Source organism: Syntrophorhabdales bacterium, from assembly GCA_035541455.1.
In the GTDB taxonomy this organism is placed as follows: domain Bacteria; phylum Desulfobacterota; class Syntrophorhabdia; order Syntrophorhabdales; family WCHB1-27; genus JADGQN01.
Genome location: DATKNH010000124.1, coordinates 1 through 44,207, shown reverse-complemented (window position 1 = coordinate 44,207; position 44,207 = coordinate 1). Strand labels below are relative to the sequence as shown.

Annotated in this window: 42 protein-coding genes; 25 read left to right on the top strand and 17 right to left on the bottom strand. The window is 53.8% G+C overall.

The genetic code is table 11. The features are described 5' to 3' along the window. The 5 genes from VMT71_13695 to VMT71_13675 form a co-directional block, all read left to right on the top strand. The coding region (locus VMT71_13695) for an aldo/keto reductase (protein ID HVN25021.1) at positions 1-810 on the top strand (810 nt) is incomplete at its 5' end. A 66-nt stretch (positions 811-876) separates the two neighbouring features. Further along, positions 877-1,968 carry an aldo/keto reductase gene (locus VMT71_13690; GenBank protein HVN25020.1) on the top strand — a complete coding sequence of 364 codons (1,092 nt, stop codon included), beginning with the start codon at positions 877-879 and terminating at the stop codon, positions 1,966-1,968. Positions 1,969-2,146: 178 nt separating this feature from the next. Next, positions 2,147-2,755 (top strand): flavodoxin, encoded by a 609-nt coding sequence (locus tag VMT71_13685; GenBank protein ID HVN25019.1) that lies wholly within the window; start codon positions 2,147-2,149, stop codon positions 2,753-2,755. 79 nt (positions 2,756-2,834) lie between these two features. Then, entirely contained in the window at positions 2,835-3,473 is a 639-nt protein-coding gene (locus VMT71_13680) for a flavodoxin family protein (protein ID HVN25018.1), read from the top strand. 296 nt (positions 3,474-3,769) lie between these two features. Next, positions 3,770-5,473 (top strand): IS1634 family transposase, encoded by a 1,704-nt coding sequence (locus VMT71_13675; GenBank protein ID HVN25017.1) that lies wholly within the window; start codon positions 3,770-3,772, stop codon positions 5,471-5,473. Between the two features lie 185 nt (positions 5,474-5,658). Here the strand turns inward: VMT71_13675 and serS are convergent, their stop codons facing one another. Genes serS through VMT71_13655 form a run of 4 tightly spaced genes read right to left on the bottom strand, consistent with a single transcriptional unit; the run spans position 5,659 to position 8,790 of the window. After that, a complete protein-coding gene (serS, locus tag VMT71_13670) occupies positions 5,659-6,933 on the bottom strand; it encodes a serine--tRNA ligase (GenBank protein ID HVN25016.1) in 1,275 nt (424 codons plus the stop codon). Continuing rightward, positions 6,934-7,461 (bottom strand): GerMN domain-containing protein, encoded by a 528-nt coding sequence (locus tag VMT71_13665; GenBank protein ID HVN25015.1) that lies wholly within the window; start codon positions 7,459-7,461, stop codon positions 6,934-6,936. Further along, positions 7,445-8,014, bottom strand: a complete 570-nt coding sequence (locus VMT71_13660) for an isochorismatase family cysteine hydrolase (GenBank protein HVN25014.1) — start codon at positions 8,012-8,014, stop codon at positions 7,445-7,447. The genes VMT71_13665 and VMT71_13660 overlap by 17 nt, the downstream gene beginning before the upstream one ends. Continuing rightward, positions 8,011-8,790 carry a TatD family hydrolase gene (locus VMT71_13655; GenBank protein HVN25013.1) on the bottom strand — a complete coding sequence of 260 codons (780 nt, stop codon included), beginning with the start codon at positions 8,788-8,790 and terminating at the stop codon, positions 8,011-8,013. The genes VMT71_13660 and VMT71_13655 overlap by 4 nt, the downstream gene beginning before the upstream one ends. 111 nt (positions 8,791-8,901) lie before the next feature. On the opposite strand from VMT71_13655, the gene VMT71_13650 reads away from it, so the two are divergent. After that, complete coding sequence (locus VMT71_13650; protein ID HVN25012.1) at positions 8,902-9,732, top strand: metallophosphoesterase; 831 nt, start codon at positions 8,902-8,904, stop codon at positions 9,730-9,732. A gap of 29 nt (positions 9,733-9,761) precedes the next feature. Further along, positions 9,762-10,835: a DUF362 domain-containing protein gene (locus VMT71_13645; protein HVN25011.1), complete on the top strand. Its 1,074-nt coding sequence runs from the start codon at positions 9,762-9,764 to the stop codon at positions 10,833-10,835. A 17-nt stretch (positions 10,836-10,852) separates the two neighbouring features. On the opposite strand, the gene VMT71_13640 is transcribed toward VMT71_13645, so the two are convergent. Both VMT71_13640 and VMT71_13635 read right to left on the bottom strand, forming a co-directional pair. Continuing rightward, positions 10,853-11,818, bottom strand: coding sequence for an amidohydrolase family protein (locus tag VMT71_13640; GenBank protein ID HVN25010.1), 966 nt, complete (start codon positions 11,816-11,818; stop codon positions 10,853-10,855). A gap of 18 nt (positions 11,819-11,836) precedes the next feature. Further along, entirely contained in the window at positions 11,837-13,276 is a 1,440-nt protein-coding gene (locus tag VMT71_13635; protein HVN25009.1) for a UbiD family decarboxylase, read from the bottom strand. A gap of 156 nt (positions 13,277-13,432) precedes the next feature. On the opposite strand from VMT71_13635, the gene VMT71_13630 reads away from it, so the two are divergent. Then, positions 13,433-14,125 carry a nitroreductase family protein gene (locus VMT71_13630; GenBank protein ID HVN25008.1) on the top strand — a complete coding sequence of 231 codons (693 nt, stop codon included), beginning with the start codon at positions 13,433-13,435 and terminating at the stop codon, positions 14,123-14,125. A 51-nt stretch (positions 14,126-14,176) separates the two neighbouring features. Here the strand turns inward: VMT71_13630 and VMT71_13625 are convergent, their stop codons facing one another. After that, positions 14,177-14,899: a class II aldolase/adducin family protein gene (locus tag VMT71_13625; GenBank protein ID HVN25007.1), complete on the bottom strand. Its 723-nt coding sequence runs from the start codon at positions 14,897-14,899 to the stop codon at positions 14,177-14,179. A gap of 164 nt (positions 14,900-15,063) precedes the next feature. Here VMT71_13625 and VMT71_13620 point away from each other — a divergent pair, with 164 nt between their 5' ends. The 13 genes from VMT71_13620 to VMT71_13560 all read left to right on the top strand — a co-directional run bounded on the left by VMT71_13620 (position 15,064) and on the right by VMT71_13560 (position 29,889). Then, positions 15,064-16,443: a UbiD family decarboxylase gene (locus VMT71_13620; protein HVN25006.1), complete on the top strand. Its 1,380-nt coding sequence runs from the start codon at positions 15,064-15,066 to the stop codon at positions 16,441-16,443. A 52-nt stretch (positions 16,444-16,495) separates the two neighbouring features. Then, positions 16,496-17,932 (top strand): SLC13 family permease, encoded by a 1,437-nt coding sequence (locus VMT71_13615; protein ID HVN25005.1) that lies wholly within the window; start codon positions 16,496-16,498, stop codon positions 17,930-17,932. 105 nt (positions 17,933-18,037) lie between these two features. Continuing rightward, positions 18,038-19,480: a UbiD family decarboxylase gene (locus VMT71_13610; protein ID HVN25004.1), complete on the top strand. Its 1,443-nt coding sequence runs from the start codon at positions 18,038-18,040 to the stop codon at positions 19,478-19,480. 33 nt (positions 19,481-19,513) lie between these two features. Beyond that, positions 19,514-20,206, top strand: coding sequence for a FadR/GntR family transcriptional regulator (locus tag VMT71_13605; protein HVN25003.1), 693 nt, complete (start codon positions 19,514-19,516; stop codon positions 20,204-20,206). Positions 20,207-20,224: 18 nt separating this feature from the next. After that, a complete protein-coding gene (locus tag VMT71_13600) occupies positions 20,225-21,757 on the top strand; it encodes a UbiD family decarboxylase (GenBank protein ID HVN25002.1) in 1,533 nt (510 codons plus the stop codon). A gap of 1 nt (position 21,758) precedes the next feature. After that, positions 21,759-23,285: a class I adenylate-forming enzyme family protein gene (locus VMT71_13595; protein HVN25001.1), complete on the top strand. Its 1,527-nt coding sequence runs from the start codon at positions 21,759-21,761 to the stop codon at positions 23,283-23,285. A 155-nt stretch (positions 23,286-23,440) separates the two neighbouring features. Further along, a complete protein-coding gene (locus tag VMT71_13590; protein HVN25000.1) occupies positions 23,441-24,616 on the top strand; it encodes an ABC transporter substrate-binding protein in 1,176 nt (391 codons plus the stop codon). Between the two features lie 39 nt (positions 24,617-24,655). Further along, positions 24,656-25,834 (top strand): ABC transporter substrate-binding protein, encoded by a 1,179-nt coding sequence (locus tag VMT71_13585; protein HVN24999.1) that lies wholly within the window; start codon positions 24,656-24,658, stop codon positions 25,832-25,834. A gap of 29 nt (positions 25,835-25,863) precedes the next feature. After that, on the top strand, positions 25,864-26,748 hold the full coding sequence (locus VMT71_13580) for a branched-chain amino acid ABC transporter permease (protein ID HVN24998.1): 885 nt from the start codon (positions 25,864-25,866) through the stop codon (positions 26,746-26,748). Then, positions 26,745-27,692: a branched-chain amino acid ABC transporter permease gene (locus VMT71_13575; GenBank protein ID HVN24997.1), complete on the top strand. Its 948-nt coding sequence runs from the start codon at positions 26,745-26,747 to the stop codon at positions 27,690-27,692. Before VMT71_13580 ends, VMT71_13575 begins: the two co-directional genes overlap by 4 nt. Then, entirely contained in the window at positions 27,689-28,441 is a 753-nt protein-coding gene (locus VMT71_13570; protein ID HVN24996.1) for an ABC transporter ATP-binding protein, read from the top strand. The genes VMT71_13575 and VMT71_13570 overlap by 4 nt, the downstream gene beginning before the upstream one ends. A 2-nt stretch (positions 28,442-28,443) precedes the next feature. Continuing rightward, entirely contained in the window at positions 28,444-29,157 is a 714-nt protein-coding gene (locus VMT71_13565) for an ABC transporter ATP-binding protein (GenBank protein ID HVN24995.1), read from the top strand. 423 nt (positions 29,158-29,580) lie between these two features. After that, entirely contained in the window at positions 29,581-29,889 is a 309-nt protein-coding gene (locus tag VMT71_13560) for a hypothetical protein (GenBank protein ID HVN24994.1), read from the top strand. Between the two features lie 30 nt (positions 29,890-29,919). On the opposite strand, the gene VMT71_13555 is transcribed toward VMT71_13560, so the two are convergent. Both VMT71_13555 and VMT71_13550 read right to left on the bottom strand, forming a co-directional pair. Further along, positions 29,920-30,846, bottom strand: coding sequence for a TraB/GumN family protein (locus VMT71_13555; protein HVN24993.1), 927 nt, complete (start codon positions 30,844-30,846; stop codon positions 29,920-29,922). Beyond that, the gene (locus VMT71_13550) at positions 30,843-31,835 is read right to left on the bottom strand and encodes an amidohydrolase family protein (protein ID HVN24992.1); all 993 of its coding nucleotides are present in this window, start codon (positions 31,833-31,835) and stop codon (positions 30,843-30,845) included. Before VMT71_13550 ends, VMT71_13555 begins: the two co-directional genes overlap by 4 nt. Positions 31,836-32,035: 200 nt before the next feature. On the opposite strand from VMT71_13550, the gene VMT71_13545 reads away from it, so the two are divergent. Further along, positions 32,036-33,031, top strand: a complete 996-nt coding sequence (locus VMT71_13545; GenBank protein HVN24991.1) for a tripartite tricarboxylate transporter substrate binding protein — start codon at positions 32,036-32,038, stop codon at positions 33,029-33,031. 92 nt (positions 33,032-33,123) lie between these two features. Here the strand turns inward: VMT71_13545 and VMT71_13540 are convergent, their stop codons facing one another. The 5 genes from VMT71_13540 to gyrA form a co-directional block, all read right to left on the bottom strand. Further along, complete coding sequence (locus VMT71_13540; protein HVN24990.1) at positions 33,124-34,101, bottom strand: tripartite tricarboxylate transporter substrate binding protein; 978 nt, start codon at positions 34,099-34,101, stop codon at positions 33,124-33,126. Beyond that, complete coding sequence (locus tag VMT71_13535; protein ID HVN24989.1) at positions 34,098-35,081, bottom strand: tripartite tricarboxylate transporter substrate binding protein; 984 nt, start codon at positions 35,079-35,081, stop codon at positions 34,098-34,100. Before VMT71_13535 ends, VMT71_13540 begins: the two co-directional genes overlap by 4 nt. Positions 35,082-35,170: 89 nt before the next feature. Beyond that, on the bottom strand, positions 35,171-35,857 hold the full coding sequence (locus VMT71_13530; protein ID HVN24988.1) for a DUF1638 domain-containing protein: 687 nt from the start codon (positions 35,855-35,857) through the stop codon (positions 35,171-35,173). Between the two features lie 19 nt (positions 35,858-35,876). Then, positions 35,877-36,866 carry an NAD(P)H-dependent glycerol-3-phosphate dehydrogenase gene (locus VMT71_13525; protein HVN24987.1) on the bottom strand — a complete coding sequence of 330 codons (990 nt, stop codon included), beginning with the start codon at positions 36,864-36,866 and terminating at the stop codon, positions 35,877-35,879. Position 36,867: 1 nt separating this feature from the next. Further along, positions 36,868-39,285, bottom strand: coding sequence for a DNA gyrase subunit A (gene gyrA, locus VMT71_13520; GenBank protein ID HVN24986.1), 2,418 nt, complete (start codon positions 39,283-39,285; stop codon positions 36,868-36,870). A 188-nt stretch (positions 39,286-39,473) separates the two neighbouring features. Here gyrA and VMT71_13515 point away from each other — a divergent pair, with 188 nt between their 5' ends. The 3 genes from VMT71_13515 to VMT71_13505 all read left to right on the top strand — a co-directional run bounded on the left by VMT71_13515 (position 39,474) and on the right by VMT71_13505 (position 41,341). Next, complete coding sequence (locus VMT71_13515; GenBank protein HVN24985.1) at positions 39,474-39,788, top strand: hypothetical protein; 315 nt, start codon at positions 39,474-39,476, stop codon at positions 39,786-39,788. Beyond that, positions 39,785-40,519, top strand: a complete 735-nt coding sequence (gene truA, locus VMT71_13510) for a tRNA pseudouridine(38-40) synthase TruA (GenBank protein ID HVN24984.1) — start codon at positions 39,785-39,787, stop codon at positions 40,517-40,519. Before VMT71_13515 ends, truA begins: the two co-directional genes overlap by 4 nt. A gap of 84 nt (positions 40,520-40,603) precedes the next feature. Then, positions 40,604-41,341, top strand: a complete 738-nt coding sequence (locus tag VMT71_13505; protein HVN24983.1) for a FliA/WhiG family RNA polymerase sigma factor — start codon at positions 40,604-40,606, stop codon at positions 41,339-41,341. 59 nt (positions 41,342-41,400) lie between these two features. Here VMT71_13505 and VMT71_13500 read toward each other — a convergent pair whose 3' ends face one another. The 3 genes from VMT71_13500 to VMT71_13490 form a co-directional block, all read right to left on the bottom strand. Continuing rightward, entirely contained in the window at positions 41,401-43,179 is a 1,779-nt protein-coding gene (locus VMT71_13500) for an IS1634 family transposase (protein HVN24982.1), read from the bottom strand. Between the two features lie 216 nt (positions 43,180-43,395). Next, positions 43,396-43,533, bottom strand: a complete 138-nt coding sequence (locus tag VMT71_13495) for a type II toxin-antitoxin system PemK/MazF family toxin (protein HVN24981.1) — start codon at positions 43,531-43,533, stop codon at positions 43,396-43,398. A 90-nt stretch (positions 43,534-43,623) separates the two neighbouring features. Then, positions 43,624-44,049 carry a DUF86 domain-containing protein gene (locus VMT71_13490; protein HVN24980.1) on the bottom strand — a complete coding sequence of 142 codons (426 nt, stop codon included), beginning with the start codon at positions 44,047-44,049 and terminating at the stop codon, positions 43,624-43,626. Between the last annotated feature and the right edge of the window lie 158 nt (positions 44,050-44,207).

The window sequence follows — 44,207 nt, the reverse complement described above, 5'->3', positions numbered from 1 at the left end:
GAAGAAATCGTCGGTGAAGCTCTTGCCCCCTTCCGTAAGCAGGTGGTGATTGCCACCAAGTTCGGGTTCGACCTTGATGCTGAAATTGTGGGCGCCCCCAGCCTCAACAGTCGACCGGAGCACATCAAAAAAGTTGCAGAGGCCTCGCTCAAACGACTCAGGACTTATGTCATCGATCTGTTCTATCAGCACCGCGTCGACCCGAACGTGCCGATCGAAGACGTGGCAGAGGCGGTTAAAGACCTGATCAAGCAAGGCAAGGTAAAACACTTCGGCCTTTCGGAAGCAGGCGCAAAGACAATCCGCCGCGCGCATGCCGTGCAGCCTGTCCCGGCCGTTCAGAGTGAATATTCAGTATGGACGAGAGACCCGGAGGCGGAAGTGCTGCCCACCTGCGAAGAGCTCGGGATTGGTTTCGTTCCCTGGAGCCCCCTTGGCCAAGGATTCCTTACAGGAAAGATGGACGCAAACATGAAATTTGACAGTGTTACCGACCTTCGGTCCGTTTTTCCGCGCTTCACACCTGAAGCCCGAAAAGCCAACATGGGAATAGTCGATCTGCTTCGAGCTATTGCAAAACGGAAGAAAGCGACACCGGCGCAGATTGCCCTTGCATGGCTGCTTGCCAAGAAACCGTGGGTCGTCCCCATTCCTGGGACAACGAAACTGGAACACCTGGATGATAATCTCGGGACGCTTTCAGTTGAACTTACATCCGATGATCTCCGAGAGATTGATAGCGTGACCTCAAAGATAAAGGTGGAAGGGATTCGGCTCCCGGAAGAACATATGAACCTGATAGACCGTTGAAGAGAGAGCTGAAGACCGACCAAGTGAGACAAGAGGGCAAAGAGTCAGGAAGAAGGAGGAATTGCGATGAGTAGAGAATCTACCAACCAACACCAAATAATTCCACACCGCAAGCTTGGCCGCTCATTGGAGGTTTCTGCGCTCGGACTCGGCTGCATGGACTTCGCCTGGGCTTACGGCCCCTCCACAGAGGTGCAGCACGCGGTGAAGGTAATCCGGGCGGCGTATGAACGCGGGGTTACGTTCTTCGATACCGCCGAAGTCTACGGGCCATTTCTCAGTGAGGAAATGGTTGGGGAAGCATTGGCGCCGATTCGTGATCACGTGGTCATCGCAACGAAGTTCGGGTTTGAAGTCGACCCGGCGACGAAACAGCGTCGCGGCCTGAACAGTCGACCCGACTACATCAAGCGCGTCGCGGATGCCTGCCTCAAGCGTCTCAGGACCGACAGGATTGACCTCTTCTATCAACATCGTGTCGATCCCAACGTCCCGATTGAGGACGTCGCGGGAGCGGTAAAGAACCTGATCGCGGAAGGGAAGGTGCGACACTTTGGTCTTTCTGAGGCGGGAGGCGCAACTATTCGCCGCGCTCATGCGGTGCTCCCGGTGACCGCGGTGCAGAACGAATACTCGCTCTGGACGCGCGATCCTGAACACGAGGTTCTGCCGACCTGTGAGGAACTCGGGATCGGTTTCGTGGCGTGGAGCCCGCTGGGAATGGGCTACCTGACCGGCACCGTCAGCCCGTCGACGGCCTTCGATCCCACGTCAGACCTGAGAGTGATGTTCCCCCGTTTTTCAGCTGAGGCGCGCCGCGCGAACAGGGCCGTCGTTGAGCTGCTTCAGAGCGTGGGTCGCCGGAAAGACGCAACGCCTGCCCAGATTGAGCTCGCCTGGCTGCTCGCCCGGAAGCCCTGGATCGTTCCAATCCCTGGTACTACAAAGCTGAAGCACCTCGAAGAGAATCTCGGGGCGCTCAAGGTCCAGCTGAGCGCGGAGGACATGAGAGAGATCGCCGAGGGGTTCGCACGGATCCACGTGCAGGGCGCTCGGGCACCGGAGGAGATAGGCAAGCTTCATGACGTGGGTGCCAATATCGGAACAAGCTCGGCTGGCGGGCACGGCATGTCTCCCTTGCCTCCAAGGCCAGCTTAGTAGATGGCTGAAGTCGAGAACTTCGGCGCAGTGGCCGTCAAGTTCGCTCCGAATAAACTCTGGCAGATCCATAGCACCTGCTTCGATGCGCGTTCGTTTCAATGCGTTATGTCGGGGAACTTTCCGCGGGATTAGGACGTAATTTCCTATGTATATACCGTAACAAAGGAACTAGCCCATGAAGAAGAACCGTATGAAAAAAGCGGCCTATGTGCTGCTGGGAGGAGTAGTAATGATGATGATGAGCACTGTATCTGCAAAGGATTCTGAAAAAGTTCTGATTGCGTATTTTTCGCGGGCCGGAGAAAATTACAACGTCGGATATCTGAAAGTAGGCAATACTGCAGTCATGGCAGGATACATCCACGAACGGCTGTCGGGCTCAGATATTTTTAAGATTGAGCCGGTTGTTCCGTACCCTGATAAGTATGATGAATGCACGGAGGTTGCAAAGAAAGAGCAGCGCGAAGATGCCCGCCCGGGAGTTAAGACGCATATTGCAGATATCAATAAGTACGATGTCATATATATTGGATACCCGATCTGGTGGGGAACGATGCCGCAGATGATGTTCACATTCCTTGAGGAATACAACTTAGGCGGCAAGACGATCGTTCCATTCTGCACGCATGAGGGAAGCGGCTTCGGCCGTAGCGTCAATGACCTCAAGAAGAAATGCCCTAAGTCGAAGTTCCTCGACGGGTTGGCGGTGCGCGGATCGGATGTAAAGAAGGCACAGAAAGAAGTCAATGCCTGGATTGACAAGACAATGAAAGCGGTTAAGTAGCCAAATAAGGCTGTACTAGAACAGGGAATTAAGAGCCATACACATCAGTTAAATTGTACTAAGGCAAAAGGAACCCATCGTGAAAGCTATAGCTATAAATGGAAGCCCCAGGTCGGGCGGCAATACGGAGATCCTGCTCAAAAAGGTGCTTGAACCACTTGAAGCTGCCGGCTGGAGCACGGAGTACTTGCAGATTGGGGGAAAACCGGTGCGGGGTTGCACGGCCTGCCTCAAGTGCTTCGAGAAGCAGAACGGACGGTGCAGCATCGAGAGAGATGATATGAACAAGTACCTGGAAAAGATCTACGCGGCTGATGCTGTGATTCTCGGTTCCCCGACCTTCTTCGCAGACGTCACCCCCGAGTTGAAAGCCCTAATCGATCGAGCCGGCTTTGTGGCGTTGGCTAACGGCGGGATGCTCAGGGGAAAGATCGGGGCCGCTGTGGTGGCAGTCCGGCGCGGTGGCGCAACCCACGTGTTCGATACCATCAATCACATGTTCTTTCTGTCTTCCATGATTGTACCCGGATCCATCTACTGGAACTTCGGGATTGGACGCGATAAAGGCGAGGTGCTTGGCGACGATGAGGCCATGCGGAATATGAACCATCTCGGGCAAGCTATTGCATGGCTCGGTCATGCCATAGCCTCTGCCCCCGGTGCTTTCCCTATCCCTCCCTATAATGTGGAGTTGCCGCGTGAGGGAAACTCCACATAGGGGACAGCTGATTACCAGCTCTAAATGTTCCACGAAAAGGCAAAAAAGCTGCCACACCATTTCGGGAAGACAATTTGAAGAGCGGATAGGAATTGCTTCACTGTCTCCTATGCACGAACTTCCGGTCGCCATTACCGGTTGACGTCTAGTCCGAAGTTCCATGTGAAATCACGATAAAAATGGTCTCTTTCCCTTGCCGGTAGCCGGAAAGCTTGAAAGTGGGCTCTTCCATTTGTGCCCATGTAATATGTCATTTAGTAGTTGACAGTAGTGTAGTGTGGTGGTATGATGTGCTCATGTACATCGATGTGGTGCCGAACCGCAACTCACGGCCGGCTGTTCTGCTTAGGGAAGCGTGGCGTGAAGGGAAAAAGGTCAAGCGGCGGACCGTTGCGAATCTCACGGACTGGCCGGAAGAGAAGGTTGAAGCACTCAGGCGCGTTTTGAAGGGTGAAACCGCTGTGGCACCGAAAGAAGCCTTCCATATCGAACGTTCCCTGGCCCACGGCCACGTGGAGGCGGTTTTGGGAACCATACGAAGAATCGGCCTTGATAGCGTCATCGCATCCAAGAGAAGCCGCGAGCGTGATCTCGTCATCGCCATGCTGGCAGAGCGTCTCCTCCATCCTTCCTCGAAACTCGCCACGGCGCGGCTCATAAACACCACGACGCTTGCGGAAGAGCTTTCTTGCACCGATACCGATGAGGACGATCTCTACCGTGCGATGGACTGGCTGCTTGCCCGCCAGGAGATGATTGAAAAGAAGCTGGCTTCGAAGCACCTCGCAGAAAGAGCATCCGTGCTCTACGATGTCACGAGCAGCTACTATGAAGGCAGGACCTGCCCCTTGGCGCTGTTCGGCCATGACCGGGACGGAGAGAAAGGAAAGCCGATCATCGTCTACGGAGTGCTCACCGATCAGCAAGGGTGTCCAGTCGCCGTCAGCGTCTATCCCGGCAACACCGGTGATCCCACCACGGTTCCCGATCAGGTGCAAACACTGAAAAACCGTTTCGGGCTGAACCGCCTTGTTTTGGTCGGCGACCGGGGCATGCTCACGAATACGCAGATCGATACCCTGAAGGCCCACCCGGGCATCGGCTGGATCTCGGCACTGCGCTCCCGCGCCATCCGGAACTTGGTCGAGGGGGAAAGCCTTCAGCTGTCGCTCTTCGACCAGACGGATCTTGCCGAGATCGTATCCGACGACTATCCCGACGAGCGGCTCATCGCCTGCTTCAATCCGCTTTTGGCGGAAGAACGGAAGAGAAAGCGACAAGAGCTTCTTGCCGCGACCGAGGGTGAACTCTCTCGCATCGCCCGTCAGGTGACACGGCGCACCCGCACGCCGCTCGACAAGGCCGAGATCGGCAAGAAGGTGGGGGGCGTGCTCGGCCGGTTCAAGGTGGGCAAGCACTTCAAGGTGACGATCGGCGAGGGAACGTTCTCCTTTGCCCGGAATGAGCTGTCGATCCAGCGAGAGGAAGCCTTAGACGGCATCTACGTCATCCGCACGAGTGAACCGCAAGAAACCCTCTCCCCCGAGGATGCGGTCCGCACGTATAAGAACCTTGCGCACGTCGAGCGCGCCTTCCGGAGCTTAAAAGGGCTCGATCTGCTCATACGGCCCATCTGGCACAGGACCGAAGCGCACGTCAAAGCCCACATTTTTCTCTGCCTACTCGCCTATTACGTGGAGTGGCATATGCGGAAGTCTCTGGCGCCGCTCCTTTTTGATGACGAAGAACTGCCGGAGAAAAGAACGATGAGAGACGCGGTGCGGCCGGCGAAAGCGTCTCCTTCTGCCCTGAGGAAGAAGAGGACGGGCCTTACCCCGGATGGTCTTCCCGTCCAGAGCTTCTCGACCCTGCTCGCCGAACTGGCCACCCGGTGCCGTCATCGCGTGAGGATCGGTACCGATCCCGCTCAACCGTCTTTCTTGCGGGTAACCGACCTCACACCTCTTCAAGCGCGGGCATTTGAACTCCTCAGGCTGTAGCCAGTAAACGGAAACTCCTCTTTTCTAAAACTCCTTCTCTCACAAGGAAATACTGCATTACGAGGTAAGGAACTTCGGACTAATGAAAACTGAAAGCCGTGGACGACCGCTTCACCAGGACGACCGCACTGCGTGCTCGGACGATTACGAACATGTCAGCTGAAGTCGCGCCGGATAAACGCTCTTTATGCCGGGGGGATTCGCGTCAGGCCGTACATGTACGGCCGGAGCGCCTCCGGCACACCGATTGAGCCATCAGCCTGCTGATAATTCTCCATCACAGCCATAACGGTTCTCCCGATGGCGAGACCAGATCCGTTCAGAGTGTGGACGAACTCGATCTTGCCTGCACTGGTCCGGTATCTGATTCTTGCACGCCGCGCCTGAAAGTCTGAGAAATTGCTGCACGAAGATATCTCCCGGTAAATATTCTGCCCGGGCAGCCAGACTTCAATATCGTAGGTTTTTGAAGAGGAAAACCCCAGGTCCCCTGTGCAAAGCGCTGAAACGCGGTAGTGGATATTCAATCTTCTCAGCACCTCTTCCGCATTCAGGAGAAGGCCTTCAAGCTCATCGTAGGAATTCTTTGGATGGGCGAACTTGACCAGCTCGACTTTGTTGAACTGGTGCTGCCGCGTAAGCCCTCTTGTGTCTTTTCCATGTGCGCCTGCTTCCGCCCTGAAGCACGGAGTATAGGATACGTACTTGACGGGTAGCTCGCTCTCCTTCAGGATCTCGTCTTTGAAAATATTGGTAACAGGCACTTCCGCGGTTGGAATGAGAAAATAATCGAAGCCCTGGAGCTTGAAGAGTTCCTCTTCAAATTTGGGCAACTGGCCGGTTCCGGTCATTGTGTCCCTGTTCACCATGAAGGGAGGAAGCACTTCGGTATAGCCGTGTTCTCGCACGTGAAGGTCGAGCATGAAGTTGATGAGCGCCCTCTCCAGAAGCGCTCCGTAGGATTTATAGAGGGTGAATCTGGTGCCTGTTATTTTGGCTGCGCGCTTGAAATCGAGTATGTCGAGCTTCTCGCCGATGTCCCAGTGCGCCAGGGCTGCGAAGTCGAAGACCGGCTTCACCCCCCAGACGCGCACTACCTGGTTGTCTGCCTCGCCGGAGCCCTGAGGAACAGATTCATGAGGGATGTTGGGGATGATGAGAATCAAGTCCTCCCACGCCTTTTCTGCAACCTTGAGTTCTTGCTCCAGCGTCTCTATAGTCTTTCCGACCTCGCGCAGGTGCACTATTTTTTCAGTTGCGTCCTGGCCGGCCTTCTTTTGCTTTGCTATCTCATCGGAGGTTTTGTTTCGCTCGCTTTTCAGGTCCTCCGCCTGTCTGATTAGTGCTCTCCTTTTCTCATCGACAGCAATCACCTGCTGGAGATCAAATTGCGTACCCCTCTTTTCCAGGCTGGCTCTTACCACATCAGGTTTTTCTCGTATCAGCTTTGGGTCGATCATTCAGTCCTCCATGAAATCCTTGTTGAACTCAAGAGGAAGGTACGTGTAGACCACTCCTCTGATAGTGTAGACCGGCTCTCCGTCCAGGAGGAGCTGGACCTTGTTCACATCTTTGAAGTTCGAGGTAAACGAGTTTACCAGACTGTAAACCATCAGCATCTCGGGGGGTGCACCGGGATATGTCTCGGCGAGATTCCTGGAGACGTTCACGTAGAGTATCCCGTCAAGACCAACAGCCGTGTCACGCAATTGGACACCTGCAGCGATCACCTTGTCTTTCTTTAATTCTCTGAGAATGATATCCGCTTTTTCTCTGTCGGGAATGTCCGAGCGTACTTCCAGGACGCGGTTTGAGAGCCTGCTTGTACCATCGGAAGAGAAGAGACGGATGGTTTCCTTGCGGACAGTGATGGAGCCTCTCTGCTGCACGCTGGTTGCTTCTCTAAACCAGTGGAGCCATTGGTATACTGCAACAGCCACCAGGATGGCACACGCTATGCCAATGATGACTTTATGCCTGCGCTGCATGTTCGTGGTCTTTCAGAAACGCTTCGGAAGTTATCACACGAAAGAGCGGTGAGAGAGAAGAGCGACGATGATTGTTCAGCGTACTTTCGTGATGTTCCCTCCTCGCCGCTGCACACAAATCTTCCAGGAGGATCGTATGAAAATCGTGACAAATGGCGTCAATAGCGGTGGCTATAACGCAGACATGGGTGTTGATACCGCCTATCGCCACAGTGTCAACCCCGTATGTTCTGAGCGTCTGGTCAAGGTCGGTTTTGAAAAAAGCACTGAATCTTCGCTTCGGAAGAATGATATCCGCCGGCTCCGGCGCGAGATCGTGCAGGACTTCAGCGCCGGCGGTTCCCCGTATCGCGTAAGGCTTCAGCTTGCCTTTAAAAATGAAATCCTCTCTCAGAAAGCTGTCGTTAGCGAATATCACGGGAATTGAAAGGGTTCTGCATTTCGCCAGAAAGAGTTTCATCGGCTGGACGATCTTCTCCTCATCCCGCTCCTTGTTCCTGGGCTCACGGAAACTGTCCTCAAGCATGTCAACGATAATCACTGCAGGTTTCACAACTGGTTTTTTCCTTTCAAGAAAAGTCTGACGAAATTGTCGCAGAGAGCGTTGGACACCTCTTGCGCGGGCCTGTCCAGCGCCTCCGCGATCCGCGCGAAGACGAGCCTGACCAATGCAGGCTCGTTTCGCGTGCCCCTGTGCGGCTCTGGTGTCAGGAATGGTGCGTCCGTTTCGGGCAGTATCCGGTCGAGCGGTACGAAGCGCACTATTTCGCGAAGGAGGGATGCCTTCTTGTAGGTGATTGTTCCCGGTATTGAGAGATGAAAACCCATGTCGAGCAGTTTCTTTGCGGTGGCGAGATCGTAGGAGAAGCAGTGCATGACGGCTCCGTGGGGGGCCGCACCGGTCTCGGCCAGAATGTGGAGTGTCTCGTCGCGGGCCTCTCTCGAGTGAACGATGATTGGAAGGGATAACTCGCGGGCCAGCGCTATCTGGGCGCGGAAGGCGTTGATCTGGATTTCTTTCGGCGCGTAGTTCCGGTAGAAATCCAATCCTATTTCTCCGTACGCAACGAGCTTCTTGTTGACGAAGAATCCTTTTATCCTCTTCGCAAGCGCTTCGTCGAAATTACGGCTGTTGTGAGGGTGAATACCAAAAGCCCCGTATACAGCATCGTGAGAATCAACTATATCGAGAGCCGTCGCAAAGTACTTCTCCTCGGTCGCCACCGTGAGCATGTACGCAAGTCCTGCCTTGACGCCTCTCTCGATGACTTTTTTACGGTCCTTGTCGTAATCTTCCATCTCCAGGTGGCAGTGCGAATCGACGAACATGAATGGTTATAGCATGGCCAGAAAGCCTTCGTCAAAGGCGCACAGCGGGGGTGGAGGGAGGCGTCATTTATTTCAGCCGTGTGATGGTGTATAGTAACGCTCGTGCTTAGCATGAGAAAGAAAAGCAGCATATTCCTTGTCGGACTGATTCTTCTTCTCTTCCCGCTTTTCGTCGGGGCTGAATACGCGCCGTTCGCGATAATAAGCGATACACATATAGGGTTGCAGGAATCGGTGTACATTGCCTTCATCCAGGCAGTGGAGGCGGAGAAGATACAGGTAATTTTCCATACGGGTGATGCGATACACGTACCTGGCGACGTGATGCAATGGGCGCGGTTCGTGCAGATCACGGGTCAGGGGAAGACAGTGCACCTTGCTGCAGGAAACCATGACGTAAGTGACAAGGAATCATTTGCCGTTTTCCTGAAGTACTTCCCTGAACCGTACTATTCCTTTTCGGACGGCGATACGCTCTTTGTAATCCTGAACACGGAACTGCCCGGCCAGAAGTCGAGGATAGCGGGGGAACAGCTGGAGTGGCTGAAGACAGATCTTCAGAGGGCATTCCGGTATAAATTTATATTTCTTCACGAGCCGCTTTTTCCTGTTGTCCGTCTGCACGGCCTGGACATCCACAAAGCGGCAAGAGATGCGCTGCACCAGCTTTTTGTCAGGACCGGCGTTTCCCTCGTAATTGCCGGCCACGACCATCTCTACGAGCGCAAGATGAGGGACGGTGTCACCTATGTTATTCAGGGAGGCGGAGGCGGAGTGATGCCCTTTTTCATGCATAACGGCGATTTTCATCACTACATGCTCGGAAGAAGGGCGGATGACGGTTACACTTTTATCCTGAAAGACATGAAGGGAAACGTCAGGGACCAGTTCTCAATCACGCGGCAGCCGTTAAAAGGTGTGTACGTTGAGACGCCTCAGTGACAGGTGGGCGAATACCTAAGGTGTAGAGCGTGCCAAGAGTAATGATCCATGCTGCTTCTTACGAGCGGCTCGCTGAGGCCATCGACAAGGCATTTTCGCTCTTCCCTCTGGAACTGCAAGGGAAGAATGTCTTCATAAGCCCCAATGTGCTGCGCGCCTCCGAAGCAAGAGAAGGCATCGTGACTCATCCTGCGGTTCTCCGGTCCGTCGTGGAAAAAGTGGAAGCGATGAGACCTGCTGCGATTGTTGTGGGCGACAATCCGGGACTGCACGGCTACGGCATAAACGAGCAATGCTTCAAGATGACGGGCCTGATGGAGGCAGCCAAGGGGTATTATCGCAACATCGGCAATGAATCACGTAAGATGACCTTTAACCCCGAATTTATGGACGAGGTGAGCGTCTCCGCAGCCGTGTTGGACGCTGACATTGTCATCAGCCTCCCCAAGTTCAAGACTCACGGGTTAACGGTGGTCACCGGTGCAATCAAGAACTGTTATGGTTTTTTGCCGGGCGCCCAGAAGGCCAGGCTGCACAAGGCGGCAGGCTGCGCTGAGCGCTTCCATGAGATGCTTGTTGATGTGTTCCGGCTCCGTGTGCCCGACCTCTTCATTGTGGACGCTGTGGTGGGTATGGAGGGAAACGGCCCGGCAGGACCTGACCTCAGAGAGATAGGCCTGATCCTGGCTTCGGACAACGGTGTGGCCATGGATGCGGTAATCGCCACGATGATGGGACTTGATCCGGCACGCCTGCGGTTCCTGCAGAAAGCGAAGGCAATGGGGCTCGGCGACTACGATCTGGATACCATCGAGATCGTCGGGAAGCTAGAGCGTCTTATCGATTTCAAGCTTCCTCCTCTGGGCGGAGAATCGAATCTCCAGGATCAGAATCTCCAGGATATACTCCACAGCCGCACGATACTGCGGCCTCACGCCGACCTCGGCCTTTGCACAGCCTGTGGCGCCTGTGTCGACCAGTGCCCTGTCTCTGCGCTGTCGCTCGGCGAAGAGGATCGCGTCCCAAAGGCAGACAATGACACGTGCATTACCTGCTTCTGCTGCCAGGAGATCTGCCCCGAGAAGGCTATCACGCTCAAATAGAATCTATCTGCGGATCACTAGAGCTTCAACAATGCCCTGGCGTTATCAAGGTAGATCATCTGTTTTTCCTGATCGGTTATGGCCATTGCATCCACAGCCTCAATGGTGTGGATGACGCGGTTGCCCATCTCCGCGTCGTACGGCATATCTGTTCCAAAGAGCAGATGGTGTGCGCCGAAGAAAGCGTGGCCGCACATCAGGCCTGGAGTTCCGCGGCCAAGTACCGTATCGGTATAGAACATTTTGAAATAATCGATGAAAGGCCTGCTCAGTCTGGTTGTGCTCTCCATCCCGTGAATGGTGCGGGAGGCGTCGTACGACTCCACCATTCTCCCTGCAAAGAAAGGCACCAGTGCTCCGCAATGATGGACGATGACCTTAAGCTGAGGGAGCTTTTCCATGATACCGCCGAGTACGAGATGCAGCATGGCAGCGGTAGACTCGTACGGCCAGCCGAAGACGTGATTCATAAAGTACATTTCGTAGTCGTCCCGGTCGATCGGCCTCACAGGGTGGATCCAGATGGGGAGGTTGTAGTCAGACATTCTCTTAAGGAGGGGCAGCAGATCGTCAAGGTTCCACTGCCTGTTCTTGACCGGTGTGAACAGCTGGATGCCCTTAAGCCCGAGATCCCTCACCGCGCGGTCAAGTTCATTAGCGGCATCATCTATATCCATCATGGCCAGTGAAGCCACGCCTGCGGCAAAACGGTCAGGATGTTTGTTCGCCAGTTCTGCCATCTCGTCATTAGCCATTTTAGCGAACTCCGCACCCGATTTCGGATCGTCGAAAATGAGGGTCGCAGTCATCGCCATGGTGAGGACCTGTTTCACCTCGGGGCAGTTGTCCATTACGCGGAATCTCTGATCCATATCGTACAGGGTTGGAAGACGACCCACATGGTCTGAAAGGTGGGGCGCCACCCTGGCAAGAGCAGTCTTGTATTTCGGTGGAACTATGTGCGTAAAAATGTCGATCTTCACTGCGTGTCCTCCTTCTTATCACTTTAACCATCGCTTCTTATCCTCAGGCTGCAGGTAGGTGCCCAGGTCCACCTCAGGCCAACTACTCCTGGTGAAGAAGGTGATGCCCGGTGATTTCTCCGCTACCCTGTACGCCCACGGGATAGTGGCGTCGACAATCATCTTACCCGTTATGATCGGCTCCTCTGAGAGCTCCCGCACGCCTGCAATAGGATTATTCTGGTGGGAGCGCGCCTCCGGGAGAATGTGAACCTGTTTGGAAAAGTTGCACCGCGTGGAGACTGCCCAGTCAACCTCCCGATAGTTGCGGATGTCGATATCTTCGTCCACTATGGTCACCTGGTCGAGGGCGGTAGATGATCCATGACCAAAAGCTGCCATGGCAACGTTCAACTGGTAGCCCTCGTGATGCGGATGGGTCTTCCGCACTTTAATGACAGCGTGGTGACGGCGAGCCCCGTGAGTGAATGCGGCATCGACAACGAATTCTCCGGCAAAACTCCGCAGCGTACGCAGAAGCTGCGCCTCGTTGCCTATGGAAACCACGTTCGGGATGGCGCCGGGCACGAAGATCGGGACGACCGGATTATTGCGAAACGTTATAGCAGTAACATCCATCAGCGGCGGGTTTATGTTCATGCCCAGGTAGCCGAGGTATTCCGGCCACGGGCCTTCGTTGCCCAGTTTGTAGGGCGGGCGGATTTCTCCCTCGACGACTACCTCGGCGTGTGCGGGAACGAGCATGTCGACCGTTTCCGCTTTGACCATCTCCACAGGCTCGCGCACCAGGGCTCCGGCCAGACCGACCTCATCGTAGCCGTACGGCAATTCTGATGTGGCGGCTTCATAGATAGACGGGTGGACCCCGAGACAGAGCGCCACCTGCAGGGGAACGTTGATCTCTTTGGCCACCTGAAGATGCATGCCGCCATGCTGGGTTACTCTCAGATTGACCGTGACCTTGCCCCGCGGCTGCAGGGTCACCCGGTACATGCCCATGTTTATGCGGCCAGTTCTTGGATGTTTGGTAAAGACAACCGTGTGATAGTAAAGATGCTTTGATTGCGACGCGCCTTTTGTGGGAAAGATGATCTTGCCGAGATCAACAGGAGACTTCCGTACGTTCTCTTTGCATGGCGCGTTTGTGACAAGCCGTGGTGCCAGAGGTTTCTCCAGCGCTTCCACAATATAGCTGTTGAGCGCGATGGGTTCCATCGGCAAATCCAGAGAGCGCAGGACCCGGCTTCTATCCCCGAAGAACGCACCGCACGCCCGGACACCAGGATATTTCTTGACGCTTTCAAAGAGGAGCGCTGGAATTTTAGGAAGCCTGGCAAGGGCCTTTACAACGGCAGGAATCTCGATCAGGGGATCAACGGACCGCTTCACCCGGACAAGTTCTCGTTCCTGCTCGATCTTATGCAATACTGCCCTCAAATCCTGTTTTTCGATGGACATCTCCCGCCTCCTCTCAGCGTTCCCTTTTCTTTTGCCATCCACAGTCGGCTTTGTCAATGGAAATCATGCGTGACATTTGTCGTGACATTTGGATTGACAAGGCGCCACCTTCGCGGTAGGTTTCTTCCTAATTTCTCACTAAGAGGGGAGAACGCCATGACGTACGACGCTTTTTTGGAACTGGTAAAGAAAAGACGCAGCATCCGCAGTCTCAAACCTGACCCTTTACCCGATGACTACGTAGAGCGCATCATCGAGGCTGCACGCTTTGCCCCTTCGGGCGCGAATTCTCAGCCATGGGAATTCGTCGTAATCAAAGACCCGGAGACCAAAAACAGAATAGCTGCACTCATCGCCGAGCAGGGAGAACCGGCTCGCAAAGTGGAGATCGCCAGGGATGAAGACCTGCGGTTCCCGGGAGCGCAGGGCCCTGCACGGGAACCGGGTTACAAGAGTGCGCCGGTCTTTATACTTCTCTGCGGGGATCCGAGGACGAAAGAAGCGTATCCCCTTTTTACCACGATGACGCGGGGCGACTCCCATTTTGCATCGGGTCTCGCCAGTGCTTTTCTCTACATGACACTTGCTGCGACATCGCTTGGCCTTGGCTCGCAGTGGGTGAGTGCCACGGGGGGCCCGCTTGTCAAGCCCCTTCTGAGGAAGCTTCTTGACATCCCCCACGGGATCGAGATTTATGACATGCTTGTCGTTGGCTGGCCCGCATCTCAGCCCAACGAGCGCTTTGTAAGGGAAAGGGCCGAGATGGTGCATTACGAGCGTTTCGATACGGCAAAATACAGAAGCGACGCGCAAATGCGGGAGTATATTGCGCGACTTCGCAAAGGATAGATAATACCGGCTCACGGCGCGCGGCTCACGGCGCTCCCGCACCATGCACTGCTACAGGGCAACGTAGGGCAGGTCGAGCAGACTCACGTAGTATTTCCAGCGGCCGGCGATGGGCTCGGCTTCCTCCAGGTTGAGCTGGACCTCTTCGGGCGTTTGTGGGCTTGCAGTGCCTATCATGCTGGTCAGCAGGGTCACCTTCGCCTGCATCTCCAGCCATATTGCATTGATCACTGCCTCTTCCACGGACTTGCCCGTCATGAGAATGCCGTGGTTCTTCAGGTGACATGCAAGGGCGTCGCCCAGCGTCTTTGCCACCGCCGCTCCCTGCTCTTGACTGACTATCTTCCTCGAAGACTGAAAGATCGGTATGGGCCTTGCACACACCACCGACATGATGCCCAGCATCGGAAGGATCGGTTTGCCTGCGGCCCCGAAGGCAGTCGCGAGATGCTGATGGGTGTGCACCGTAGCCATGACGTCGGGCCGTGCTTTGAAGACTTCCGTATGGAGCTTCACTTCAGCCGGAGCGCGATATTCACCTTGGATGTGGTTGGCCTCCAGGTCAACCATGATGACCCTGTCGGGCGTCATATTGAGAAGGTTCCCGAGATCAACGCCGCGTGCCTTTATCAGGACGTAATTTGTTCCAGGGACCCGCGCGGCCACATGTCCTAGGTAGTCTGCTAAGCCGAGCTTCGCGAGAATGCGGCAACCGGTTGCCACTTTTTCCTTCAGATCCTGCACCACTTTCTGGTCGAGATGTTCTGCTGCCATGATAGCCCCCTCTCAGTTTAGTTCTTTAGATATTCGATTCTTACTCCATAGTGCGTAGTACACATCACGTTTTGTTGTCAACAAAAAACGTCTAATGAAAAAATGTTTGACAATTGTGACGGGTCTATACTTAGGTATAAGAGAATAACCGGAGGAGGTGACGCGTGGCCAGGAGCCTGAGCGGTTTCATTAAGATGCTGGAAGAAAAGTACCCGGAGAAGATGCTTCACGTGAAAGAGCAGCTTGATCCTGACAGGCATGAACTTGCAGCCTTCGTAAAACTGCTTGAGGAGAAGAACCGGGAACCGGTTATCGTCTTTGAAAACGTGAAGAATCTTAAGGGGGAGAGATCACCTTTTCCGCTGGCCTACAACCTATTCGTGACCAGGTCTCTCTGTGCGATGGCTATCGGTGAGGATCCTTCCAACAACCAGATGGGGCTCGGTATTCGCTTCGGCGAGATAGAAAAGAAAGAGGGCCCGCTCGATATAATCAAGCAGTCGGATGCTCCGGTTCTTCAGAACGTGCTTACCGGCGACAAGACTGATGTCACGACTCTTCCCGCGGCCCGTTACCACGAGAAAGATGTGGGACCCTACTTTGTCATGGCCTGTCTCATGAAGGCAAAATCAGGGGACTTTTACGATGTTACTCCTACAAAGAACCTTGTTTATGGGCCGAGAAGAATGAGTATCTCCACCCACGGCCATCATCATCTCGCACGCATAATAGCAGAATACGAACGGATGAATGAGCCGGCCCCTGTGGCTGTTGTTCTGGGGCATCACCCTGCCTTTTACCTGGGATCCTGCGCATTGCTACCCTACGGAAATCACGATTATAAGACGATAGCAGCCTTCTTGGGAGAGGCGTTGCGCCTTACCCCTTCGGCTACCCTGGGTAAGGATTTTCTGATCCCTGCGGATGCCGAGATCATCATTGAAGGAATGATACAGCCAGGGGTAAGGGATTATCAGAATCCGTTCGGCGAGATTTCCGGTCACTATCAGGAGCGCATGCTTGTTCCTGTGATCGACGTGACAGCGGTCTGCTTCAGAAATAACCCTATCATGCAGGGCGTTATGCCGGGGCACGCCGAGCACATCATCCTGGGCGGTCTCCCAAAGGAAGGAACTGTCTATTGGGCGATGAAGAAGGTCGTGCCCGAAGTGACGGCGGTACATCTGCCTGATTCCGCGATGGGGCGATTCCAGGCGCATATCGCTGTGAAGAAGAGGACGTACCGTGACGTGACCGTGGCTGCCATGATTGCCTTCGCCGAGCAGCCGAATCTGAAACTTGCCATAGTCGTCGACGACGACATCGATGTGTTCAACCAGAAAGAGGTGATGTGGGCGGTCGCAACGCAGGCAAGATGGGACAAGGACGTGATCATCATTCCGAAGGTTCAGAGCTTCCGCAGCTGGATCGGCGACGCGGTCTGCATCATCGATGCTACGCATCATGAAGATGTTGCAAACTATCCGGAAAGGAACCGCATTCCCGAAGATGCGATCAAGAGGCTCAGAGAACTGGGGTTCTAGCGTTACTGACTGGGGCGCTTTGATGAATACGCGGTGGTAAAGGAGGAGAAGCATGAGTGAAGCAAAGGCAGTCGCGGACACGTCGAAGATGAATCCTGAAGTGAAACGTTTTCTCTATTTCCTGATCTGCATCGCAGTGGGGGTGATCACGTATTTGGCACCCTTTACCCCGACCGAAGGAGGGCGCAGGGCCCTCAGCGTCACGGTCTTCGTGATCGCCATGTTCATCGCTGAACCTGTTCCCCTTGGCGTCACCGGACTTCTGGGCTGCTGGCTCTACTGGGTCTTTGCCGGTATACCGGTGGCCAAGGCATTTTCAGGGTTCCACAGCGATACGCCGTGGTTCATTCTCGGCGTTCTACTAATGGGGATCATGGCCGAATCAACAGGGCTGGCCAAGAGAATAGCCTACAACATGGTGTGCCGTCTCGGGAGCAACTACTCATCCATTTTAGCCGGAATGATGGTGCTCAACCTTCTGCTGACGTTTATAATTCCCTCTGGGCTGGCGAAGACCCTTGTGCTCTGCACCATTGCGATAGGGCTGATCCAGAGCTACGGGCTGGCCAAGGAGAGCAATATCGGCCGGGGCCTCATCCTGGCGATGACGTACCAGTCAGGACTCTTCGATAAGGTTATACTCGCCGGAGCAGCCACGATCCTGTCGCGCGGGCTCATCGAATCGGTGGGCAAGGTGAAGGTCTCCTACGGCTTGTGGTTGGTCGCTTACCTGCCCATTACCCTGCTCACGATTCTCGCCAGTTGGTGGATCATACTGAAACTTTTTCCTCCGGAAAAAAAGACGCTGGAGGGGGGACAGGAGTACTGCCGGGCCGAACTACAGAAAATGGGATCGATGTCCGCAAAAGAGATAAAAGCCACAATTATAATGTCGGTGGCGACGATACTGTGGGCAACCGATCACTGGCACCACATTAGCCCCTCGATCATCGGCGTGGTGGGTGGTCTCTTCGCCTGCCTGCCGCTCGTAGGCGCAATGAAGAAAGATGATTTCAGCAAAGCCAACTTTCCCATAGTCGTCTTCATAGGCGCAGCTATGTGTCTCGGCAACGTGATGGCCGATACAGAGATCCTGAAAACGCTTACAGCCGCCCTGTTTAAATGGATGACACCGGTATTACATTCTGCGTCGGTTATGGCGGGGATGCTCCTCTACTGGTATGCCAACCTCTTTCATCTCTTCCTTGCTAACGAGCCTTCCATGATCAGCGCCACGATGCCTGCACTGATGCAGTTCTGCCTCAAAGATGGGTTCAACCCGCTCACACTCGGCATGCTCTGGGGGTATGCGGCCGGTGGTAAGGTGTTTGTCTACCAGTCCGCTGTGCTGGCCGTCGGCTATGCGTTCGGCTATTTCACCACCAAGGATCTCTTCAAGTTCGGGCTGGCCATTTTCTTTGTTGAGTCAATCCTGCTGCTTTTGATTGTCCCATGGTACTGGCCTCTTCTCGGCCTCACCTTCCGGTGATGAGGCAGGGCTGAAGGAGAGACGCGAGTTGTGTTTAAAAATTGAGGCAAACAACTAGATGCTGCTTACCGTGCACTATACACTGATACCGAGGGAGGAGTGATTATGTCCAACGTGCAATACAAAGACCTTCGTGACTGGCTCAAAGTTGTTGAAGATACCGGAGAACTCAGAACTGTCGATGGTGCGACCTGGCAGGAGGATATCGGTATGGCCACCGAACTCTTGAATCACACGCCGCAGGCCCCTGCCGCAGTTTTTGACAACATCCCGGGGTATCCAAAGGGCTTCAGGGTGTTGACGAACGCACTGCTCAGTAATAACCGTCTGGCTATCACCTTCGGCCTGAAGAAGGGCCTCTCGAAATTTGAGCTGAGCACCGAGCTCTACAAAAGGACAGAAGGACAGAAGCCACTGCCGCCTGTATACGTGGAGAGCGGACCGGTCATGGAGAATGTGCTCGAAGGAGACGCGGTAGACGTGTTGAAGTTTCCCACACCCAAGTGGCACGAGGAGGATGGCGGCAGGTACATTGGCACAGGGAGCTATAACATCACGAGAGACCCTGACGAGGGCTGGATCAACGTGGGGACCTATCGTGTGCAGGTCCAGGACAAGAACCATGTCGGTTTCTACATATCGCCAGGCAAGCACGGCCGCATCCATAGGGACAAGTACTTTGCGCGGAAACAGCCGTGTCCTGTCGTGGTAGTGGTTGGAGGCGATCCTCTCCTCTACCTCGCTGGTGCGAGTGAGCTACCGTACGGGATGTGCGAATTTGATTGGGCGGGGGCTGTCCGTGGCGCGCCGTTTGAGGTGATCAAAGGCAAGTACACGGGACTTCCCATTCCCGCACGGGCAGAGATTGTGCTCGAAGGCTTCGCCCACTTTGATGACGTTCAGGAAGAAGGGCCCTTCGGCGAGTGGACGGGCTACTACGCCAGCGCATCGCGCAAAGAGCCCAGGATAGAGATCAAGGCGATCTACCATCGGAATGATCCCATCATCCTTGGCAGCCCTCCCAATAGACCGCCGGATGAGCTAGCCTTTTACCGCTCATTCATGCGTTCCCCTCTCTTGAAGGAGGAGCTGGAAAAAGCAGGAGTGCCCGATGTTGTCGGCGCATGGTGCCACGAAGCAGGAGGTGCAAGGCTGTTTCTGGCGGTCTCCATAAAACAGCGCTATCCAGGCCACGCCACGCAAGTGGGTCACGTGGCGTCCCAGTGTCACGTGGGGGCCTACTGCGGCCGCTACGTGGTCGTCGTGGATGACGACATTGACGTCACCAACCTGGAAGAGGTTGTCTGGGCGATGTGCACGCGCTCCGACCCTGCAACCTCTATCGATATAATCCACCGGGCGTGGAGCACGCCGCTCGATCCGCGCATCAGTCCCGACGACAAGGCAAAGGGAGCGCTCTGGAACTCGCGTGCCATCATCGATGCCTGCCGCCCGTTCGAGTGGAGGGACAGGTTCCCGATTGTCAACATGCCCAGTCCGGAAGTGAGAAAGAAAACGGTGGAAAAGTGGGGCCATCTTCTAAAGTAGCTGTGTGATGGGAGCTGGGGAGCGGAGGCAGACATGAAATTCAAGCAGGTGAAACGCGGGAGGGTCTCCGATTCCGTCCTCGAACAGATAAAGCAAAGCATCATCAAAGGAGACTACAGGTCGGGCGATAAACTGCCTCCGGAGAAAGAGTTGATGGAGGTGTTCAACGTGAGCAGGGGGTCGTTGCGCGAAGCCCTGAGGAGTCTGGAGGAATCAGGATTCGTTGTGGTAAGACCCGGAGCAGCAGGTGGAGCCTATGTGGCGGGAGCGGGTGTCAGGTCTCTCGCAAACAGGCTTCACGACATCATACTCATGGAGCGGGTATCCTTTGAAGAGATCCTGCAGTTCAGGTCGCTTACTGAACCGGGTATAGCGCGGTTGGCAGCTGAGAATCGAACGGAAGAAGACGTCGCCCTGCTCGAAGAGATGAACCGCGTGAGAGAGAAAGCGATTACGGCGGGCAAGATTCCCATCATCGTCACTATAGACTTCCACCAGGCGCTTGCAAAAGCTTCTAAGAACAAGATGATCTCTCTTTTGATCGATGCGGTGGCACTCCTCTTCAACAACGAGTTCAGGAAGATGAGTCTGAGCATTGAGGATCATCGGGCGATTCTGGAGGCGCACAAGCGACTCACCCGCCACATAAAGAATCGTGAGCCGGAAAAAGCTGCCAAGGTTATGTACGAGCATACACTTGATGTAAACAAGCGACTCAAAGCATAAAAATATCGGGAGGTCGGTATGTCAAACGTGCATCTCAGCAATCTCAGATCAACCATCGAGTACCTGAAAGCAAAAGGCAAGCTCCTGGAGACGGATGTCGAGATAAACCCGGAACTGGAAATGACCGGCATTCAAAAGCTTCTGGACGGGGGGTTGCCGATCCTCTTCAACAACGTGAAAGGCTATCCCAATGGAAGGCTCTTCACGAACCTTTTCGCCGATGGCAACCTCGTTGCAGAGCTCTTTGACGCGGGGACCGAAAGAACTTTCAAGTTTCGCATTATTGAGGCGATCCGCCGTCCTCTCGCGCCGAAAGTGGTTACGGACGCGCCGTGCCAGGAAGTGGTCATAGACAAGGACATCGATGTCTGGCCTATCATCCCCATGATCAAGCACACACCCAGTGATCCGGGAAGGACGCTCGGCGGAGGCAACACGCTGGCCACGGGAAAATATTTTTGGGGAGGTACGCACATAAGCTACAACAGGATGCATTTCAGGTGGCCCAACTACTCGACTTTTCAGATCTCACCCGGCTCCCACACGGATATGATCGCGTCCAAGTTTTACAGAAAAGAGCCGATTCCATTGACCATCAACATGGGCGTACCCGCTGCGTGCACGTTGATGGCCGGTGCGGGTTTTGTCTACACGATACTACCCCCGGGATGCGATGAACTGGGTATTGCGGGCGCCGTGCAGGGATTTCCCGTGGACATAGTAAAGGCGAAGACGATCGATGCCTATTCAATCGCCCAGGCCGAGTACGTGATCGAGGGGTACCTGGACACCACGAGTAAAGTCTGGGAAAGCGAGCTTGCAGAGAAGGATGGGAAGCAGGGGGTTCATCCGTTCCATCCGGAATGGTCGGGATATATGGGGAAGGCCTACAGGACGTATAAATTTGTAGTGACCGCGATCACCTACCGGAAGGACAGGCCTATCTATTATCCGCTCGCGGTTCACAGCTACGACGATCATAATATCGACACCATGGTCAGGGCAGCCTCTTTTTTTGAGCTGGCAGAGCGCGTCTGTCCAGGACTGACCGTAGACACCAATATCCCGATGTGCATTCCTGACTGGGGTGGTGTGATTTTCCAGGTGAAGAAGCGCAGACAGCGGGATGAGGGATACGTAAAGAATATCCTTTCCACGGCGCTCTCCTGTTCCATTGGAGCGCGGCTGGCCATGGCAGTAGACCCGGATATCGACATCTACAGCATGGATGACATGATGTGGGCGATTGCGACTAGAGTTGATGCAGCGCAGGGTATTATGATCGTCGCCCCGGGCGGGGCAGGCCAGACATTCCAGCCTGCAGAGAGAAGTTCAGCAGGAGAGAAGGACTGGACTCAGACAAACATCAGGTTCTCCGGTGCCATCGCACTGGACGCAACGGTTCCTTTCAGATATGTGGACGCCTTTCAGAAGGCGCATTATCCGATCGACGTCGTTGACCTCAAGAAATGGTTTACGGATGATCAGATTGCAAAGGCAAAAGCAGCTCAGCCGGAGTACGGAAAGCTCTTTGCGAAGACAGGTTTTTAGAGTGAACGAAGAGTATAAAGACTGGGCTGTCATCATCGAAGAACGCGGCCGCACGATCCCCGAGAAGAAGTACATAGAAAGCCTGGATCAGGGGAAGTCCATTACGTACGGCCGGATGAATGAGTTCTGCGATCGGGTCGGCCAGTTTCTGCGCGAACGAAAGACGAAGGCAAGTGATCGAGTAACCATCATCGGCAAGAACTCCATAGAGACAATGATCATCTACTACGGCGTCTTGAAATACGGTGCCGTAGTGAACCCCATCTTTTTCGAAGAGAGTCAAGAAAACCTTTATCGCATCATCAGCATGGTAAGACCCAGATTTGTTTTCTACGACAGCGGTCTGAAACTGGACACCGGACGATACGCGGGTGAATGGATACGCTTTTCCGATAAAGGCGAGAAGGTGTCCGAAAATGATTTCTTTCGTCTTCTTGAAACCCGCAGGCCGGTGCCCGTGAAGTGCGTCGCTAAGAGCAGTGATGTTGCCCTTATCGTCTATACGTCGGGCACCATGACGCTTCCCAAGGGTATTCACATCTCACGGGAAGGTCTCTTTTATATGGTCGACGAGATAGCAGACCGAACGGGCATGACCGAGTCGGATAGGGTTCTTGAATACCGCGCGTATAACTGGGCTTCGGCACAGCTGTTAACCATCCTCTCCACCATGCTCAAGGGCGCTACACTCTTCCTTGCCAGAAAATTTTCGAGAAGCCGCTTCCCTGAATGGCTCAAAGTTCATAAGATAACTATTTCGTCCGGTGTGCCTGCAGTGATCAACATGCTGATCAATGAACCGGTAGCTTTGAGGAAGGAAGAGGTCCCGGATTTGAAGTTCATCACCTCCAGCTCGGCGCCTTTGAGCGTGGAGAGCCATGTTAGGTTCGAGCAGACGTATCACATTCCTATACAACAAATGATGGGTATGTCTGAGGCGGGCTGGATGGTGGGGAACCCGCCGGCAAGACGCAAATTGGGTTCAGTGGGTCTGCCTCTCAAGCATAAGGAAATCTGCTTCCTCAATGAGCAGGGGCAGGAATGCAAGCCCGGTGAAGCGGGGGAAATGATCGTCAAGGGCAGAGCTATGGGCTTGTGCTATTCGAAGGAGGATGGTACGATTGAGGCATTTCCACGGGAGGGTTTCCCCACGGGAGACCTTGGTTATGTGGATGTGGATGGATATATCTTCATCACCGGAAGAAAAAAAGATCTCATCATCAGGGGCGGTATCAATATATCGCCCATGGAAATCACCTCCCGCATAATGGAACACGAGGGAGTGAGTGAGGCAGCAACCATAGGCGTGCCGGACAGCATCTACGGAGAAGAGGTAGTCAGTTTCGTGGTAAAAAAGGAGGGATGCGAGCTCTGCGCGGATGAGATTGCCGCTCATTGCAGCAGGACGCTTCCCGATTTCAAGGTACCGAAAAAGATACTGTTCACGGCGGCGCTGCCTAGGAGTGAGCGGGGAAAGGTTCTAAAAAGCGAGCTTCTGAGACTGTACGAAAAGGAATCCTCAAGATAGATAGAAAGAAAGCGATAAAGGCAGTCTTTGTAGCAGGTGGAAATAGAGCTGAGAGATAAAGGGGCATGGGAGGCGTCATTTGCGATCAAGAGCGGTGCATGAGATTTACCTCCCGCGAACTCATATTACCTGAAGTAACTGATAGAGGAGGAGTTATGAGGGGGATAGGGAATGTGCGAGCGGCAGTAATCGGGATAGTATGCACCATGCTCGTGTTTTGTTGCGTCTCCGGTGCCTTGGCCCAGAAAAAACCAGCGATCAAGCTGGGCGTGAATCTCGATACGACGGGATACGGCGCTTGGCTGGGCGAGCCGGAACTAAGAGCCATCCAGCTCTACGCCGAACAGGTAAACAGCAAAGGCGGTATAGATGGCCGCCCCTTGGAGCTGGTCATCTACGACAACGAGAGCAACCCCGAAAAATCTTCAAGCACTGCGAAGAAGTTGATCCAGCGCGACAAAGTAACCGCAGTGATCGGCACGGTCCTCACCGCCACCTCAAATGCCGCCAAGTCTGTGGCGCAGGAGGAAAAAGTTGTCATGTACTCCCTTTCAGCCTCCTACGATCCGAGCTACACCGACTCCTACACGTTTGCCACCTGGGTTGCGAGTTCCGGTCAGGTCGAGACTATCTACGATTATTTTGTAAAAAAGGGGATCAAACGTGTTGCCACCCTCTGCGCGACCGATTCCACCGGTCAGACGTGGCTTGAGGAAACGAACAAGAGCGCAAAGAAATATGGACTGGAGATTATCAGCGAACGGTTCAACGTGAAGGATGTAGATGTTACACCCCAACTTGCGAAGCTGAAGGCGGGCAACCCCCAGGCCCTCATAGTAGGGGTTACGGGGGCACCCAACGCGGTCGTTGCCAAGAATTTTAACCAGATGGGTTTTAAGATCCCCTACGCGAGCACTGCGGGAAATATTTCAGAATCCTTCCTGAAACTGGTCGAGGGAAACGAACCCGAAAACCTGGTTCTCCCGGGTGCCTACTGTATCATATGGAAAGAACTTCCCGACTCCTATCCTCAGAAAAAACTGATGAAAGAATTTAATGAAGCTTTCCTGGCTAAATTTAAGAAGGAGCCCGACATTTATGCGGCTGTCGCGTATGATGCCACGCGTGTAACGGTTGAGGCCATGCGAGAGGTGAAGCCTGAAGGCCCGAAAGACAGCCAGAAGCTGAGAGATGCCATCGAGAAAATAAAGAATTACCCGGCAGCATACGGAGGAACCTACACGTTCAGTAAGACAGACCACCGCGGGACAAAAAAGGATGCCTGCGTGATGGTCCAGGTGAAAGGCGGCAAGTTCGTGATGGCGAAATAGACTGCTTCATCCTTGATCTGATATGCCTGGGGGAGGCTTATGGGGGGAAAAGAGTGCTGGAACGTTGGAGTATCGGCAATAGTACTGAGTTGCCTGCTGCTCTTGTGCGGGGTTTCTGAAGTCGCAGCTCAGAAGAAGCCTGTCATCAGGTTGGGCGTAAACCTTGATGTAACGGGATACGGCGCCTGGCTCGGCGAACCTGAACTGCGCGCCGTCCAGCTCTTCGCTGAACAGATTAACGGCAGGGGCGGAATCGACAACTATCAGCTGGAACTCGTTGTTTACGACAATGAGAGCAATCCGGAAAAGTCGTCGACCAATGCAAAGAAACTGATTCAGCGGGACAAGGTGGCGGCCATACTAGGCACCGCCATCACTGCAACGTCGAACGCGGCGAAATCAGTGGCGCAGGAAGAGAAGGTAGTTACGTATTCCCTTTCCGGATCTTATGAGCCCAGTTATGCGGACTCTTTCACCTTTGCTACGTGGGTCCACACGTCAGGCATGGTTGAGACAATTTATGATTATTTCGCAAAGAATGGAATAAAGCGCGTTGCAGCCCTCTGCGCCACTGATTCGACAGGACAGACGTGGCTGGACGAGGCTAATCGGAGTGCAAAGAAATATGGCTTCGAGATTGCCAGCGAGCGCTTCAATGTGAAGGATGTCGATGTAACGGCGCAACTCGCGAAACTAAAAGCGACCAATCCGCAGGCGCTCATAGTAGGAGTGAGCGGTGCGCCGAATGCGGTTGTTGCCAAGAACTTCAATCAGATGGGTTTCAAGATTCCGTATGTCACAGGACACGGCAATATCTCTGATACCTTTCTGAAGCTTATGGAGGGAAATGAACCGGAAACGTTGCTACTGCCGGGTGCCTATTACATAGTCTGGAGGGAGTTGCCTGATGCCTATCCGCAGAAGAAATTGATGAAAGAGTTTACCGAGGCTTTTCAGAAGAAGTTCAAGAAAGAGGCAGATATTTATGCGGTAGTCGCGTATGACGCTGCGCGGGTGATCGCGGAGGGCGTGCGCCAGGTGAAGCCCGAAGGTCCGAAGGATAGCCAGAAGCTCCGGGATGCGATGGAGCTCATGAAGAATTTTCCCGCGGTTTACGGTGGCACTTACACGTTCAGCAAAGAGGATCACCGTGGGATCAAGAAGGATGCCGCATTGATGATTCAGGTGAAAGGCGGCAAGTTCGTGATGGCGAAGTAAATAACCAATTCTTGGGCGGCGTCTCTATAGTGGAAAACACCTATCTGTCTCAAGCCGTACAGTTTATTTTTGCAGGCCTTACCAGCGGTTCTATTTATGCGCTGGTGGCGCTCGGTTTTGATATCATCTACAATGTGACGCTCGTCGTCAATCTTGCGCAGGGAGAATTCCTGATGCTTGGAGCAATGACGATGATATCACTCCACACTGTTTTCAAGCTCCCTCTTCCGCTCGCGCTTATTTTCTCCACGCTCATCGTGGGGGGTGTCGGCATTCTTTTCGACCGGTTCGCTATCCGTCCGCTGAAGAAGCCATCGATCATGCTTCTGATTCTCCTCACGCTCGGAGGCTCAACCTTCCTGAAAGGAGTGGCACTCCTGATTTGGGGCAAGGACCCTTATACTGCGCCGACCTTCACAAAGATAAAAAGTATCTCGTTTCTCGGAGCCAGCTTCTCGCCGCAGATGCTCTGGGTGATCGGAGCGTTGGTTGTTATCTCTGTTGTGCTCTGGTTCTTTTTCGAGCGGACCCTTATAGGAAAGGCGATGCGTGCCTGTGCGGAGAATCCTCGTGCGGCGAGCCTGATGGGAGTCAATGTAAAAACGTTTGTGATGATCTCTTATTTTCTTGGAGGTGCGCTGGGCGCGTTGGGGGGGATGTTAATCGCGCCTGTCTCTTTCATGGTGTACGATGAGGGCACCATGATGGGCCTGAAGGGTTTTGCGAGTGCAGTGCTGGGCGGGGTGGGAAGCTATCCCGGAGCGGTAGTTGGCGGTCTTGTGCTGGGGCTGCTTGAAAGCCTTTCGACGGGGTATGTTTCTTCCATCTTCAAGGACATTCTTGCTTTTCTGGTGCTTCTCTGCATTCTTGTGCTAAAGCCAACCGGCCTCATGAAACATTCGGATGACAAATGATGATCAGGATTGTGCCGTACCTACTGTTTGCGCTCTTCATCTACCTTCTTCCACTATTGCTCGCGGGCTCTTACTGGATTCACGTGCTGGTGATCATTGGGACCTACGTGATTGCGGCCGCGGGAGTGGATCTGGTGGTTGGTTTCGCGGGACAGCTTTCGTTGTGCCAGGCCGCTTTTTTTGCGCTGGGCGCATACGCATCTGCGATCCTTACCACGACCTATCGCGTTGACCCGTTGCTGGCCCTTATTGTTGGCATGATTTTTACCGGGTTGGTTGCCTACGGCGTAGGTGCGCCCGTGCTGAGGCTGAAGGGGTACTACCTGGCCATCGCGACGCTCGGTTTCGGACTCATCATTCAGTCGTGTCTCGTCACACTGGCCCAGTACACGGGAGGTCCGGATGGGTTCAGGGACATCGTTGCCCTGAAAGTCGGGGGCTACACGTTCAAGACTGATGAGCAGTACTATTATCCGATCTGGACAGTAGCCATGCTGATCCTCTTGCTGACGCGTAACATAGTTCGATCCAAAGCAGGGCGGGCCATGCTGGCGCTGCGCGGCGATGATGTGGCTGCATCAGCCATGGGTGTAGATATCGCACGATGCAAGATCCAGGCTTTCGTGCTTTCCGCGATGTACGCTTCTCTCGCGGGAGGTCTCTATGCCCACTCGAATAGATTCATATCGCCACAGATGGCTGATCTTTCGCGGTCGGTAGAAATGATCATCATGGCGGTACTCGGAGGCATCAGGACTGTCTTTGGCGTACTCATCGGCACCACAATCATGAAAAGCATCCCGGAAGTCCTTGAGTCCTTCCTTGATTATCAGATGGTAGTGACGGGTGCGATTCTGATTGCTCTGCTGCTCTATATGCCACAGGGGCTCATAGGTGTGGTGCGTGGGGTCATTCTGCGTCTTCGCTCAAGGGGAGAGCATTGATTCTCGAGATCAAGGAATTGAGCAGATTCTTCCAGCGTCTCACAGCGGTGAACGACCTGAGTTTTGCCGTAGAGAAAGGCAGCATCAAGGCGCTGATAGGCCCGAATGGCGCAGGGAAAACAACTACGTTTAACATGATTTCTGGCCTTCTTGCTCCTAGCAGGGGTTCGATCACTTTCAAGGGAGAAGAGCTTACCTCATGTCCCCCGCACGTGCGCGCGTGGAAAGGCCTGTCGCGCACCTTCCAGATTGTGCGGCCTTTTGCCGAGATGAGCGTGCTTGAGAACGTGATGGTCGGCTGCGACATGCGTACCAGGAGCGGGCTCTTTTCGGCGGCGCTCAGACTTCCCCGGTGCTTCGCTGATGAGAAAAGGGCACGGCACAAGGCGATGGAGGAGCTGGAATTCGTCGGCTTAGATGCCCGTGCCGAGGCGCCTGCAACGAGCCTTCCCATGGGCGAACAGCGGGTCATGGAAATCGCAAGAGCTTTAGCTTCTGATCCGGAGATCGTCCTTTTTGATGAGCCGGCTGCGGGGCTGAATGAAAAGGAGACGGATGAATTGGCAAAGAATCTTCTCCGCATCAAAAAGAGAGGAATCACAGTCCTCCTTGTGGAGCATGATATGCGTCTTGTCATGCATGTCTCCGATCAGGTGGTGGTCATCAACTATGGCAGCCTGATCGCAGAGGGCACCCCTACGGAGATAAGGAATAATTCTGAAGTTATTACCGCGTATCTGGGGAAGTAAGTATGCTGTCTGTAGAAAAACTGAGTGTCTATTATGGCGGAATCCAGGCGCTCAAGGAGGTTTCCTTAGAAGTAAGAGACGGGGAGATCGTGAGCGTATTGGGGGCAAACGGTGCGGGTAAATCGACTCTCCTCATGAGCATTTCCGGAATCCTGCCTTCACGGCAGGGAAAAATAGTCTTCGATCAGAAAAACATCACGCGGCACAGCCCCAGCTCTATAGTTCGCGTCGGTATCTGCCAGGTACCGGAAGGACGTGATGTTTTCAAGTCTCTCTCCACGTTTGATAACCTGCGCATGGGAACCTATCACCACTATAGAAAAAGTTCGAAAAGCTTAATCGCCGAGGATCTGGAGCGCGTCTACTCGCTCTTCCCTATCCTCAAACAACGCCATAGCCAGATGGCAGGAACCTTGAGCGGGGGCGAGCAGCAGATGCTTGCCATCGGGCGAGGCCTTATGGCCCGCCCGAAACTGATGATGCTCGACGAACCTTCGCTTGGACTCGCGCCCATTGTCGTTGAGGAGATTTTCAGGATTTTGCGTGAGCTTAATTCACTGGGCATTACGCTTCTGTTGATCGAGCAGAACGCACGGGCAGCGCTGAAAATAGCTACCCGTGGCTACGTGATGGAAACAGGGAAGGTAACAATGGAGGGCAGGGCAGAGGAGTTGCTGGAGAATGAACATGTAGTATCCGCCTACCTCGGCGGCTGACGCGGTGCCGGTTTGGCTTCAAGCGCATACCTTCGTTGCCCTTCGGCCCTGTTATTGCTCAGCGTACTGCAGTACGCTTCAGTATCCAAGGCCTCGGTTCGCCTCGGTCTGCATCTTGAATCCAAGCCGGCACGCCGACGTAGACTTACGATACTGCGTCCAGGTCTCGAGATTGAATCCAAGCCAACATGATGTTCCCTCTCTAATAGGAAAAGCGGTGGAGTGATGCTAATTCCTAAGGCTTAGCTCTTTAGGGTCTATGCGCACACGTGTAGCATGGGAATAAGATTGCGCAAAGCCTTGTCCTGCAAGGGCCGGATTACTCTTGGGTCGAGGCGCCTTTTTTTCCCGATTAGATACCTTGGTTGACAAGTTCAAAAAGTGGGAGTATAGTTCTTTGTAGTTATGAACGTGAATGTCATAGTGCTAAACGTATTTCATGGTTACGGGGTCGCAGAGGCTGGGGATCGCTCAAGAGGCCGCGATGAATTCTTCGGTCAAACAGCTGGACACCTTCAGACGCCGACTCCCGAACAGGTGATCGAACTCGTTCCGCAGGACGGAAGCTGGGCGGAAAGAGGCGGTGCAAAGCCTCTACGATCAACTATCTATGGCGAAGCGGGTGAGCCGAAGGTTCTCCATGCGTCGCCTGGCGTCGCGACCTATGACCAAGCCGGAAAAGTCCGTTATTCGACCCTCGATAAGGGGCTTCGCGTCAACATCACCGCATAAGGACTCTGTTCGACTCTCCTAAGAATAATTTCAGAACTGCTCGACAGTATAACCCTTCTCTTTGAGCAGCCTGACAATACCTCTATCACCTACCAGGTGGCCTGCTCCCACCACGACAAGGTAGGATTCCTTTGTCTTCAGGTAGCCCTCGATGGTCGAAACCATGCCTTTGTTCCGGTCTTCCAGGAGTCTCTTGAAGATCGGCTCCAGTCTGCGGTCTTCCTTTATTGCCTTCGTCATGATGGCTTCAAGTTGGTTTGCGTTACCGGTTGACCAGGCTTTCACGAGGCAGGCGGTTTCTTCGTCCAGGACGTTGAGATCTTTGAGCGTATAAACCAGGAAGAGTTCCTGATCTTTATCAGGAAGGCCCGACAGAAGGCTGATCTGTTGGTCTATACTTTCCAGTTCGAGTATTTTTTTTGAACCTTGAGCCTTAGAAAGAAAGTAGGAGTCGATCCCATGCGCCGGGTCAAATCCCAGTCGGGCGAGTTCGAGCGCTTCCAACGTGAGAGCAAGAAACCAGGGCTTCTGTCTGGCCACGAGCTCAAGAGGTAGCCCGAGCTTGCCGGTCTCTTTCTGGACCAATTCGTAGGTCTGGGCTGACACGTGATTCTGCAGCGTGTCGTTGTCAGGGTATAGTGCCTTCGGCAACAGTGTTTCAATCTTGAGTTTGCCCGGATCACTGACGTCAGCCTCGACCACCAGATAGCTCGACTGTGCAAATGCTTTTTCGATCACGGGGTTCAGGGGATAGTTCTCCTGCTTGAGAAAATGGATTGAGCCAAGAAGATAGAGAGTCGATGTCTTGGACTGCACCTTCCACAGAAAACTTTTTCCTTCCTGGGCCAAGCCCCTATCTACATCAAGAATGCTCCCAACGAGGCAAAGGACCAGGAGAAGAAAGAGCCAGCCGGAGAATTGTTTCCGCATCAGCGTAGCATTATGCCGTCGAGTCACAGTTTTAGAAGCCTCCGTGCATTACCTTCGAATATCTTCTGCTTGGACGCATCGGAGGCGCTCATCTTCTCGATGGCATCGATAGTCTGCTTGACCGAAAGGCGTCCGTTCTGGATATCGTATGGCAGATCCGTACCGAAGAGTATATGGTCTTCTCCGAAAAATTCCAGCGCCAGATTGAGCGCGGAAGGGTTTCCGTTCAAAGCCGTGTCGTTATAAAACATCCGCAGATACTCGATCGGGTGTTTTGTGAGGCCGGGATAATGCTTTGCACCCAGGCGTTCCAGCCCGTTATTGTAATGCACGATGATCCTTTCTCTGAAATAGGGAACGAGTGCACCGCAATGATGGGTGATGAACTTGATATTGGGGAATTTTTCTAAGATGCCGGCGAACACGAGCCGTACCATCGCAGCGGTTGTGTCAAAAGGCCAGCCGAATATTGAAAAAATCTGATTGTAGGAAACCGTCTCGGCAGCGAAATCGGGTTGACTGGAGCTGCGCATCGGGTGGATCCATATGGGCAGATCGTACCCTGACATAAGCTCATAGAGGGGCATCATTTCGTCCGTGCTCAACGGCTTACCCAGGACGCGCGTGTGCACCTGTACGCCTTTGAAGCCGAGTGTCTTGATTGCCCTTTCGGCCTCTTTCAGGGTAGCGTCCATGTCATTCAGGGGAAGATTTGCTATGGCGGTGATGTATTTTTTGGGATTATGCGCGACCAGTTCTGCCATTTCGTCGTTGCAGATCTTTGCCATTTCCACGGCTTCCTTGGGGCCAACGATCTCCTCGACAGGAGGCATGGTGGCGGAGAGCACCTCAACGACGTCAGGAAACTCCTCCAGGATACGCAGCCTCATCTCATGGTCGGTTAAGGCAGGCCTCCTGTCCTGAACGGCTTTTTCAGTGGCGAACTTGTCTGAATGCTTGTAAAGGAGCGTTTTGTACCGCTCGGGCATCACGTGCGTGTAGATATCGATCTTCATAGCGTATCCTCCTCTATTTCCCAGTATGTCATCACTGGATAGGTCGATCTTCAGCTCGGCTCTCTACGCAGAGCAGGAAGGCGGATCTGTGCGATAAGCTTTGCACCACCATGCCGCCAGTGTCAAGGAGAATTTATTGACTTGACATGAGCTGGTTGCCGCTGATACTGTTGGGCTAACTTTTACAATTGAGGTGGAGCGTGAGACGAAGGTTCAGCACGAAGAAACGAGTCCTAGCACAAACAGCATTCCTCTCTCTGGTCCTGATTTTTTCTGCAGCAATCACGGGCGCGGCAGATTACCCGGTGAAGCCGATTGAGCTTCTCTGTCCTTACACGGCAGGGGCTTCCATAGATATCATGGCCAGACTGATTGCAGACATAGCGCCGACGTACATCGGCCAGCCGATTGCCGTGATAAATAAACCTGGAGCGGGCGGAAGTCTGGCTGCGGCCGAGGTAATCAGCGCCAAGCCGGATGGCTACAAACTGGTAACTCTCGGCCAGGGGTTTTTTGCCATCACTACCAAGACACAAAAGATACCCTTCGATCCGAATGAACTGGAGCCCATAGCCAATTTCATGGCATGGAGGCTTGCCATGATGGTGCGGGCTGACTCTCCATGGAAGAGCCTCAATGATCTTCTCAGCTACGGAAAGAAGAATCAGGGACAGCTGAACTGGGCGCATTCCGGCAGGGGGACCCCGCCCCACATAATCGCGGTTGACATATTCAAGAAGGCGGGCGTTCAAGCAACGGATGTACCCTACAAAGGCAGTCCCGAAGCCTTATCGGCCTTGCTCGGAGGACATATCCAGGCCGCAAGTCTTCCTTATGGTACGGTGAGTGATCAGGTCAAGGCGGGAAAGGTACGGCCGCTGGCCTTTTACAGCGAGAAGAGGTACGCAGATCAGCCGAACGTGCCGTGCATCGTTGAGCTTGGTTTTCCTGACGCAGCGAAACTGATGACGTACGTCGCAATCTATGTCCGTAAGGATACGCCTGGCAGCATAAAGAGCTATCTTACCGCTGCCTCAAAAAAGATCTATGACGATCCCAGGTTCAAACGGCTTCCTGAGATAGGCGGGGAAGATCCTCAGTTCGGCGGACCCGAGTTCGTGAGACAGACCATACGCAACGCAGAAGAAGTCGGCGTACCTATACTCAAAGAAATCGGCCTCTACGTGGGCAAGTAATACCGATTACCCCTAAAGCGCATACCTTCGTTGGGCGACCCGGGAAGAAAAGTTTGGGAGCGCCTCGGTCTCCACTTTATGGCTGATCGGTATTATTTTTCTGCTTCTCTGGGTATTTTAAGCTCCTGAACCAAACGGCCGATACGTACGTTCGCTTCTCTCAGGTATTTAGTGGTGTCGGCTGAGTTCCTGTACACGGGCTCAAATTCGAGTTTTGTTACGAGACTGACGAATTCCGGGTCAGCCATTGTCTGATGGAACGTCTTATCAAGCTTGTCGATAATGGGCTGAGGCGTTCCTTTCGGAGCGGCGATCACAAAGACCGTTTCATTGAAGTAATCGTATCCCAGTTCTTTGAGAGTCGGTACATCCGGAAAACTCTTGGCCCGCCGCTCACCCACGTTTGCCAGCAGTCTCAGCGTACCGTCCTTCACGTAGGGGATGCATTCGCCTGAGCCAAGCTGTGCCGATACGTGGCCTCCGAGCAATGCCATAAAAGCAGGCATGGTCCCCTGATAAGGAACATGGGTCCATTTAATTCCACCCTCCTGCCTGGCGACATACTCCATGGCCATGTGCATCGGCGACCCGACGCCTAACGTGGCGTAGGTGACCTTCCCCGGGTTCTTCTTGGCGTACTCAATAAGCTCTTTGAGAGACTTCCAGGGGGAATCCGATTTTACGACTAGCGAGGTGAGTACCGGCGCAGCAAAGTGCATGATGGGTGTAACATCATCCCACTTGTAGGGCACGGTCTTGAACAGCGGAACCCTGACCAATGCCGTGCTTGAAGTGCCCATGAGGTAATAGCCGTCGGCCGGCTTCCTGGCCCCCAGCGTCACAGCCACCGCGCCGCTGCCGCCGCCGTTATTCAAGGGAACAACAGGTTGGCCCAGTATCTTCTCGGCTTTGCTCGCGAGCATTCTGTGTGTTAAGTCCCCTGTGGCGCCCGGCGCCCAGCCGATCAGGAGCTCGATGGGTTTAGCAGGATAGGGCGCCTGGCCCCAGAGCGAACCTGCGAGGGTAACAGGAATAAGGCATACGATTACTACGGTGAGAAAACGTTTCATTTCTTCTCTTCCTCTCTTGGTATCTTCAGCTCGCGAATCAACTTTCCGATACGGCTGTGGGCATCTTCAAGGTACTTTTTCGTGTCGGCCGAGTTCCTGTAGGAAGGCTCCATTTCCAGTTTTGCGAGCAATCCGTTAAACTCGGGATCGGCCATGCTTTTGTGAAAGGCGTTGTCCAGCTTGTCTATGATTGCCTGGGGCGTTCCCTTGGGAGCGGCAAACATGAAGACTGTTTCATTAAACGTATCGTACCCGAGCTCTCGCAGGGTCGGCACATCCGGAAAGGTCTTGACGCGTTTCTCACTGATCGTGGCGAGCAGCCTGACCTTGCCTTCCTTTATGTAGGGGACGCATTCAGCAGCTCCTGCCTGCGCGGTGACATGATTTCCGAGCAGTGCCATGAAGGCGGGCATAGTGCCTGGATAGGGCACGTGCGTCCATTTTATCCCTTCCTGTTTGGCGATGTACTCCATTGCCATGTGCATGGGTGATCCCACTCCGGTGGTGCTGTACGTCACTTTCCCGGGATTCTTTCTGGCGTACTCGACCAGGTCCTTCACCGCCTTAAAGGGCGAATCAGCCCGGACCACGAGCGATGTGAGGATGGGTGTTGCGAAGTGCATGATCGGCGTGAGGTCGTCCCATTTGTACGGCACCGTTCTGAATTGCGGAATTCTCACGAGACCCGTGCTGGCGCACCCCGCGATAAAATAGCCATCCGGCTGCTTCGTGGCTACGATGGCCACAGCCACGGAACTGCCGCCACCACCGTTATTGGTGATCACCATGGGCTGGCCTAGGATCTTCTCGGCTTTGCCCGCAAGGAAACGTTCGGACACATCGACAATCCCGCCCGGCCCATATCCGATAAGAACGTCGATTTGTTTTGCCGGGTAAGCGCTTTGACTCCCTGCCGGCGTTACGAGCACAGCCAAGAGCATGCATCCGAGTAGCGCTGTCAAATATAGATTCGTTCGCATGAAACACCTCACGGTATGGATTCTAATCCCTGCGTGTTTGGGCAGCGTATGCTTAAGCGCAGCGAACCGCACTGAAAAAAGAATTGCTTTCATATCTGGCTGGCCTGAGCTTGACGGTATGACTCCAGGAGGCTGTCAAGGGTAATTTCCTGGCCAGGTTCCATCTGGACGAACTCATTGTCATAAGGTCCAGTGAGCAGCTTCTGGAAAAGTCTTTGAGAGCCCTCGACCACTTTGTGGCAAAGGCCGAGCGTTGTTGCCAGCTCTTCTGTTCTGGGTCGAAGCCGCTCAAGGTCGTAAGCGCCCGTGTCGATCAATGTCAGGTGGCGGTAGCTCTTGAGCATGGCGTGCATCACTTTAAGCGCGCGCTGCAGGCCAAATTTTTTAACGCAATAGGTGTATTCTTCGGCGAGATTGTTCTCAGATTCCAGCCAGCCCCTCGTGAGGTAATAACTACACGTCTCCTTGGAGAGCGTTCTTCTCCTCTCCGCCGAGCCGAGGAGCACTGATATACAGTCCTCGACTTTGGGAAAGACAAGTCGTGCGTGCTCCGACTTGATGCCGACGAGGGCATTGCCGCAGTAACCAAAGGCGAGGATGATCGTCGACACGTTGCTTATTCTCGAAATAGCCGACTGGATCTGTTCCCTCAACTTCTCCGGCTTGGTGTGGAGTTTCGAATCGATCCAGAGAACCGGATGGGTCGCACCCGTAGCTTTTATGGCGAGGTTCAACTCGTCGGCAATAGTGTTGCAGGCGATAATGATGCTGCTCATGAAAACACGCCACCACTCATCAAGCTTCTTCTTCCTTGTAGACTCGCCCGGTTATGTCTTCCAGAGATGCGCGTATGTCTTTATTCAGGTAAACGATGCGATATAGTTCTTCAGTGATGGGCATCTCTACGCTGCGAGCCTTTGAGAGCCTGTAGGTTGCGTCGATCGTGTAGTAGCCTTCGACAACACTCTTCTGGCCTGCCACTATTTCCGACGCCTTTCTCCCGGCTGCCAGGTCAATGCCGAACTGGCGGTTCCGGCTCAAAGGGCCGGTGCAGGTGAGAACCAGGTCGCCGATACCAGAGAGACCCATGAACGTAGCGTCCCTGGCACCGAGAGCTTTGCCCAGCCGACGTATCTCGGCGAGCGCCCGCGTGATGTAAGCTGCCTGGGTATTGCTCCCGAGCTTCAACCCTTCAATCATGCCTGCGCCAATCGCCATAACGTTCTTGAGAGCCCCTCCCAGTTCCACGCCGACAACGTCCTCACTCGTATAGACGCGAAGCCTCGCATCATGGAGCATCTCTTGAAAATAGACTGCAACCTGTTTGTTCCGTGAAGCAATGACGACTGCCGTGTGAGCTCCCTTGGCCACTTCCCGTGCAAACGAAGGCCCGGAAAGAACCGCGACAGCGGTTTCCGGTCCGAGTACCTTCGTAACCACTTCGCTCACCCTGGAGAAGGTGTCCGTTTCCAACCCCTTTGTGAGGATCAGTATCTTCTTGCCGGTAAGATACGGTGCAGACTGCTGAACCACGGATCGCAGCGCAAAGGATGGTGTCGCGAGGAGGATGCTGTCGGAAGATTCTGCAGCCTCTCGCAGCAGGTGCGTGCACGTAACGTCCTCAGGAACAGAGATCCCCTGGAGAAAATACGTGTTCTCTCTTGTGCGGTTGATTATTTCGCAGAGTTCGGACTCGTACGCCCACAGAACAGGATGCGCGCCCTTGCGGGCGAGGTGGATAGCACACGCGGTTCCCCAGGCGCCGCTACCAATGACTGCGACCACATTACTCCTCACCTATCGAGCCCACGCCCCTGATCTTCTCGTCTCCGGCAAGGTCCATCACTTTGACGCCGAGACCGCCGCGGTTATGTTCAGTGACAGTCTCAAGATTGAACCTGATCGTTCTGCCGGAATCGGTGACCAGGATGATCTCGTCTTTTGGCCCCACACGTTTCACACGGACCACATCGCCGTTCTTCGGGCCGCATTTCACGTTGATGATTCCTGTGCCGCCCCTTGCCTGAATTTTGTACTTGGAGCAGGCCACCAGCTTTCCGTAACCCTTTTCCGTAACCGTGAAGAGCCAGCACGACGCGTCAACAACTTCAGCCGATGCGACCTCATCTCCCTTGCGTAGGCGGATGCCGCGCACTCCATAGGCGGTTCTTCCCATCGGTCGTATCTGCGTCTCGTTGAAATGTATGGACATGCCTTTCCTGGTCGCCAGGGATACCTCCTGTTTCGGCTCGAGAGGAAGCACATCGATGAGGTCATCATCTTCCGGCAGATAGATAACCTTGATGCCGGAGAACCTCACATTGCTCAGGTCGGCGAGGCTGATTTTTTTGACGTGTCCCTTTTTAGTCACGAGAAACAGATACTTATCCTCGGGAAAGTCTTTCACGTGGGTGACGGCCGTGATACGCTCGTCGGTGTCGGTCCTGACCACGTAGCCCAGCTGCTTTCCTTTTGACGAGAGGGGCGCCTCCGGTATCGTATGCACCTTACGCACGTAGGCCTTGCCCTTGCTGGTAAAGAAAATCATGTAGGAGTGCGTCGAAGCTATGTAGAGGTGATCCACAAAATCTTCTTCCTTCACGATGATGCCGAGCCTGCCCTTGCCGCCCCGCATCTGCTGCTTGTACTGGTCAAGGGAGGTTCTCTTGATATAGCCCCCGTACGTGAGGGTAACCACGACCTCCTCTTCTTTGATCATGTCCTCGATGGTGATCTCCGGGAGTTGATCGACGATCTGCGTGAGCCTCTCGTCCCCGTACTTCTCCTTTATTTCTGTCAATTCTTCTTTAATGAGCTTCATCAGCAGCGGCTCGTTCGCGAGTATCTCTTTGAGCCGCTTGATCTCGGCCGCGGTCGCTTTGTGCTCCTCCAGAATCTTGTTCCGCTCGAGGGAAGTCAGGCGGGCAAGACGCATATCCAGGATGTTCTGCGCCTGCCTTTCTGAGAACTTGAAGCGTGCGATCAGGGCTGTTTTGGCTTCTTCCGTATTCTTGGATTTCTTTATGATCGCCACGACTTCATCGATGTGTTCCAGGGCAATCTTCTGTCCTTCGAGGATGTGCAGCCGATCCTCAGCCTTTTTCAGTTCGAAGGCGGATCTCTTGGTCACCACCTCTTTTCTGAAATCGACGAACTGCTGGATCATTTCCTTGAGGTTGAGGAGCTTCGGCTCGTTGTTGACGATCGTCAGAAAGATTATGCCGAAGGTGGTTTGCATCTGCGTGTGCTTATAGAGCTTGTTCAGGATAGGCTCGGCAAACTCATTGCGCTTCAGCTCTATGACTATCCGGATGCCCTCCCGCGACGATTCGTCGCGTATGGTAGAGACGCCGTCGATCTTCTTCTCATTGATGAGCTCGACGATGTTCTCTATCAATCGTGCTTTGTTTACCTGGTAGGGGAGCTGCGTAATGATGATGGACTCTCGTCCGTCCTTTTTTCCTTTCTCAATGTTCGCTGTGGCCCTCAGCAGAATGTGCCCCTTGCCGGTTTGGTATGCTTCCCTTATGCCATCGCGGCCGTAGATGATGGCCTCTGTGGGGAAATCGGGACCGGGAATGAGGCGCATGACCTCGCCTATTGTGATATCCGGGTCGTCTATGTAAGCGATAGTTCCGTCGATCACCTCTCGCAGGTTGTGCGGCGGTATATTGGTAGCCATACCCACGGCAATCCCGGATGAGCCATTAACCAGAAGGCTCGGAACTCTCGAGGGCAGCACAATGGGTTCCTGCAGCGACTCGTCATAATTGGGTCTGAAGAGAACAGTCTCTTTCTCTATGTCTTTGAGTATTTCCTCTGCGATCTTCGAGAGCCGTACTTCCGTGTAACGCATTGCCGCGGGCGGGTCGCCGTCGATGGAGCCGAAATTCCCCTGCCCGTCGATTAAGGGGTAACGCATCGAGAAATCCTGCGCCATTCGGGCGATGGCGTCGTAGACTGCCTGGTCTCCGTGCGGATGGTACTTGCCGATGACGTCGCCCACGATCCTTGCCGATTTCTTATACGGTTTGTCATGGGTATTGTTGAGCTCGTACATTGCGAAGAGGATGCGCCTGTGAACAGGCTTCAGTCCGTCTCTCGCATCAGGGAGGGCCCTGCCGATGATGGTGCTCATGGCATAATCGAGATAGGACCTTCGCATTTCATCTTCTATGGGGATAACGACCGCTGTCGGGGTCATGCACAAGCCTCCTTCGCAATGTCAAAAGCAGCAATCAGCAGTCGGTGCAAAGCGGAAGGTCCGCCCGGCAGCCGGTTCATTTGTGTCCTTCTCCCTGCTGACAGTCTACGGTGGGATACCTAATTTTCGCCCTTATTTTACCACAACTACCAAGGCGTTGACAATTCTGCGTACATCGGTGAGAATAGATGATCATGAAGTATCTGATTGTCTGTCTGACACTCTTTTTTCTGTTGGCCGGCTGCAACGCTTACGAGAAAGAGAACAAGAGCCTGCAAGAAGAGCTGAGGCTGCTTCGGGAAGAGAATAATTACCTCAAGGCGGAAATCGTTGGCCTGAAGAAAGAAGCCGATGCCCTAAGAGTGATGCTCAAGGAAGAACGGGAGACGGCATCCAAAAAAATCCAGGAAGAAGTTCAGGCTGCAAAGAAGGCACAGGAAGAGCAGAACGGTAAGAAAAAGCCTGCCGACACTAAACAACCCGCCAAAAAGAAAAGTCAGTGAGAAATATAGCTCTCGTGCTTGCTTACGATGGCACCAACTATCACGGCTGGCAACGGCAGCCCGCGGTTGTCACCGTGGAGCAGAAGATGGGGGAGGCCCTACGAAGAATTCTCAATCATGACATCAAGATGCACGCTGGCGCCCGCACCGACAGCGGTGTGCACGCGATGGGCCAGGTTATAAACTTCTTCACGGAAAAAGAGATAGCCCTGCAAAATCTTTCGAGAGGATTGAACAGCATTCTCCCGCGTGACATACGGGTAATGCGCTCTCGAGACGAAAGAGAAGATTTTCACGCCCGTTACTCGGCCCGACGCAAGACCTATGTGTACTGTATACTTAATGAGCCCTCAAATTCGCCCTTCCTCTCCCGGTATGTGCTTCACTGGCCTCACGCGCTGGATATCGATGCCATGAAAGAAGGCGTGGGATGGGTCGTTGGTGAACATGACTTCAGCGCCTTCAAGAAGAAAGACGAGTTGTACAAGAGCACGGTAAGAGAAATAACACAAGCACTGGTACTAAAACGGGCGGGCATGATCTATATTATCCTGGAAGGCACAGGGTTTCTGCGCTATATGGTAAGGACCATCGCGGGCACGCTCATCCTCGCTGGCAGAGAAAAAATCAGACCCCCCGACATCAAAGAGATTCTGGAGTCGGGAGAACGTGAGAGAGCGGGGGAAACCCTGCCTGCGCACGGCCTCTTTCTTAAAAAGATCGCCTACTAGACCGCCGTCCCCAAAAGCTTATCTCGATCATCTGTCTGCCGATAATACCATAGTACAGTCGGTCCACGCGAAGATGAAGCTTTCATGAGAAGCAGAGCTTTCCCTACAACATTCGTTATCGATAGGGAAAAGACTATCGAAGAGATGATGCCCGTCATCAAGCATCTGGCCTATAAGATTTCTTATGGCTTCGATGATGACATGCTCACGGATGATCTCGTGTCCGCTGGAGTAATGGGGCTGCTCGAATCGCTTGACCGTTATGATCCGAGAAAAAATATAAAACTGAACACGTTCGCCTACTGGAGAATTCGCGGGGCCATGATAGACGAGCTCCGGCGTCGCGACTGGATACCCAAGAACACAAGATCGAAGGCGAAGAAGATCACGGAAACGATCCGTGACCTGGAATCGAAGCTGGGCCGCTACCCGGAAGAGGCCGAGATAGCGCAAGAGTTGGACATAAAACTGGAAGACTACCTTGCCATGCTTAAGGACTTCGGGAACTTAAGCGTTCTAAGCGTCGATGAATTGGCCGAGAAAACCGGGTTGCCACCGGACGAAATTACCCGCTACGCAACCGAAGAAGAGACTGACCCGGAGCAGCGCGCGGAATTGAAAGATATCGAACGCCTGCTGGGACGGGAAATTGAAAAGCTTTCTCCCCGTCAGCAACAGGTCCTGACGTTCTACTATTACGAAGACATGAATATGAAAGAAATAGCTGAGCTTCTCAAGATAACCGAGTCGAGAGTCTCCCAGATACACTCACAGGCGCTCTTAAACCTCAGATCGCGCTTCAAGCACAGCCCCGGTAATTAATTACAGCTCCTAGCCCAACTTCCGCAGTTATAAATTTCGAAGCGAGTAATTTCGGCGTGTTACGACAAATATCGGCCCATTTTCGCCACTACATTTTCAACAATTCTTGGTTTGTTTGGGAGCAGGAGTCTCATCCTCTGCAACAGGAGTTTGAGCTCTGGTGAGGCGGAGGCGGCGACGCGCAATCTGATGGTTCTCTCTTTTGCTGGAAGGAGCACATCCAGCGATCTGATCTCTCGCATCTCTTCCAAGAGTTTTCTGGGTGCAGTGCCGAGCCCGCACGTTTTCATCCACTGTTGCAATGTCCGCCAGAGGGCAAGCGAAAGAAAGCAGACGAGGATATGGGCCTGGGTTCGGTCTTGTTTTTGATGAAAGATCGGCCGCATCCCGAGATCGTGTTTTGCGGTGCGGAACGCATCTTCGACTTCGGTTAACTGGATGTAGGTGTCCCAGAGCGTCTTGGGATCAGGTTCCGTCCAGTTGGTTCGGAGGATATAGCTTCCTCCCGTTTCCAATGCCCAGGCGTAGCGTTCCTCATGCGTGGTGATGTCAATTGAGAGCCGGTCCTTCTTTGCTCTGACGGTCACGGTAAAGAGCGACGCTGCTCTGCTGTGTCGCTCGAGGAGTCGTCCGATCTGCCGCTCTACCTTCTGCCTATCTCTGAGCTTCCCCGCATCAGCGCGGTCTCTCAGTTTGTTGAGCTTACATTCAAGAGCAGATGCAAAGCGGTTCAGGATAGCGTTCTCTTTTTCCTTACGACCCTGTGAGCGGCAGAGGACAAACGTTTCATCAGTTCCTTCCAGCGAACGTACAAGACGCACCTCGACGCCGGGCCGTACTTCCTCCCATTGCTCACCAAGGAGTTGTTGTTCGAACTTCTTGAGGAGTGATCTGGGCGTGCCGACCACGTAGCGTGCTCCGTTCATACGCATGCATTCCAGATTGTCTTCACTCACCATGCCTCGGTCGAGCACCCAGATGCGGTGCGCTTTGCCGTACTTTGCCTCCATGATCTCAAGCATCTCCTGGGTGGTGGTCACATCGGGGCGGTTGCCATCGAAGATCTCAAAGGCGAGCGGTAATCCTTCTTTCGTTGCGACGATGCCAATGCAGATCTGAGGGCAGTCAGGGCGGCTGTCCCGGCTATAGCCCCTTCTGGCCTGCAGGTTGCCCGTAGCAGTCCCCTCAAAATAGGTAGACGTAATGTCATAGAAGAGGAAGTCGAAGGTGGCGCCGAAGAGTTCGCCGTAGCGTTGCTGGAGATAGGCGCAGAGCTCGTCCTTGTAGGGAAGAACAACATCGAGGGCGCGATACAGCCTGTCGTCATTGATCTTGTCGCCCGTCACACCGAGAAGATCATCCAGGGCCGTCTTGTCATACCACGACTCTGCAATCTGTAATTCGGAGGAGGGAGCACAGAACCGGGCAACAACGAGGATGCACGCCATCACCGACCAAGGGATCTCTTCCCGACCCTCCGGGAGATGCTTAGTGCAGAAGTCAGCAAAACCGAGCTTGTTCCACAGCAGAAGGCCCAGATAGACATCACCGAAATGGCGCAGGCGTTCTACCCTGACACGGTTCACATCGATGGTGGCCCACGACGGAGGCTCCTGCTCGTCTTCAAAGAGCTTTGGTTCTCGCGGCATGCCGCTCGCGATGCGGCGAATTTCTTCCCAACCGATTCTTTCTTCTTGATCGAGACCGGGTAGCTTGCCGATAGTCGCTACGGTCCTCTGTCGTGGTCCTCTCGCTGATCTCACCGACTCGACCAACGACCAGTACTCGTAGGTTTCTCCTCCCTTTGTTCTTTTGTTGCGGCGTAGATACATGCCCATAGTATCCGCTACAGAAAGGGCTCTGGCAAGAGTCTGGTCTCCACTACATTCGTTTTTAGAAAATGGATGTCGTGACTATTCGGCTTTTTGGAGAAAGGCTGCTCATTCTTTTAAAACTTCTACACTCACTGCGGAAGTTGGGCTAGTCGGAGTGTTGTCCGATACGCACGGCCTGCTGCGCCCCGCAGTGGAGGATCCGCGCGTCATCCTATTTGATCACACATCCAGAGCGAAGCGAAGCGCGTTGCGCACCTGAAGCAGTTTCTCTTTGGAAAGTTTTGTTATCAGTGCTCCAATGCTGTCCTTGGAGACAGTCTGGATGTGGTCTAAATTAATTACGCAGTCTTTAGGCATTCCGTCTTCCTCGCCGACGCCCTGCGGTCGAGGAAAGGCTGCGCCCGTGTTAATTGATCGTGTATACCGGCGATGTCGGAAGCGGGTTAATCAGGACCGGGGCGACGAGATGGCTACGAGGACCTGTTTCTTGAATTCTTCGAAATCCTTCAGATTGATCTTCACGTAAGAATAAACCAGCTCGTCATCCACGGCGGCGTATTCGTGGATGAGGATATTTCTGAGCCCTCTCATTTCTCTGAGAGTTTTGGCCATTTCTCTTGAGACGATTCGCTTCGCATTGAGCTTGCTGAAAAGGTCATTCTCGTCCGAGGGTAATCCGAGCTTCAGCCCCGTAACGAACATTTTGCAGATATCGATGATGCATTCGATGCAAAGCTGAAGCAACCTCTCGCAGCTCCGTTTCTTCTCGACGAGCTGATATTCGTCGAAGCTGGCTGGTGAAACTTCTCGCAATTCGGCAATGTAGGAATCGAGCTCCGCTACCTTGCTCAAGACGCGCTCCTTATCCACCACGATTCACCTCTTCAAGGTATTCCCGATAGATATGCTCGTAATGCGCAAATTCGCGGATGAAGGCAAACGCCACCTCATACAGCAGCTCAGTATTCGCTGCGTAGAGAACTCTGCCCTCCTTGAGCACCCTTCTTCTTATGTACAGTGGCAGCTGCTGA

Excerpts from the sequence above, each read along its gene's own strand:
- VMT71_13550 (HVN24992.1), bottom strand. The coding sequence starts at position 31,835 with ATGAAGATCGATATCTACACGCACGTGATGCCCGAGCGGTACAAAACG.
- VMT71_13665 (HVN25015.1), bottom strand. The coding sequence starts at position 7,461 with ATGCAGCGCAGGCATAAAGTCATCATTGGCATAGCGTGTGCCATCCTG.
- VMT71_13685 (HVN25019.1), top strand. The coding sequence starts at position 2,147 with ATGAAGAAGAACCGTATGAAAAAAGCGGCCTATGTGCTGCTGGGAGGA.
- serS (HVN25016.1), bottom strand. The coding sequence starts at position 6,933 with ATGATCGACCCAAAGCTGATACGAGAAAAACCTGATGTGGTAAGAGCC.
- VMT71_13575 (HVN24997.1), top strand. The coding sequence starts at position 26,745 with ATGATGATCAGGATTGTGCCGTACCTACTGTTTGCGCTCTTCATCTAC.
- VMT71_13565 (HVN24995.1), top strand. The coding sequence starts at position 28,444 with ATGCTGTCTGTAGAAAAACTGAGTGTCTATTATGGCGGAATCCAGGCG.
- VMT71_13625 (HVN25007.1), bottom strand. The coding sequence starts at position 14,899 with ATGGCAGCAGAACATCTCGACCAGAAAGTGGTGCAGGATCTGAAGGAA.
- VMT71_13535 (HVN24989.1), bottom strand. The coding sequence starts at position 35,081 with ATGCGAACGAATCTATATTTGACAGCGCTACTCGGATGCATGCTCTTG.
- VMT71_13500 (HVN24982.1), bottom strand. The coding sequence starts at position 43,179 with ATGGGCATGTATCTACGCCGCAACAAAAGAACAAAGGGAGGAGAAACC.
- VMT71_13635 (HVN25009.1), bottom strand. The coding sequence starts at position 13,276 with ATGTCCATCGAAAAACAGGATTTGAGGGCAGTATTGCATAAGATCGAG.
- VMT71_13630 (HVN25008.1), top strand. The coding sequence starts at position 13,433 with ATGACGTACGACGCTTTTTTGGAACTGGTAAAGAAAAGACGCAGCATC.
- VMT71_13530 (HVN24988.1), bottom strand. The coding sequence starts at position 35,857 with ATGAGCAGCATCATTATCGCCTGCAACACTATTGCCGACGAGTTGAAC.
- VMT71_13540 (HVN24990.1), bottom strand. The coding sequence starts at position 34,101 with ATGAAACGTTTTCTCACCGTAGTAATCGTATGCCTTATTCCTGTTACC.
- VMT71_13515 (HVN24985.1), top strand. The coding sequence starts at position 39,474 with ATGATCATGAAGTATCTGATTGTCTGTCTGACACTCTTTTTTCTGTTG.
- VMT71_13610 (HVN25004.1), top strand. The coding sequence starts at position 18,038 with ATGTCCAACGTGCAATACAAAGACCTTCGTGACTGGCTCAAAGTTGTT.
- VMT71_13495 (HVN24981.1), bottom strand. The coding sequence starts at position 43,533 with ATGCCTAAAGACTGCGTAATTAATTTAGACCACATCCAGACTGTCTCC.
- VMT71_13505 (HVN24983.1), top strand. The coding sequence starts at position 40,604 with ATGAGAAGCAGAGCTTTCCCTACAACATTCGTTATCGATAGGGAAAAG.
- VMT71_13655 (HVN25013.1), bottom strand. The coding sequence starts at position 8,790 with ATGTTCGTCGATTCGCACTGCCACCTGGAGATGGAAGATTACGACAAG.
- VMT71_13675 (HVN25017.1), top strand. The coding sequence starts at position 3,770 with ATGTACATCGATGTGGTGCCGAACCGCAACTCACGGCCGGCTGTTCTG.
- VMT71_13585 (HVN24999.1), top strand. The coding sequence starts at position 24,656 with ATGGGGGGAAAAGAGTGCTGGAACGTTGGAGTATCGGCAATAGTACTG.
- VMT71_13590 (HVN25000.1), top strand. The coding sequence starts at position 23,441 with ATGAGGGGGATAGGGAATGTGCGAGCGGCAGTAATCGGGATAGTATGC.
- VMT71_13650 (HVN25012.1), top strand. The coding sequence starts at position 8,902 with ATGAGAAAGAAAAGCAGCATATTCCTTGTCGGACTGATTCTTCTTCTC.
- VMT71_13615 (HVN25005.1), top strand. The coding sequence starts at position 16,496 with ATGAGTGAAGCAAAGGCAGTCGCGGACACGTCGAAGATGAATCCTGAA.
- VMT71_13690 (HVN25020.1), top strand. The coding sequence starts at position 877 with ATGAGTAGAGAATCTACCAACCAACACCAAATAATTCCACACCGCAAG.
- gyrA (HVN24986.1), bottom strand. The coding sequence starts at position 39,285 with ATGACCCCGACAGCGGTCGTTATCCCCATAGAAGATGAAATGCGAAGG.
- VMT71_13605 (HVN25003.1), top strand. The coding sequence starts at position 19,514 with ATGAAATTCAAGCAGGTGAAACGCGGGAGGGTCTCCGATTCCGTCCTC.
- VMT71_13600 (HVN25002.1), top strand. The coding sequence starts at position 20,225 with ATGTCAAACGTGCATCTCAGCAATCTCAGATCAACCATCGAGTACCTG.